Below are 55,319 nucleotides of genomic sequence, written 5' to 3' on the forward strand. Positions count from 1 at the left end.
GCATCACGAAGGCGAAGCGGCGGGCTCGGCCGCGGGCGAGTTCGGCGGCCGCCACATGCGGCTGGAAAGCGTTGCGCGCGATGATCTCCTGGACGCGCCGGACCGTGTCCGGCCGCACACCGGGGCGGTTATGCAGGACGCGGTCGACCGTCGCCAAGCTGACACCGGCCTCGCGGGCGATGTCCTTCAGCGTCAACGCGGCGGAGGCGGTCAGACCTTCTGAAGTCTCTTGGGCCATGCCTGAAGGCTAGCAGAGGCGTTTTGAGGTGCGCAACTCATTTTGAGGCGCAAGGCGATCTTTTCGAGCCGCGGTTGCGCCGACGCTCGGCGCTAGGCGCTCAGATCAAGCGTGAGAAAAAGACTGTTGGAATCCTCGACATAGCCCTCGAACGGGGCGCAGGGCACGAAGCCGTGGGCCCGGTAGAGCGCGTGCGCCGGCTTGAAATAATCCCACGAGCCGGTCTCCAGGCTCAGCCGCTTGATGCCGCGCTGGCCCGCCTCGGCGATGATGTGACGGAGCATCAGGCCGCCAAAACCGCGGCGACGCGTGGTCTGGAGCGTATGCATCGACTTCACCTCGCCATGGTCGGGCGAGAGCGTCTTCAGCGCGCCGGTCGCGACCAGCGTTTCGCCGTCCCAGCCGGTCCAGAACGCGACGTCGCTGGCGCGAAGGCCTGCAAGATCGAGCGCGTGCGCGCTGCCCGGAGCGGTCTGGGCCCGCGCCGCCGTGACGTGATGGTCGAGCAGCGCGACGACGCGCGGATCGAAGGTATCTCCGGCGCGGATCTGCATCGTCATGGCCTCACGTCACTTGCGAGCATCTTCTGCATGAAGACGAGATCGAGCCAGCGGCCGAACTTGCAACCGACCTCCGGCATGCGGGCGACTTCGATAAAGCCGAGCGAGGCGTGCAAGCCGATCGAGCCGGCATTGGCGGCCTCGATGCCGGCGATCATGGCGTGCTTGTTCATTGCGCTGGCGCGCTCGATCAGCGCGGCCAGAAGGCTGCGGCCGATGCCGGCGCGATGGTGCCGCTCGTCGACATAGACCGAATTCTCCACGGTGTGGCGATAGCCGGGAAAGGGACGGAAATCGCCGAACGAGGCGAAGCCGACGACGTCCCTGCCCTTCATCGCGACCAGCACGGGATAGCCCGCGCCTTGCCGCGTGCGGATCCATTCGCGCCGCGAGTCGAGATCAGCCGGGCCGTCGGTCCAGACCGCCGTGGTGTTGATGGCGGCGAAATTGTAGATGGCGAGAATGTCCTCGGCATCCTCGAGCGTTGCGTCCCGTACGATCAGCGACATCATATTTTCCCGTAAGAGGTGCCGCGCCTGGTGATGATGACGTAGCGGGCATCCTGTTTGGTTTCGTTCTCGAAGGTCACCGCGCGCATCACGTCGAAGTCGAGACAGTCGCCTTCGCGCAGGCGCACCGTCTTGGCGTCGATATGCACGCAGACCGCGCCCTCCAGCATCAGGAGCTGCTGGGTGAAGGCGTTGCGGCCCCAGGGGCTGTAGGGCACCCGCGCGCCGGCCGGCATGTCGACCACGATGACCTCGATGCCGCTCGCCGCATCGACAGGTGAGGCATGGCGGCGCCGATAGCCGCTGTCGGGGTCGCGCCAGTGCGGCTGGTCGGCGAGCCGCGTCAGCCGCTCCGGCGGCTTCTCCGAGAGCGCAACGACGTCGCTCAGCGAGACGTCGAGCGCCGCGCAGAGCTTGTTGAGCAGGGCCGCCGTCGCACTGCTCTGCGCCCGCTCCACCCGCCCGATCATGGCCCGGCTGACACCGGAGCGGCTGGCGAGTTCGTTCAAGGTCATGCCGGCCTGCGTCCTCAGAATCTTCAAGCGGCGACCGATCGCCCTGTCGAGTTTTTGCTGGTCCATGGCCTTCCGATCCGAACATCGCCCCGCGCATGGACCGCATCCGCCGGACGGAAAGAGATTAAGCCGAAGGCGCGGCGCGTGCCGGGAGCGAGGGGCTAATATATTGGAATCTTTGCGCGCGTGACAGCACCGTCTAGGATGCACCAAACGACAACGCAGCGGGGAGGCGATGACATGAGCGGACCGACGCAGCGGACCATCAAGGCCAACGGCATCAGTCTCAATGTCGCCGAACAGGGCGAGGGCCCGCTGGTGCTGCTCTGTCATGGCTTTCCGGAGAGCTGGTACTCGTGGCGTCACCAGCTCGAGGCGCTGGCCGCGGCCGGCTACCACGCCGTCGCGCCCGACATGCGCGGCTACGGCAAGAGCGACAAGCCCGAGGCGATCGACCAGTACACGATCTTCCACTTGATCGGTGATCTCGTCGGCGTGCTCGACGCGTTCAAGGCAAGGAGCGCCATCATCGTTGGCCATGATTGGGGTGCGGGGATCGCCTGGCACGCAGCGCGGCTGCGCCCCGACCGCTTTCACGCTGCTGCGATACTCAGCGTGCCCTATCGCCCGCGAAGCGAGATGCGGCCGACCAGCGTCATGCCGCAGACGACGGATGCACAGTTCTATCAGCTGTACTTCCAGGAGCCGGGTGCAGCCGAAGCCGAGTTCGAGCGCGATCCGCGCAAGACGCTCGCCGCGATGCTGTTCGGCGGCTCCGGCGAGGGCGTCACCGCCATTCGCGCCATGGCGGCTGCGAGCGGACAGCCGTCGAAAGGCGTCGGCATGGTCTCGCGCAAGGACGGCATGTTGCCGAAGGTGCCGGTGCCGCTGCCGTCATGGCTGAGCGCCGCCGACCTCGATTATTACGCCGGCGAATTCGCCCGCAGCGGCTTCCGCGGGCCGCTGAACTATTATCGCAACATCGATCGCAACTGGGAGCTGATGGGGGCGTTCGAGGGCGTGAAGGTGGTCGTGCCCACGCTGTTCATGGCCGGCGACCACGACATGGTCATCGCCTTCCCCGGCGCTGCCGATCACCTCGCCAACATGAAGCAATGGGTCCCGCAGCTGCGCGAGATCAAGATGCTGCCGGGCTGCGGGCACTGGACGCAGCAGGAGCGGCCGAACGAGGTGAGCGCGGCGCTCATCGATTTCTTGCGAAGCTTGCCGGGCTGAGTAGCCTAGCAGGCCCCCAGCTTGTCGATACGCTTTTGATGCCGGCCGCCTTCAAACGCCGTGCTCAGGAACGCCTCGACGCATTCTTTTGCGACCACGTCACCCGTCGTGCGACCGCCCAGCGCCAGAACATTGGCGTCATTGTGCTGGCGGCACAGCCGCGCGCCCGTGACATCGTGCACCAGCGCGCAACGGATGTGCGCATGGCGGTTGGCCGCGATGGAAATGCCGATGCCCGATCCGCAGACCAGAATGCCGCGCCCGGCCTTGCCGTCTCTGATCGCATCCGCCAGCTTGTGGGCGAAATCGGGATAGTCGACCGACTCGGGACCGCTTGTGCCGAGGTCCAGCCACTTCACATCGGGCAAAGCAACCTTCAGGGCTTCCTTGAGGGCAAAGCCCCCGTGATCACAGGCAATCGCGACCACGCGCGCGCTCTCGTCCTTGTCGGCCATTCGCTGTCCCAGGGGGTTGGAGCGGGCGAAGGGAATCGAACCCTCGTATGCAGCTTGGGAAGCTGCCGTTCTACCATTGAACTACGCCCGCCGATGCGCGTCTTCCGCACCCATCCTGATTAGCCGAGACGGTGTCCGGCGCCAAGCGGTTTGGCGCGCCAGGCTGGACGGTTGTCAACGTCCCGGCAAGATTCCAGGTGCGCCCAATTGTGGCGGTGTTATGATCCGACGTCTGGGGAAAACCTGCACTGAGTGGGGCGTGTGCATGGTGGGGCGTGCTTACGCGATTTTCGACACGGCAATAGGCCGTTGCGGCATCGTCTGGAGCAATTCCGGCGTGGTCGCCGTGCAATTGCCCGAGGCGCGGGAGATCGACACCCGCCGCAGGATTTTCCAGGTCCATCCCGAGGCGCGCGAGCAGGCGGTGCCTGTTAACACCGAGCTCGCGATCGAGGGCATCGTGTCCTTGCTGCAGGGCAGCGAGCCGGATTTTTCCGATGTCGGTCTCGACGCCGGCGACGTGCCGGCCTTCAATCGGCGGGTCTACGAATATGCCTGCACCATCCCGCGCGGGGAGACGCGGACCTATCACGAGATCGCCAAGGCTTTGGGCGCATCGGGGGCGGCGCATTCGGTGGCGCAGGCGATCTCCCGGAATCCCTACATGATCATCGTGCCTTGCCACCGGGTGCTGGAAGCGGGCGGTTATGCCGACCGAATCTCGCCCTATGGCGGGGTGATCTCCAAGCGGCGGCTGCTGGCGCTCGAAGGCGCTCACCCGATCGCCAGCAAGACGCTGTTCGAGGTGCTGCTGCCCGTTGCCCCGCCGCGGTCGCCCTCCTAAATATCCAGGATGGATGCCACCACGCTGCTGACGTTACAGACGATGACCGTCTCCGAGTTTCGCTGCGACGCGGGACCGGGCGACACGCCATTTGCCGAGTGCCGTACCGGTTATTCCATCGCCTATGTGCGCTCGGGCAGCTTCGGCTGTCATTGCCGCGCCGGCTTCTTCGAGCTGGTGGCGGGCTCGCTGCTGGTCGGCGCGCCCGGCGACGAATACACCTGTACGCACGATCATGTCTGTGGCGACGTCTGCCTGTCGTTCTTCCTGAGCGAGGACCTGGTCGATGCCCTCGGCGGGCGGCGCGAGACCTGGCAGGTCGGCGCGACACCGCCACTGCCCGAACTGATGGTGCTGGGCGAACTCGCCCAGACGGCGGCAGATGGCAACAGCGACCTCGGCCTCGACGAGGTCGGCCAGATTTTTGCGAGCCGCTTTGTCGATGTCGCTTCGGGCGAGCCCCGCAAGAAGGTGGCGCCGACGGCGCGCGACCGTCGCCGCGCCGTCGAGGCAGCGCTTTGGATCGACGACAATTCGCATGACGAGATCGATCTCGAACAGGCTGCGCGTCTGGCGGACTTAAGCCCGTTCCATTTCCTGCGGCTGTTCTCCAGCGTGCTCGGCGTCACCCCGCATCAATATCTGGTGCGCTCGCGGCTGCGGCACGCGGCGCGCCTGCTCACGGACGACGACATCGCGGTCACCGACATCGCCTATGACGTCGGCTTCGGCGACCTCTCCAACTTCGTCCGCACCTTCCACCGCGCCGCCGGCATGTCGCCGACAAAATTCCGGCGGGCAGCGCGTGGTGAGCGCAAGATTCTCCAAGAGCGGTTCACCCTCGACTGACTAGGGTCGTCTCCGGCGCGCGCCACGAGCGGCGCGCTTTGCAATGGAGACGACCATGTATGACCATATCGGACTGCGCGTAGCCGACCTCGACGCTGCCACGCGCTTCTACACCGCGGTGCTGGCACCGCTCGGCTACGTGCTGTGCTCGAGCGGCGACGGCTATGCCGGCTTCGGACCGAAGGGCGAGCCGGCGCTGTGGCTGCATCTGAACAAGGGCCGCAAGGCCGATGGCGCACATATCGCGTTTCGCGCCAAGGACCATGGTTCGGTGAAGGCCTTTCACCGCGAGGGCCTGAAAAGCGGCGGCCACGACAATGGCGGCGCCGGACCGCGCAAGGATTACAGCCCGACCTATTACGCGGCGTTCTTGATCGATCCTGACGGCAACAATGTCGAGGCGGTTTGTACGTAAGCGTTAGCGGCGCACGCGATGCCGTAGGGTGGGCAAAGCGGAAGCGTGCCCACCATCCGTCGCGATCATCGACAGATCGTGGGCACGGCGCTTTGCGCCTTTGCCCACCCTACGAATTCTGTTTCATGAGGAAGCAACATGGCCTCCATCCACAACGACGTCTCCCTCCTCGCCCAGGCCCGCGAGGTCTGGGATGCGGTGCGCGATTTCGGCGCGCTGCATCAGCGGCTGGTGCCGGGCTTCGTCACGGCGTGCTCGCTCGACGGCGATGCGCGCATCGTCACCTTTGCCAACGGCTCGGTCGCGCGCGAGGTGCTGGTCGATTGCGACGACGGGCGGCAGCGGCTGGTTTACGCGATCAACAACGAACGGCTGAAACACTACAGCGCCTCAGTGCAGGTGATCGCCGACGGCGAGGCGACGTGCCGCCTGGCCTGGATCATCGACATGCTGCCGAACGAGCTTGCACCTTACGTGCAGGAGCAGACCAAGGCGGCGGTGATCGCCATGCACAAGGCATTTCCACCCTCCTAGACGCGCCTGCGTGATCTCTCTCACAGAGCCCACCCCTCGTCGGCCGTAACCATGACCGCGTGCGTCCTGACGGCTTCGCTCTCCCGGCGGCGCCACGCACGCGAGGAGCATGCCATGAGACGTGCAGACAAGGTGATCTGCCAGGCCGCTGCCGTGCTGCTGCTGTTTTCGATTTCGAGCGCGCCGGCCAAGGCGCAATTCGCGGGCCTCGGCGGAGGTGTCGGCGGCGAGGACATGATGACCCAGATGGCGCCGATGCTGGAGATGATGAAGGCGAAGATCGGCAAGCGCCGCTTCGCCATGCTGATGCAGACCATGGGCCCGATGATGAGCCGCATGATGGAAAATGGCGGCGGCGCTATGGGAGGCTTAGGTGGCCTCGGCGCTCCCAATTACGGCGCCGGTTACGCGCCCATGAACGGCGGCATGGGCGGCGGCGATATCATGGGCATGCTCGGCGGGGCCGGCGGCGGCGACATCATGGCGATGATCCCGCAGATAATGCGGCTCGCCAACGTCGGCGGTGGCGGCCATCGCCGCCATCGGCATCGCTAGTCTGCGACGACCGAGAGCGCCGGGCGAACCGCCGGCTTCGTCTCGCGCGGCCCCCAGCGCGTCAGCACCACGCTGGAACATGAGAGCAGGCCGAGCACGACCATCGAGCTCGCGGCGAGCCAGAAGAAGCTTTGCGCGGTGGCATCGTGCGTCGACAGCCACCAGCCGCAGGCGGCGATGTAGAAGAGGCGCGCGGTCTGCGCCAGCACCGGGCCGATCACCTTGGCTGCACCTTGCGACGAAAAGTACATCGTCGAGGCGAGGCCGATGAAGGCGTAGAACGGCGCGACCGTCGACAGATATTGATGGCTGGTCGCGCGCACCGTGGCGCTGTCCGTGAAAATGTTGACCCAGAGATCGGGGAACAGCGCGACGAGGCAGGCCGGCGCGCCGACCGCGACGAAGGCGCTCGCACCGGCGGTCCAGGCGATGCGCCGCGCGCGGGCGATGCGGCCGGCACCGACCGCCATGCCGATCATCGGCACCGAAGCGATGCCGAACGAGAACGCGATCGAGGTGAGCAGGAATTCAAGCCGCGCGCCGATGCCGTAGCCGGCAAGGATCGCGGTGCCGAATTTTGCCAGCATGTGGGTGAAGATCGAGATCGTCAGCACCGATTGCAGCGGCGAGAAGCAGGCGATGGCGCCGACCTTCAGGATGTCGAAGAACATCGCCCATTGGATGCGCAGCCCGCGCAGTTTTGGAACGACGCGCGCGCGGCCCGAAAACAGATACCAGCCCATCACGCAGATGTTCATGGAGTAGGCGATCAATGCGCCGGCCGCGACGCCGCGCATGCCAAGCTGCGGGAAGGGTCCGAGCCCGAGGCCAAGCGTGCCGCCGAGCAGAATCTGCCAGACCGCTGAGTTGAGAATCAACAGCGACGGCAGCTTCATGTTGCCGGTGCCGCGCAGCACGCCGGCCATGGTGTTGAGCGTCCAGGGCAGCACCGCGCCGCCGAAGAACACCTGGGTGTAGGCAATCGCATGCGCCAGCACGTTGCCGCGGCCGCCCAGCATCTCGAGCACCTGGGGCCCGAAGATCAGCATACCCAGCATGAAGACGAGACCGAAGGTGAGACCGATCAGAAGCGCATGCGCGGCGAGCGAGCCGGCGCGCTCGCGATCGCCGGCGCCGAGCGCACGCGCGATCGCGGAGGCCACGGCGCCACCCATCGCGCCGCCCGACATGGTCATGGTCAGGATTACTGTCGGAAACACCAGCGCCATCGCGGCCAGCGCTTCGACGCCGAGACGGCCGATATAGGAGGTCTCCGCGATCACCACGCAGGTGCCGGCGGACAGCGCGACAACGTTCGGCCAGGCGAGGGAGAGCAGCGTGCGCAGGATCGGCCCGTCGGTCAGCGCGCTCCGTGCGGGGCGCCGTGGCGGCGGCAGCGGACGTTCCTGCTCATCGACCGGGATCTCGGCGAGATCAGTCATTTCCTCTCCCGGGCACAAGCGCCGTTTGCGGCGCGGCAATGCATAGGTGTGACAATCGATTTCCTCGCGCGAAAGGCGCGGCAGGCACTTGTTAGCACGGCGGCTGCCGATTCCTCCTGCGTCGGGTGCAGGCGTGCCCTGCGGCAGCGCATTTCAAGCGGTGGAATTACCCGACTGTCCAGACCATCGGCAGACGGCCGCTTGCTGCCGGGCGCAAGTGGACGCCGATATGCCGGCCGCATCCCGCAGCAAGCCCTTCGAACAGTCCCTCCAGCACCTTGGCGCAGGCGCGATGATAGTCGGCGACATCGTCCATCAGCTTCCAGCTCTGCTGACGGATTTCGAAGCTGCCTTCGGATTGCGTGGTCTCGGCCATATCGTCCTGCGCTGCGAACAGCGCGCTGAGGAAGGATGCGAACTCGCCCGCGCCACCCCGGCGCATGGCCAGGGGCTCCGCGATCTCGTCGAAGAATTGCATGCCGATCAGCTTGCCGGTGATGTGCAGGAGATGGCCGGCGTCTTCAGGTCCGAACAGTTGCACCATCACCGGCGCGGCCGTGCGCACATATTCCATGGCGTAGTTGCGGTAGGCCTTTTCGAGGCGCGGCTTGGGCCAGCTCGCGACAGGCAGCGCCGGCGCGGTCTTCGCATCGAACAGCGGCGCTTCGAGATGCCGTGCGAACACCAGGCGCTGGTCGAGTTCGAGCGGATGGTCGTATTGATGATAGTAGCCTTCGAGGCCGTCCTGACCGTCGACACTCTGCTTGGTGCAGACGAAGCCCAGCCGGGTATCGCCGAGCGCGACGCCGTTGTTGGCGTGCCAGCCGCGCAGCATGGCGCGCGAGACCTCGCCGGGCACGCCACAGATCGCCGGCCCCTTCCAGATCCAGCGCGGCGGCGGATAGCGGATCCACGCCTTGGTGTCGCTCTCGTACATGTATTCGACGTGCACGCCGCCGATCCAGTTGGAGAGATAGTGATATTGCGCAGCCGCCACGGCCGGCGGCAGATGATCGATCCCGAGCTTCACGAGTCCGGGAAGGAATCGCTCCTGCTGCTGGCGGCGAAACACGCGAAAGACGAATTCGGCCGCATCCGCCGTGCCGCGCCGCGTGACCACGGTGAGGATGAGGCCGGTGAAGTAGGCGTGATAGAGGTCGGCGACCGCGCGCCAGCGTTTCCATTGCGCTGCTTGCGCGGCGTCTGCTGCGACGGTCATGTTCGCTCCCGGCTTGTTGTTTTGCCGGAGTGTGTCATCGCGGATAGAGCGAGGCAACCGGCCACAATCTCGCTGTCATCGCCCGGCGAAGACCGCGCGATCCAGTATTCCAGAGACGTCAGTGATTGAAACGAGAGGCCGCGGCTTACTGGATTCCCCGCTTTCGCGACGCGAAGGCAGGGAATGACGGCGGAGGACGGGGATACGGCTACACCCGAAAGTGCTTGCTCAGCTTCAACCCCTGCGCCTGGTAGTTGGAGCCGATGCGCTGGCCGTACATGGCGTCGGGGCGGGCCAGCATCTTCTCGTAGACGAGGCGGCCGACGATCTGGCCGTGCTCGAGGATGAACGGCACTTCGCGCGAGCGCACTTCCAGCACGGCGCGCGCGCCTTGGCCGCCGGCGCCGGCATAGCCGAAGCCGGGATCGAAGAAGCCGGCATAGTGCACGCGGAATTCGCCGACCAGCGGATCGAACGGCACCATCTCCGCGGCGTAGTCAGGCGGAACCTGCACGGCTTCCTTGGAAGCGAGGATGTAGAACTCGCCCGGATCGAGGATCAAGCTGCCGTCGGGACGCGCCGCGATCGGCTCCCAGAAATCGTCCACCGCGTAGCCGGAGCGACGATCGACATCGACCACGCCGGTGTGGCGCTTGGCGCGATAGCCGACGAAGCCGCTGCCTTTCTCGCCGGAGAGATCGACGGAGACGGCGACGCCGCCGGCGAGATCGGCATCGTCGATGTCGACGAGACGCTCGGTGGCATGCAAGCTTTCGAGCGCGTCGGCATTGAGGATCGCATCACCGGTGCGGAAGCGTACCTGCGACAGGCGCGAGCCCTCGCGCACCAGGACCGGAAACGTCTTCGGGCTGATCTCGGCATAGAGCGGACCGTGATAGCCGGCGCCGATCATGTCGAAGCGGCGGGTGCCGTCGGCGATGACGCGGGTGAAGACGTCGAGCCGGCCGGTCGAGCTTTTCGGATTCGCGGCGGCGACGATCTCCGGCGGAAGCGCAAGGCTCTCCAGCAGCGGCACGATGTAGACGCAGTTGGTCTCGAGCACTGCGCCGTCGGCAAGGCTGAACTCGTGCAGCTTCAACTGGTCGATGCGCTCGGCCACGGTGGCGCCGGGACCGGGCAGGAAGCTCGCGCGCACGCGATAGGCGATGTCGCCGAGGCGCAGGTCGAGGCTCGCCGGCTGGATCTGGCTTTCGACGAAATCATAAGCGGGCAGGATGAGGCCCTCTTCCGCCATCGCCGCGATCATGCGGTCGGGCAGGATACCATTGGCGTCGGCGGCAACCGTGAACGTCAACAGGAGGTCCTCATCAGGGGTCGAGTACATCCGGACTTGCGGGAAATACTAGCCTTTTACGGCTATCCGATGGACGCCTTGACGAAAAGGGCATTGCGGAATATGAGCATCACTTATCCCGTGGTGATTTGAGCCGGCCGGCTTGCAGCCACGTTAAATAAGTCGCTAAACAGGCCGGGGACCTCTGTGATCCCGGCCCGTGGAAGTTGTCCAGGCCGGTTTTTTTGTGACCGTTTTCGACGAAGCGGTCATCTCGGAGGGTCCTATGTCGAAGTCGCCTGCCAATTACCGTCCCGAAACCCGCCTGGTCCATTCCGGCACCCTGCGCTCGCAATATGGCGAGACGTCGGAGGCGCTGTTCCTGACCCAGGGCTATGTCTACAACAGCGCCGAGGAGTGCGAGGCGCGGTTCAAGGGCGAGGACCCCGGCTTCATCTATTCGCGCTATTCGAACCCGACGATCGCGATGTTCGAACGTCGCATGATCGAGCTCGAAGGCGCCGAGGCCGCACGTTCGGCCGCGACGGGCATGGCCGCAGTGACGACCGCGATCCTCGCACCGCTGAAGGCCGGCGATCACGTCGTCGCCTCCCGCGCGCTGTTCGGCTCGTGTCTCTACGTCATTCAGGACCTGCTGCCGCGCTACGGCATCGAGGCCACGCTGGTCGACGGCGCCAATCTCGATGAATGGCAACGCGCGGTGAAGCAGAACACCAAGACCTTCTTCCTGGAGAGCCCGACCAATCCGACGCTCGACGTGCTCGACATTCCCTCGATTGCCGAGATCGCGCACAAGGGCGGCGCGCGGCTCGTCGTCGACAACGTGTTTGCAACGCCGATCTGGCAGAGCCCGCTCGCGTTAGGGGCCGACGTCGTCGTCTACTCCGCGACCAAGCACATCGACGGCCAGGGTCGTTGTCTGGGCGGCATCATCCTGTCGTCGGAAGCCTTCGTCGCCGAGCACATCCACAATTTCATGCGCCAGACCGGCCCGTCGATCTCGCCGTTCAACGCCTGGGTCCTGCTCAAGGGCCTGGAGACGCTGGGCGTGCGCGTGCGCGCGCAGACCGACACCGCGGCGCGCATCGCCGACGTGCTGGCGAGCCACCCCAAGATTGCGCGGCTGGTTTATCCCGGGCGCGAGGATCATCCGCAGGCGGCTCTGGTGAAAAAGCAGATGCGCGGCGGCTCGACGCTGGTCGGCTTCGAGGTGAAGGGCGGCAAGGCGGCGGCGTTCCGCGTGCTCAACGAGCTGAAGCTCGCGAAGATCTCGAACAATCTCGGCGACGCCAAGAGCCTCGTTACGCATCCGGCGACGACGACGCATCAGCGGCTGAAGCCCGAGGATCGTGCAGCCCTCGGCATCAGCGAGGGCTTTATCCGCTTCTCGGCCGGGCTCGAGCATGCGGATGATCTGATCGAGGACCTGACCGCCGCGCTGGAGAAGGCGTGAGGTTATTGTCGTCCCGGCGAAGGCCGGGACGACAATGGGGAGACGGCTCACATCGGCCGGTACGTCCGCACGTCGGCCGGCACGTTCACGCCGAGCTTGATCTGGCCGACCGAGCGAATGATGTCGTCGCCGAGCAGTTGGGCGAAGCAGGCGTAACCCCAATCGTTCATGTGGAGGCCGTCGGCGATGACGAAGCTCTCGACCGGAAGCGCCTGCTTCTCGTGCCAGTCGCGCATCACCTCGAAACGCGGGAAGATGCCGACGTGACGGAGCTCGGCGACCTTGCCGAGCAGCCTCACCATCCGGCTTGCGCTTTCAGGGCGCTCGGTGACGCGCGGTGAATATTGCGGGTCGACCAGCACGATGTCGGCATCGCCGGCGGCCTGGATGCGGGTGACGCCGTCCTCGACCATTCTGGCGGTATCGCCCGGATCGAGATTGCGCAGCACGGCATTGGTGCCGACCTGCCAGATCACGAGATCCGGATTCACGTCGATCACCTCCTTCTGGAGGCGCTTCATCATCTCGGGCGCATCTTCGCCGCCGACGCCGGCATTGATGACGCTGATGTCGGCGGTCGGATACTGCCGGCGCAGCTGCGCGGCGAGACGGTTCGGATAGTTGAAGTCGGGCGAGCTCGCACCATAGCCCGCGGTCGACGACGAACCGAACGCGACGATGACGACGGGCTTGCCGGCGATGAGCTTGCTCGCGACATGCGGCAGCGAGCCCGTCGTCTTCGAACTGCCCTTCGGCGACAGACACGGCACACGGCTGAAAATGTCGCCGGCCGATTTCGCGACCTGCTTGACCTTGTCGATGGCGCGCGAGGTGAGACCGCGCTGCTCGGCGGGCGGCTGGCTGGTCGCAGCGACCGTGGTCTGGGAGGGCGATGCGGGTGCTGGATCAGCGGCCTGCTGCGGAGCGGGTGTCGCCTGCGCTGCTTGCGCGAGGGCGGGTGCCCGCAGCACAGGCGTCAGCATCAGCAGCGCCGCCGCGGCGGGCGCGACCAGCCATGTCGACAGGCCAAAAGGGCGGAGAGAACTCATTAACGCTAGACCTCAATTCTGCTGCTCGGCCGGCCCCAGATGGGCAGCGTCGATCACAAACTGTGCCAACGCCCGGCCAATGCAATCATGGACCTGCTTCGCCAGCTCAGGGCCGCGAGAGGGACTGAACAGGTCGAACTGACCCTGATCATTCCACTGCCGCATGATCGCGAAACGGTCGAACAGCGGGATATCATGCTCCTGCGCCACCACCCGCATGTTGTCGAGATAGGGCGGCGCCGAAATCATGGTTTCGGTACGCGGGCTGTACTGCAAGTTCATCAAGACGACGTCAGCCCCCGCATTTTGCAACGCAGCGACCCCATCGGTCACCGCGCCGCGAAAATCGTCGGGATCGATGGAGCGGATAGCATCCACGGTCCCGGTCTGCCAGATGACCAAAGTAGGCGTTTTTGCTTCCATGAGCTTAACGAAGGTACCCGCGGCTTCCTCCGCGGTCTTCTTGCTCTGTATTTCTACGGATACGTGCACGGTCTCCGCAGGCGGCAGCTTGTCCTTCAAATTGGCCAGCATGCGCGCCGGGTATGAGCTGTCCTCCTGGGCCGGAATGGTCGTGGAGCGACTGCCGATCACCAGGATCTCGAGCGGCTTGCCTGCTTTGACGGTGTCGGCAACCTTGTGGAGCTGGCTGTCGGTGGCGAGCAGATAGGGCGGCAATTCGCAGGCTGCGGGCGCGGCAGGCACGGTATCGCCCGCACGCGCCGAAGGCGCGGCGAGGTCACCGCATAGCAGGATCAGGCTCAGGAGAACCTTCGCCTTCATCAGCCCCCTCCCGCCAGATCGGCGTTGCCGACGGCGTTTTTGGTTTTCGCACCGCCCTTGTCAGCCACGCGCTTGTACCACGAAATCACCCAAGCAACGCCCCACATGATCAGGATCCCGGAGAGACTAATCAGCGCATGCATGGCCGGTCCACCAGAGACCTCGGCCAGGATGAAATGGCCGGCGAAGGCCAGGAAGACGCCGAGGCAGAAGATCTCGAGGGAATGCTGACCGCACAGGATCAGAGGCCGCAGCCAGGGTGATTTCAGACCTGGCCACTCCCGCGGCAGGAAGCGCACGGTGAGTGCGGACAGCGCCAGGAAATGCGTGAAGCGCAGGACGTCGAGATCGGTCTTGTCGATCGGATACATCCACTGCTCGAGCCACTTCGGCATGAGATGGCCGAGTTGCGGCACGTACCAGGTCAACGTCACGTAGAACGCCGCGACGATGTAGGCGATCGAGATCCATATAGTCACGGGTGATGCCAGAATGCGCGACATGCGTCGCGCACCTCCGAGCGCGCACCATGCCCCGAACACGAACAGCAATTGCCAGGCCAGTGGATTGAACGCCCAGAAGCCGTTCGGATAGGCGGAGAAATAGAGGTCGAATTCCCAGGTCGCCGCATAGAGCAGCGCCGAGAGCGCGAGCGTGACGTCGGGCTTCCACTTCATCGACCACAGGATCAGCGGCAGCGCCAGCATGAGCACGATGTAGAGCGGCAGCACGTCCATGTTGACGGGACGGAACCGCAACAGCAGCGCCTGCACGATGGTGACGTCGGGCTGCTTGAGGAAATCCATGATGCCCATCTCTTCAGTGTAGAGCGGGTTCTCGAAGCTGGTCGCGACGTAGGAGATCTCGGCGAGGAAGATCGTGAACAGGAAGACGTGAGCGACATAGATCTGCCAGACCCGGCGCAGGATGCGCGCGGTGGCGATGACAAAACCGCTCTCCAGCATGGCGCGGCCGTAGACGAAGGCGGCGGTGTAGCCGGAGATGAAGATGAAGATCTCGGTGGCGTCACTGAAGCCGTAATTACGGATCGTGAACCAGGTCAGCAAATTCGGCGGCAGATGGTCGATGAAGATCAGCCACAGCGCGAGGCCCCGGAACAGATCGAGCCTGAGCTCGCGCTCGCCGATGGCCGGCAGCGTGATGGCCGGCGCAGCAATGCGCGGCTTGGCCTCCGCGGGCTTGGCGCCTGTCGTTCCCGCGATCGTCGATCCCGTCACTTGATCGGCAATGGTCATCGGGGCCCAAAAACCCTTCCGCAAAATCGCAACGTTGAAAGTTGAAAGGAGTGTACCGGTCCAGTCGCCGCCTCGCAAAGCGGCTGGACCAAATTTGGGGTCTACTTCCTCGTGAATTCTGGCGGGACGATGTCGCCCCGGCCGCCTGCGGCGTTTGGTTCCCGGCGGGGTTTTCGTTATGATGGCAGCCATGTACCGCGCCGTGACCCGCCAGATCGAAGTGACCGTCGAGCCGAACTTTGTTCCGGAGCAGTCGTCGGCCGACCGCTCGCGCTATTTCTGGTCCTACACCATCGTCATCACCAATTCGGGTGACGAGACCGTGCAGCTCAAGACGCGGCACTGGATCATCACCGACGCCTCCGGCCGCCAGCAGGAGGTCAAGGGCGAAGGCGTCGTCGGCGAGCAGCCGACCCTCGCCCCCGGCGAGCGGTTCGAATACACCTCCGGCGTGCCGCTCTCGACCGCCTCCGGCTTCATGACCGGCCGCTACCAGATGGTCAGCGAAACCGGCGAACGTTTCGAGATCGACGTGCCGACATTTTCGCTCGACAGCCCGGACAACAAGCGGGTGTTGAATTAGAGGCGACACACACCGCCCGATCAAGTCGGGCGATGACACCGGGCGTGGGGCTCGGAATGAACGAGGATGGAGCGCGCCTTACGCGTCCTCGACGCCGGCCTCTTCGGGCGTGAACTCGTACACCGATGAGCAGAACTCGCAGGTCACGACGACCTTGTCGTCCTTGACCATCGCGCTGCGATCGTCAGGCGAAAAGCTCTTCAGCATGGACGCGACCGCATCGCGCGAGCATGAGCATTGCGCTTTCAGGACGAGCGGCTTGAACACGCGCACGCCGCGTTCGTGGAACAGACGATAGAGCAGCCGCTCGCCGGAGAGATCGGGATCGATCAGTTCGACGTCCTCGACGGTCTCGATCAGCGAGCGCGCTTCGACCCAGGCATCGTCTTCAGCGACGCTGTGAGCCTCGAGGCCCTCAGGCGCATCGCCGGGATGCAGGTCAGCCTGCCGCGCGCGCTCCGGCGCCTTCGGCAGGAATTGCATCAGCATGCCGCCGGCGCGCCAGCGGTGCTTGCCGCCGTCGCTCGAGCGCCACTCCTCGCCGACCGCAAGGCGCACACGCGTCGGGATCTGCTCGGAGCGCAGGAAATATTCGTGGGCGGCCTCTTCCAGGCTGCCGCCGTCCAGCGCGACCAGGCCCTGGTAGCGGCTCATGTCGGGCCCCTGATCGATGGTCATGGCGAGATGACCGCGGCCGAGCAGCGTGCCGGAGTCCCTGGCATCGCCAAGCCGCTCGGCGTCGAAGCGCGCATAGGCGCGCAGGCGATCCGGCGCCTGATAGTCAACCACCAGGAACGACACCGGCCCGTCGGTCTGGGCCTGGAGGATGAAGCGGCCTTCGAATTTCAGCGCCGAGCCGAGCAGCGTCGTCAGCACGATGGCCTCGCCGAGCAGCTTGCCGACCGGGGCCGGGTAATCGTGCTTGGTCAGGATCTCGTCGAGCGCAGGGCCAAGCCGCACCAGGCGACCGCGCACATCGAGCGCGTCGACCTCGTAGGGCAGCACGGCATCGTCGATCGGAACCGCTGAAGGCGCGCGAACCGGGCCTTCAGGCCCGGTTTTCATGTCAGGGGATTGGGAAACCATGGCGCTTTATCTGGGGTCGGAGGGCGGAAAATGGAAGGGGGCGCAGATCAACGCGCCCGAACGCTGCTTTGATCGCATACGATACCGCAAACTCGGTGTCGTCCTGGCGCAGGCCAGGACCCATAACCCGAGGGAGGAGTCGTGGCGCACGCCGGCAATCGCCAATCTTCGCCAAACAGAGCCCGGTGGTATTGGGTCGTGGCTTTCGCCAGCACGACGATCGTTACCGCGCGCCCAGGCTACTTCACCGCGTCGAAGCACCAGGCCAAGATGCCCTTCTGCGCGTGCAGGCGGTTTTCGGCCTCGTCGAACACGACCGATTGCGGCCCGTCGATCACTTCATCAGTGACCTCCTCGCCGCGATGGGCGGGCAGGCAGTGCATGAACAGCGCATCTGGCTTGGCGAGCGACATCAGCTTGGAATTGACCTGGTAAGGCTTGAGCACGTTGTGGCGATGCTCACCTTCCTTGTCGCCCATCGACACCCAGGTGTCGGTGACGACGCAATCGGCGCCCTTCACGGCAGCCTCGGGATCGGTGCCGAGCACGATCGATGCGTTGGTCGCCTTGATGAAGTCGCGCATCACCTTCTTCGGAGCGAGTTCCGGCGGCGTTGCCACGTTGAGGTTGAACTTGAAGCGTTCGGCGGCATGGGCCCAGGACGCCAACACGTTGTTGTCGTCGCCGGTCCAGGCCACGGTCCGGCCTTCGATCGGACCGCGATGTTCCTCGTAGGTCATGAGGTCGGCCATCACCTGGCAGGGATGCGAGCGCCGCGTCAGGCCGTTGATGACGGGCACGGTCGCATTCGCCGCAAGCTCCAGCAGCGCCTCGTGGTTGAGGATGCGGATCATGATGGCATCGACATAGCGCGACAGCACGCGCGCGGTATCGGCGATGGTCTCGCCGCGGCCGAGCTGCATCTCGGCACCGGTGAGCATGATGGGCTCGCCACCGAGCTGGCGCATTGCGACGTCGAACGAAACGCGGGTGCGGGTCGACGGTCGCTCGAAGATCATCGCCAGCGTCTTGCCTTCGAGCGGCCTGACCGGCTGATGCGCCTTCTGCTTCGCCTTCATGGCGGAGGAGGCCGCGAGCATGCTCTTGAGCTCCGACAGCGGCAGCTCGTTGATGTCCAGGAAGTGCTTGGGACCCTTGCTCATCAGCTTGCCGCCCGCTTGTTGCCTGACAGCGCCGTGCAGGCGCGTTCGAGCCGGCCGACACTGTCCTCGATCTCGGCCTCGGTGACGATCAAGGGCGGCAGGAAACGCACGACATTGTCGCCGGCGCCGACGGTGAGCAGCTTTTCGTTGCGGAGCGCGGCGACCAGATCGCCGGAGGGAACTACGGCCTTGATGCCGATCAGGAGGCCCTCGCCACGGACTTCGCTGACGACGTCAGGGTGACGGTCGATCACGGAAGCGAGCTTCTGCTTGAGCAGCAGCGACATCTTCTGCACGTGATCGAAGAAGCCGGGCTTGAGCATGACGTCGAGCACGGCATTCGCAGCCGCGATCGCCAGCGGGTTGCCGCCGAAGGTCGAGCCGTGCGAGCCGGGGCCCATGCCGGAGGCCGCATCCGCGGTCGCCAGGATAGCACCGATTGGAAAACCGCCGCCGAGCGCTTTCGCAAGCGACATCACGTCGGGTGTGACGCCGGTGCGGCGATGAGCGAACAGATCGCCGGTCCGGCCCATGCCGGTCTGCACCTCGTCGAATGCGAGCAGCAAGCCCTTCTCGTCGCAGAGCTGGCGCAGCGCCTTGAGGAAGCCGGGAGGCGCCGAACGCACGCCGCCCTCGCCCTGGATCGGCTCGATCAGGATGCCGGCGGTGTGCGGACCGATCGCCTTCTTCACGGCCTCAATGTCGCCATGCGGGATCTGGTCGAAACCGTCCATCGGCGGACCAAACCCTTCGAGATATTTTGCCGATCCCGTTGCGGCCAGCGTCGCCAGCGTGCGGCCGTGGAAGGCGCCCTCGAAGGTGACGATGCGGTAGCGCTCCGGATGGCCCTTGGAGAAATGATGATGGCGAACCAGCTTGATCACGCCCTCCAGCGCCTCGGCGCCGGAATTGCAGAAGAAGACGAAGTCCGCAAAGCTCTCGTTGCACAGGCGCGCGGCGAGCTTCTCGCCATCCGGGCTCTGGAACAGATTGGACATGTGCCAGAGCTTGGTCGCCTGCTCCTGCAACGCCTTGACGAGCGCAGGATGGGCATGGCCGAGCGCGTTCACGGCGACGCCCGAGGTGAAATCGAGATAGCGATCGCCATTGGTTGCGATCAACCAGACGCCTTCACCGCGCTCAAAACCGATGTCGGCCCTGGCAAAAACGGGGAGCAAATGCGGCGCTGCGCTGTTGGTCATGACGATCACTTGATTGTTGCGGACGGCCGACGCGTGCATTGCGCAACGCACCATTGACCGGCCCGGAAAACGAAACGTGCCGCCTTTTAAGGGCGGCACGCACGGCCATTTTAGGCCTGGTGATCCGGGTGTCAATGCCGCCCGGAAAGCCTCGCGAAACGCCGAATCCGTAGTCTTGCGGTGACGATTTTGCAGGATTTTCGCCACGGAACATGTGGAAGCGAGTCGGCGGACTCTTGCGCGCGAGTCACGCCATATTGTAGCGTTTGGCTTGTCAGATACGACATCTCGTGCAGCGGTTCTGATCCCAAGAGTCCTCATGTACCGGCGTAAACGTTCGGGCGCACTTCGCGCGCCCGGCGAGCCTTAAGGGATTCCGGCGGCACGGGTTTTTCGAGGCTTAGGCATTCGTTGTGCGGCCCCAGGATGGCGGGCGCGCGGCGAAGGAAAGGGTGCAATGACGGTTTTGACCTGGTCCGACGATCGCGTCGAGCAGCTGAAAAAGCTCTGGGAGGCCGGACTTTCGGCCAGCCAGATCGCCGCCGAGCTTGGGAATGTCACCCGTAACGCCGTGATCGGAAAGGTGCACAGGCTCGGCCTGTCCGGCCGCGCCAAGAGCCCCTCGTCAGCGGCTCCGCGGCCACGCAAGGCACGTCCTGCGCAGCACATGATGCGGGTGAGCAGGCCGATCGCGCGCGGCAACACCGCACTGGCGCAGGCCTTCGAGGTCGAGGTCGAGGCCGAACCCGTTACCTACGACAACGTGGTGCCGATGAGCCAGCGGCTCTCGTTGCTCGAGCTGAACGAAGCCACCTGCCACTGGCCGGTGGGCGATCCCTCGAGCCCGGATTTCTTCTTCTGCGGCGGCAAGGCCCTGTCCGGCCTGCCCTACTGCGCCCAGCACTCGCGCGTTGCGTATCAGCCGGCAGCCGATCGCCGCCGCGCACCGGCCAAGCCCGGCACGCGCTGAGTACAGCTTGAGACCGACATCGTCCCGGCACCGGCCGGGGCGAAAAAGAAAAGCGCGCCACCGAGCGCGCTTTTTTTGTTTTGCTTGCGGGCAGCTAGGTAGCTAGCCGGAGGCCTGCTCGGCCTTCGCGAAGCGATCGTCGAGCGCGTAGCCCGCGCCGCGGACGGTGCGGATCGGGTCCTGCTCGCGGCCGAGATTGAGCAGCTTGCGCAGGCGGCCGATATGCACGTCGACGGTGCGCTCGTCGATATAGATGTCGCGGCCCCAGACGCTGTCGAGCAGCTGCTCGCGCGAGAACACGCGGCCGGGATGCTCCAGGAAGAACTCGAGCAGACGGTATTCGGTCGGGCCGAGATCGATCGGCCGGCCCGAGCGCGCCACGCGGCGCTTTTCGCGGTCGAGCTCGATGTCGCCGAAAGCAAGCACGGTCGCGAGCCGCTCCGGGCTGGCGCGCCGCAGCAGCCCCTTCACGCGCGCCAGCAGCTCGGGCACCGAGAACGGCTTGACGATGTAATCGTCGGCGCCGGTCGCAAGGCCCCGCACCCGTTCGCTCTCCTCGCCGCGCGCAGTGAGCATGATGATCGGCAGCTGCTTGGTGTCGGACCGCGTCCGCAAGCGGCGGCACAGCTCGATGCCCGACAGCCCCGGCAGCATCCAGTCGAGCACAATCAAATCGGGGATATGCTCCTTGAGGCGGGTGTCGGCGTCGTCGCCGCGCATCACCGTCTCGACGTCATAGCCGTCGCCTTCGAGGTTGTAGCGGAGAAGCTCGGTGAGAGCTTCCTCGTCCTCGACCACCATAATGCGTGCGCCCATGGTCTGGTCGCTCCTTGCCTGATCAGGTGTTCGGGACCGTCGTGGCGAACGTCGTCATGTCGCCCTTCGGCCGCTTGTCGGTGATCGCCTGGCCTTCGATCATGTAGAACACGGTCTCGGCAATGTTGGTGGCATGATCGCCGATCCGTTCGATGTTCTTGGCGCAGAACATCAGGTGGATGCAGAACGAGATGTTGCGCGGATCCTCCATCATGTAGGTGAGGAGTTCGCGGAACAGCGAGGTGCAGATGGCGTCGACTTCCTCGTCGCCCTTCCACACCGCCATCGCCGCCGGCAGATCGTGCGCGGCATAGGCGTCCAGCACCGACTTGACCTGCTGCTGCACGAGGTCGGTCATGTGCTCGAGGCCGCGGAACAGTTTGAGCGGATGGAAATCCGTCTCCAGCGCCGCGACGCGCTTGCCCATGTTCTTGGCGAGGTCGCCGATCCGCTCGAGATCGGTCGCAACGCGCATGGCGCCGACGATCTCGCGCAGGTCCACCGCCATCGGCTGGCGGCGTGCGATGGTGAGCACGGCGCGCTCCTCGATTTTCCTCTGCAGCGTGTCGAGCTCGGCGTCGATGGTGACGACGCGCTGGCCGAGCGCGACGTCGCGGCGGATCAGGGCATCGACGGAATCGACGATCATGCGCTCGGCGATGCCGCCCATCTCGGCCACCAGGCGGGTGAGCTCCTGGAGGTCGGTGTCGAAGGCTTTTGCGGTATGTTCAGAACCCATGTCCCGTCTCCTCAGCCGAACCGGCCGGTGATGTAATCCTGCGTGCGCCGGTCGGACGGCGACGTGAAGATCTTGCTGGTGTCGTCGAACTCGATCAGTTCGCCGAGATACATGAAGGCGGTCTTGTCGGAGACGCGGGCCGCCTGCTGCATGTTGTGGGTGACGATCGCGATCGTGTAGTTCTCGGACAGTTCCTGGATCAGTTCCTCGACCTTGGCGGTCGAGATCGGATCGAGCGCCGAACAGGGCTCGTCGAACAGGATCACCTCGGGCCGCACGGCGACGGTGCGGGCGATGCAGAGGCGTTGCTGCTGGCCGCCGGAGAGCGACAGGCCCGAGGCGTTGAGCTTGTCCTTGACCTCGTTCCACAGCGCGCCGCCGCGCAGCGCCTTCTCGACGCGACCGTCCATCTCGGACTTCGAGATCTTCTCGTAGAGACGGATGCCGAAGGCGATGTTCTCGTAGATCGTCATCGGGAACGGCGTCGGCTTCTGGAACACCATGCCGACGCGGGCGCGCAGCAGGTTGAGATCGAGCTTCGGGTCGAGGATGTTGGTCTGGTCGAGCATGAGCTGACCGGTGACGCGCTGGCCCGGATAAAGGTCGTACATCCGGTTGAAGATGCGCAGCAGGGTCGACTTGCCGCAGCCCGACGGCCCGATAAAGGCCGTGACGCGGTTGGTGCCGAGCGCCAGGTTGATGTTCTTCAGCGCGTGGTGTTCGCCGTAATAGAAGTTGAGATTGCGCACCGTCACCTTGGCCGGGGCCTCCGGCAACGGCTGCTGCGATGCCAGATGAGCGTTGGAACTCACGGATACGGACAGATCGGTCATTTTACGGTCCTCTCGGCGCCAAGAATGCGCGCGCCAATGTTCAAGGCAAGCACGGTGAGCGTGATCAGCAGGGCGCCGCTCCAGGCGAGTTGCTTCCAGTACTCGTAGGGGCTCTGCACGAAGTTGTTGATGGTGACAGGCAGGTTCGCCATCGTCTTGGTGAGGTCCAGGCTGAAGAACTGGTTCGACAGCGCGGTGAACAGCAGCGGCGCAGTCTCACCCGCAACGCGCGCGGTCGCGAGCAGCACGCCGGTGATCAGGCCGGAGCGCGCCGCGCGGTAGGCGATCTTCTTGATCACCAGCGAGCGCGGCAAACCGAGCGCACTGGCGGCCTCGCGCAACGGGTTGGGCACCAGCAAGAGCATGTCCTCGGTGGTACGCAGAACCACCGGGATCACGATCACGGCCAGGGCCAGACAGCCAGCGATGCCGGAGAAACCTCGCATCGGCACCACCACCGCGCCGTAGATGAACAGGCCGATGATGATCGAGGGCGCGCTGAGCAGGATGTCGTTGATGAAGCGGATCACCGAGGTAAGGCGATCGTGCCGGCCGTATTCGGCGAGATAGGTCCCCGCGAACAGGCCGAGCGGCGCACCGATGCCGACGCCGATCACGGTCATGATCACCGAGCCGACGATGGCGTTGAGCAATCCGCCTTCGGTCGAGCCGGGCGGCGGCGTGCTTTGCGTGAAGATCTGGAAGTTGAGACCGGTGACGCCGTTGTAGAGCAGCGTCGCCAGAATGAGCGCGAGCCAGGTGACGCCGAACAGGGCGGCGGCAACGCACAGGACGCGAATGACGATGTCCTTGCGGCGGCGGCGTGCGTAGATCGGATTCATGGCGCTATTTTCCCGCCTTCTTCTCAAGCCGCAACAGCATCAGCCGCGCGGCCGCCAACACGAAGAACGTCAGCACGAACAGCAGCAGACCAAGCAGGATCAGCGCGGACTGGTGCAAGCCGTCGCTTTCGGCGAACTCGCTCGCGATCGCCGCCGAGATGGTCGTGCCGGGCGCGAAGATCGAGGTCGAGATGCGGAACGAATTGCCGATGATGAAGGTCACCGCCATCGTCTCGCCGAGGGCGCGTCCGAGGGCGAGCATGACGCCGCCGATCACGCCGACGCGGGTGTAGGGAATGACCACGTTGCGGACGACTTCCCAGGTGGTGCATCCGACGCCATACGCCGCTTCCTTCAGCACCGGCGGCACCGTCTTGAAGACGTCGACCGAGATCGCGGTGATGAAGGGCAGCACCATGATCGCCAGGATGAGCGAGGCGTTGAACAGGCTGAGATAGGATGGCGGGCCGGCAAAGACCGCGCCGAGGATCGGCACCGAACCGAAGGTGTCGATCATGAACGGCTGGAAGGTGTAGGCGAGGAACGGCCCGAGCACGAAGAAGCCCCACATGCCGTAGATGATCGAGGGAATGCCGGCGAGCAGCTCGATCGCAATCCCGATCGGACGGCGCAGCCATTGCGGGCACAGTTCGGTCAGAAAGATCGCGATGCCCAGACCCACGGGAATCGCGATCAGCATGGCGATGAAAGAGGTGACGAGGGTGCCGTACATCGGCGAAAGCGCGCCGAGCACGGGCGGATCAGCCGAGGGCGCCCAGCGCTGCGACCACAGGAACGGCAGGCCATAGGCCTTCGCCGCCGGCCAGGCACCGATGACCAGGGAAATGATGATACCGCCGAGAATCAGCAGGACCGAAATCGCGCTGAGGCGGGTGATCCAATAGAAAGTGATGTCGCCCAGCTTGAAGGCGCTGAGCGCCTTGGCGCGGTCATAGGGTCCGGCAGCTTCCATCACCGGTGCGTCGCTCTGTACGGCCATGTCTGCCACGCCGATCCCCTGTACTGACTATATTCTGTTTGGCCTGCCTGGTCTCGTGCCCCGGATGGAACGCAGCGCGAAGCGGTGCGACGCCGATCCGGGGCCTCTAGTCCTATGCGCCCGGCTCAGCGGCGCGGCGCTGGACGATGGTTCGCATCGCCAGAGCCGTACCGCGTCCGGGACACGAGAGCCGCTTGCTCAGCTCTTGATGTCCGCAGCCCAGGTCTTCTCAATCTGCTTGACGACCGAGTCGGGCATCGGGATGTAATCGAGCTCTTCAGCCATCTTGCCGCCCTTGTCGAACGAGAACTTGAAGAACTTGAGCGCGTCCTGGACGGCTGCCTTGTCGGTCGCATCCCGGTGGATGAGGATGAAGGTCGAGGCAACGATGGGCCAGGACTTGTCGCCCGGCTGGTCGGTCAGGATCAGGAAGTAGCCGGGAGCGTGAGCCCAGTCGGCGTTCGAGGCCGCGGCCTGGAAGCCTTCGTTGGTCGGCTGCACCGGCTTGCCGGCCTTGTTCACCAGACCGGTGTAGGTCAGCTTGTTCTGCTTGGCATAAGCGTATTCGACATAGCCGATCGAGTTCTTGGTCTGGCCAACGTTGGCGGACACGCCTTCATTGCCCTTGGCGCCGACGCCAGACGGCCACTCGACGACGGTGCCCGAACCGATTTTCGACTTCCAGTCCGCGCTGACCTTCGCCAGGTAATCGGTAAAGTTGAAGGTGGTGCCCGAAGCGTCCGAGCGATGCACGACCGAGATCGCGGCCGACGGCAGGGTCACCTTCGGATTGAGCTTCTTGATCGCCGCGTCATCCCACTTGGTGATCTTGCCCTGGAAGATGTCAGCCAGCGTCTGGCCGTCGAGCATGATGTCGCCCGGCTTCACGCCATCGATGTTCACGACCGGAACGATCGCGCCCATGATCATCGGCCACTGGGCGAGGCCATCCTTCTCGAGCTGCTCGGCCTTCAGCGGAGCGTCGGTGGCGCCGAACGTCACGGTCTTGGCCTGCACCTGCTTGATGCCGGCGCCGGAGCCGATCGACTGATAGTTCACGACCCCGTTCGTGTCCTTCTTGTAGGCATCGGCCCACTTCGAGAGGACGGGGAAGATGAAGCTGGAACCCGCGCCGGTGATGTCGGCAGCATAGGCAGACGTCGATGCGGCGACCAAGCCGGCAGCGACGATAGTTTTGAGGAAATTCATGCTGGTCTCCATACAGGGGAACGAAGCGCCCATCAGCGCCCGATCGCGCTCCCCCACGCCGCCCCTTTAGGAGCGGTCGACTGAGCTTTTACGAAGGTTTCGTGACAGTCGGATGACACAATCAATCGATTGAAATCGCTAGATTTTATGGCCTAAACTAAAGTCTTAGCCTGAGGAAAACAGGCGGTGAAAGTGGCCCCCTGCTTGGGCACACTTTCAATCAAAAGACGGCCGCGGTGACGGTTAAGAATATGTTTCACCAACGATAATCCGAGCCCCGTCCCGCCCTGCGAACGGCTGTCGCCGACGTCCACCCGGTAGAAGCGCTCGGTCAGGCGCGGCAGGTGCTCGGGCGCGATTCCGGGGCCGAAATCGCGCACCATGACACGTATTTCCGGAGTTCCGTCAGTGGCTTCGGGCGTCGTCAGCGAGACGATGACGCGTCCACCCGAGGCACCGTATTTGAGTGCGTTCTCGATCAGGTTTTCGAACAGACGGAGCAGCTCCTCGCGGTCGCCGGCGATCATCACCGGCGCTTCAGGCAGATGGGTCTCCACCTGGACCTGGCGCTCCCGGGCCAGCGGCTCGAGGCCATCTGCGACCTGGAAGATGATCGGCAGCAGGTCGACCAGGGTGTCCGGCCGCACATGGGCCGACAGCTCCACCCGCGACAGCGACAGAAGGTCGTCGATCAGGCGAGCCATGCGGGTGGCCTGATTGTGCATGATGCCGAGGAAACGCTCGCGTGCCCTGGGATCGTCCTTGGCCTGCCCCTGGAGCGTGTCGATGAAGCCTGAGAGCGCGGCCAACGGCGTGCGCAATTCATGACTGGCATTGGCGACGAAGTCGGCCCGCATCTCCTCGACCCGGCGCAGCGGCGTCTGGTCGTGGAAAGTCATCAGCATGCATTTGTCGGCGCCGCCGAAATTGGTCGGCACCGGCACCGGCGTGATGATCAGCTCCATCCAGCGATCGACCGGCACGTGGTCGAGATAGGTTGCGCGCCGCGCCTCGGTGGTCGCAATGGACTCGCGCAGCGCCGTGATGATCTCCGGCGAGCGCAGCGCGAACTGGGCGAGCTCGTTCTTGCGCAGTGCCGGCGCGAGCTGAGCGGCGGCGGCGTTGAGATGGATGACGCGGCCGGCGCGGTCGAGCAGCACGGCCGGATCCGGCATGCCGGCGACGACGGCAGCCACCGCCGCGCTCTCGACCGGATTAACGCGCCTGACGTCTTCGCGCGAGGCCGCGGTATCATGCAGCCGCCAAGGGATCAGCGCCGCGGCCGCGATGCAGAGGAACACCGTCGCCGCCCGGATCACCGACAATTCGCCGAGTGAGACCACCACCGACAGCGCCAGCGCCGCGGCGATCAGGATCACGGTCGAATGCCGCAGCCGGTCGGTCCAGGGCTGTGCCGGGGGAGAAGATGGGGCGTCGATCGCCATAGGGGCGGACTTCTCCTGGGAGCTGGCGCCGGTCAGGCGCCGCTGCTGTCGCGGCGCTCTCGCACGTAGGCGGCCTCACGCGCCGGGCCGGGGTCGAGCTTGAGCGCCGCCTGCTGCAGCCGTTTCGATCGGGCGCCGATGATAACTTCGCGAAACGTCAGCAAGATTACAGAGATCACGAAAGGGGAGAGGTAATAGAGGACCCGGAACAGCAGCATGCCGCCGAGCAGTTCCTCGCGATCCATCTGCCAAAGGCCGACCAGCATGGCGGCGTCGAACACCCCGAGCCCGCCGGGCGAATGGCTGGCAAAGCCAAGCAGCGTCGCCGAGACGAAGATCACGGCGACCACGACGAAGCCGAGATTGGGCTCGTCCGGGACCAGCACATACATCGCGAGCGCACAGAAGCCGAGATCGATGATACCGATCGCGATCTGGAGCAGCGTCAGCGGGCCGCCCGGCAGCACCACGGTCCAGGGACCACGCCCGACCACCCGCGGCTGGGTCCAGACCCAGACCACATAGCCGACCAACCCCACGATGATCATCATCGCGATCGTCCTGTTGAGCCAGGGCGGCAACTGGTCGATCGAGGCGGCCGCCTCCGGATGATAGGAGATACCGAGGCCGAGCACGGCGGCATTGCCGAGCCAGAAGGTGAGGCCGGCGAGGAAGCAGATTTTTGCGACGTCGATCGCGTTCAGGCCATAGGCCGAATAGATGCGGTAGCGCACCGCGCCGCCGGTGAAGACGCTGGCGCCGACATTGTGGCCGATCGAATAGCTGGTGAAGGCGGCGAGCGCGTTGATGCGATAGGGCACGTGGGAATGGCCGATCGCGCGTACCGCGAACAGATCGTAGAAGGTCAGGGTGAAATAGCCCGCGGCGACGAACAGCGCCGCCATCGCAATCTGGCTCGGCTCGGTGCTCTTGATCGCCTCGATCACCTCGTTGACATCGATGCCGCGCAGCATGTGGTAGAGCACATAGCAAGCGATGCCGATGACCGCGACGCTGATCACAACGCCAAGCTTATGCAGGATTTGCTTCTGGCGCAGAAACGTCATCGCCCTGCGTATGGCTTCCAGCATCTAGACCTCGAACAACGCTTCAGCGGCCAGGGTGGCCGGCGAACAGGCACTCAACGAACGAGCACTCAACGAACCCTTGCCGCCGGCTCCGGCCTCGCGCATGCCCCCCGTTCCTCCACTAGCGCGTTTTGGGGCGGAGTGGAATTCGCCAATGTGAACAAAAACACGTGCATTCAATATTTTAGGCAGGTTTGCGGGCTCGTGATGCACGGTTTGGCGCTTTCGGCGGCAAGCTTGAGGCTAATCTCCATGGCAATCCTGCGCAGTCGCCGTGAAGTTTTGATGATTCCGACCGGACAATGTTCCGCAACGGCTTAAGTCGAAATCAATCTATGGACCGCATCCGCCTGTTGAAAGAGGGGGGTGACCGGAGCCGTCGTTCACGGTTTTCCGATCTGCCGAACGCCCCGCGGCCAGCCCCTGACCTCGACCGTCAGGGTGCAGGGCAACATCACAGAGCGGCGGACGGCTGGCTGCGCGACACCACCCAATACCGGAGCCATGCTCCGATGGTGCAGCCGACCAGGTAGCAGGCGAACATGACGAGGCCGAGGTCGAGCCAGTAGCCGAAGCGGCCCGGGACCACATGCGCGAACGAGGCCGCGACCAGGCCTGCGACCAGCACCGCGAGCCAGCGCGCGGTAACTTTCGAGGTGCCGTTGCCACGCTGAACCACCGAGATCCAGCCCATGCAGAAGCCCAGCAGCACCGACCCGATCAGCCAGCCCATATGAAACGAGACGAGATAGAGCATCGTCACCTCACCAGAAATTCGATGCGGCGGTTTTGCGCCTTGCCATCGTCAGTGTCGTTGCCGGCGACGGGCTGCGTGCTGCCGTAGCCGACCGCGGTGAAACGATCCGCCGGCAGGCCGGCCTTGACCAGATAGGCGATCACCGCCTGTGCACGCTTCTCCGACAGCGCCTGGTTGAACGAGTCCTCGCCATCGGCATCGGTATGGCCCGCGACCTCGATATTGGTGGTCGGACAGCGCAGTGCCGTCTCGATCAGGTGATCGAGAATGCCGGCGGAGTCAGGATCGATGTCGGCGCGCTTGGACCCGAAGCGGATCTTGCCCTTGGCCAGCAGCTCCGAGAACAATTGCTGGCAGACGGTGCCGTCGACCGGCCCGGCCGCCGGCTTCACGGTGATTTCGGGCTTGTATTGCCAGTTTTTCGGAAAGTCCTTGCCGAGGCCGGCGCGGATGTCGCTGGCGGCACCTTCGTACAGCGCATCGCCCGACAGCTTCACCTCGCGGTCGGACACGACGAGTGTGCCGGTCGACAGGCGCGACAGCGCACCGAGCGCTGCGACCACGGCCATGTTGAAGGAGGCGGGCGCGCCGACGCTGGCCTTGAGATTGTCGACGACCTTCTCAGTGAAGAATTTCCTCGATGCGCTGGTCGCGATCGCAGCGTGAACGTTGTTATCGGGGACGTAGCCGGTCAGCGTCACGGTGGCCGCGACCGGATCCTTGTAGGCCTGGAAGATGTAAGGCGGCGCCTTGGTCTCGTTGGCAGCGATCGAAAAACCTTCGGGAAGGTTCTTCAGCGCCGCCGCAATCGCCTCGCGACCGCCGAGTTCACGGGCCATGCCCGACAGATTGACCTTGGTGTCCGAGATCGTGACCTTGCCGTCCTTCAGCTTGCCGATCTGGTCGAGCAACAGCATCGCCGCCGCCTCGAACCGCGGCGGGGCGCCGCGGGCAAGGCCCATCTGGTCAGCGACCTCGGTCCCGTTGACCTCTTTTCGCGCGGCCTCCGTGAGTCTCGCCTTCATCGACGGCAGCGGCGCGGAGCCCGACAGCGTCACGCGGACCACGTCACGCTCGGCGTTCCAGACGAAGGGTTTGGCTTCGGGAACAAGGCGGGTCTGGTCGTCGACCAGCCGCACACCGGGAACCGTCTCGACCGTGGTCACGGCGTCGCGGCGCCCCTCCTCGGAAAAGGCATCCGCGGCCAGCCTCACGTCACGGCCATCGACCACGATCCGGGTCTTGTCCAGGACGGTGCCCTTGAGCGCGGCCGAACTGCGGGCCGACAGGTCGGCCTCGACGGGCAAGGTGTTATTCCAGGCCGCAAATCCCCACATGATGGCCAGGGGAATCAGCCCCGGCCACCATTTGCTGGCCCACCTGAAAAGCATCTGCATTCGACGACCCGAACTCTGGAACCGGAGACAAAACAAACCCTTGGCAGGCTGTCAAACCGGAAATGGGGCCCTTTCAGGGGCCCCCCGTGGACAATTGGAATAACTTTTTCTTCAAGGGTCATTCCCTAGAGTTGCGGGCGGAATGCCAGGGGTCGGCCCGCCGGTCATGAAACAACTCCGTAACAACGTCATTCGCGCCGGGCTGGGAGCACTCTATTTCAGCGGGGCGCACCATCTGCTGCGCCCGCTGCTGTCGGGCGTCGGCGCCATTTTCATGCTTCACCATGTGCGGCCGGCTCGCGAGGGCGCGTTCCAGCCGAACCGGCATCTCGAGGTCACCCCGGACTTCCTGCGCTCGGCCCTGTGCCATTTGCGCTCGCGCGAGATCGACATCGTCAGCATGGACGAGCTGCACGAACGGCTGGTTCAGGGCCGCTTCGAGCGCCGCTTCGCCGCCTTCACCCTCGACGACGGCTATCGCGACAACAGGGAGCACGCACTGCCGGTGCTACGCGAATTTGACGCGCCCGCGACCATCTACGTCGCCAGCGACTTCGCCGAAGGCACGGGGCGGCTGTGGTGGGCCGCGCTGGAAGCCGTCATCGCCAAAGCCGGGCAGGTCGACGTGCAAATCGGTCATTCCGCACTGCGACTCGATGCAACGACGCCGGCCGCGAAGCAGGCAGCCTTCGACCGTCTGCATGACTGGCTGCGCGCGCTGCCGGGCGAGCACGATCTGAAACGCGAGATCGAGGCGCTCTGCACCGCGCACGGTGTCGACATCGAAGCGCTGTGCCGCAGCCTCTGCCTGTCCTGGGACGAGGTGAAGCGACTTGCCGCCGACCCGCTGGTCACGATCGGCGCCCACACCATCAGCCATTGCAATCTGGCCAAGCAGAGCGAGGAGATCGCGGCGCAGGAGATGGCGGTGAGCCGGGTGCGGATCGAGAACGCGCTGGAGCGCGAGGTGCTGCACCTCGCCTATCCCTATGGTGACCGCGAGGCCGCAGGAACGCGCGAATTTACGCTGGCCGCATCCGCCGGCTTCAAGACCGCGGTGACGACACGGCCCGGCATGCTGTTCGCCGAGAACGCCGGCCACATGACCGCGCTGCCGCGCGTCTCGCTCAACGGAAATTACCAGGACGCGCGCATCCTGCCGGTGCTGACCTCGGGCGCCGCGACCGCGATGTGGAACGGCTTTCGCCGGATCGCGGCGGCTTGAGCGTCGTCCCGGCCTGGTGCGCAATTGCGCACGGGGGGCCAGGACGACACCGAGTTGACTCCCCTCCCCGCCGCGCTCAAAACGTGGCCAACCCAAGGGAGGCACCATGTCCAACGATCTATTCTCGCTCAAAGGCCGCATCGCTCTCGTGACCGGCGGCTCGCGCGGCATCGGCAAGATGATCGCGGCCGGGTTCCTCGGCGCCGGCGCGGCGAAGGTTTACATCACGGCGCGCAAGGCCGGTCCCTGCGAAGCCACCGCGAAGGACCTGTCGGCGCAATATGACGGCGAATGCATTGCGCTGCCGATCGACATCTCGACCGTCGAAGGCTGCAACAAGCTCGCCGGCGAAATCATCAAGCTGGAGCCGAAGCTCGACATCCTCGTCAACAATGCGGGTGCTGCCTGGGGCGCGGATTTCGACGAATTCCCCGAGAGCGGCTGGGACAAGGTGATGGACCTCAACGTCAAGTCGCTGTTCTTCCTGACCAAGGCTTTGGCCAAGCCGCTGCGCGCGGCGGCCTCGCACCAGCGGCCGGCCAAGGTCATCAACATCGCCTCGGTCGACGGCATCTTCGTCAATCCGGGCGAGACCTATTCCTACGCCGCCAGCAAGGCCGCGGTGATCCATCTGACGCGACGCATGGCGACGAAGCTGATCAAGGACAACATCAACGTCACCGCGATCGCGCCGGGAGCGTTCAAGTCCGACATGAACCGTGCCGCGCGCGACCATTCGGATGACGTCGCCAAGCGCATTCCGTCGCGGCGCATCGGCACCGACGAGGACATGGCGGGCGTTGCGATCTACCTCGCCTCGCGCGCGGGCGACTATGTCGTCGGCAACACCATCGCGGTCGACGGCGGTGTGGTGTACGCCAATGCGGGGTTGGAGATCGCGGGGTAAGACTGAGGGCTAGTCTAAAGCATGATGGCATTAAGTTCGATAGCCTGAGTTTTTCAGGTAGTTGGCGCATTCCTCGGATGTGAAGGCATCGAGTGCGTGGCCGATTGCGGCGCAGACGGTGTCGACGGTTCGCGCGGCAGCTTTGCGGACGAGGTGCTTGAGCTTGGCGAAGACCTGTTCGATCGGGTTCAGGTCGGGCGAGTATTTTGGCAGGAAGAAGAGCTTGGCGCCGACCGAACGGATGAGCTGGCGCACTGCTTTGCTCCTGTGGCTGCCGAGGTTATCCAGGATGACGATATCGCCGGGTCGCAGAACGGGCAGAAGAACCTTCTCGACATAGGTGCGAAAGCTCACGCCATCGATCGGCCCCTCGATGAACCATGGCGCATCAATCCGGTCATGGCGCAGGGCCGCCAGGAAAGTCATGGTCTTCCAGCGGCCGTGGGGAACCTTGGCGTGAAGTCTGTGTCCGCGCGGCGCCCAGCCCCGCAAGGGCGCCATATCGGTCCTGGTCCAGGTCTCGTCGATGAAGACCAGCCGCTCAGCTTCGACGCGACCTTGATACTTTGCCCACTGGGCTCGCCGCCGTGCGACCTCCGGTCGATCGCGTTCGCCAGCCGCCACGCTTTTTTTTGAAGCTGAGCTTCTCGGCATGCACGAAATCCCACACCGAGTGGTAGTCGACCTTCAGGCCGCGTCCGCCAAGCTCGGCGACGAGACCCCGTATGGTGAAATCGCCGTCCTTGATCCGCTGCGACAGCCAGATCGCGTGCTCGCCCGAAATTGCCTTCGGCTTGTAGCCACCGATCTGGCCAGGCTCGACGCTGCCGGTCTTATCGACCCGCTTCATCCAGCCGATGGCCGTGCTGATCGCCACCCCAAACTGCTTGGCGGCTCGATTGCGGGACATCCCGCCCTCGATTGCCGCCACCACGCGCTTGCGAAGATCCAGAGAATAAGGCTTGCCCATCCATGCTGGCCTCCTATCCAGCCAGCATGGTGAATCAGAAACACACTGATTTGGGAATCCCAAATCGATTCAACCTAACCTCATCCCGCTTTAGTGCTTCGCTCTCACCCAACGCTCGCTGTCATGCCCCGGGTTTGACCGGGGCATCCAGCACACCGTGACTTCTCGGTTCTATTACAACCGCCTCTGGAATACTGGATCACCCGCTTTCGCGGGTGATGACACCATTTGCGTTGTGCGAGCGTCCGCCCCCTGACGCTTACGACTCGATCTTCACGTATTCGAAATCACCCGGCTTGTTGTCGATGCCCACCTTCGGCGGCGAAATCCACGACGCGAACTTGCCCTGCTCGGTGACGGGCTGCATCAGGGAGGTGATGAAGTCGCCGTCGGCGGTCGAGGGCAGCCAATCGTCCCTGCGCTTGGCCCAGGTGGCGTCGTCGATCAGGATGCCGTCGGGCGTGGCGTGCACGTCCTTGAATTCGCCGATGTGGCGATGGAAGGCCACGTTCGGCAGCGTCAGCTTGAAGTCGTAGCCGGCGGTCGAGATCACCTTGTTCCAGCGCAGCATGCCCTTGACGCAATCCTGGCTGTAGTCGTCGCGCAGGCGCATGTTGAGCGCAGTCAGCGCCGGTTCGTCGACCAGCTTGATCTCGCCGTTGATGAGCTTGAGCACCGGGTAGGTCGAATTCTTGAGCTGGTGATCGTCGTCGATCTGGGTCTCGTGATAGCGGCCCTTGATGCCGGTGTTGAAGGCGTTGGCCGCATTGGTCGAGACTTCCGAGCCGAACAGATCGAGCGACAGCGTGTAGTGCAGGTTCAGCTTCTTCTGGATGGTCGGTAGATCGATCACGCCGAGCGCGCGAACCTTGGCGATGTCGGAGGGATCGGTGATGCCGGCTTCGCGCATGGCATCGCAGGTGCGCTGCACGACGCGGGTAATGCCGGTCTCGCCGACGAACATGTGGTGCGCCTCCTCCGTGAGCATGAAGCGGCAGGTGCGCGACAGCGGATCGAAGCCCGACTGCGCGAGCGAGTGCAGCTGCATCTTGCCGTCGCGATCGGTGAAGTAGGTGAACATGAAGAAAGACAGCCAGTCCGGCGTCGCCTCGTTGAAGGCCCCTAGCATGCGCGGCGCATCGGCATCGCCGGAGCGACGACGAAGCAAATCATCGGCTTCCTCGCGGCCGTCGCGACCGAAATATTTCTGGAGCAGATAGACCATCGCCCAGAGATGGCGGCCTTCCTCGACGTTCACCTGGAACAGGTTGCGCATGTCATAGAGTGACGGCGCGGTCTTGCCGAGATGGCGCTGCTGCTCGACCGAGGCGGGCTCGGTGTCGCCCTGGATCACGATCAGGCGACGCAGCATCGCGCGATATTCGCCGGGCACTTCCTGCCATGCGGGCTCGCCATAATGCTCGCCGAACGGTACGACGCGGTTTTCTTCCTGCGGCGCAAGCAGAATGCCCCAGCGATAGTCGGGCATGCGGACATAGTCGAACTTGGCCCAGCCGCGCGGATCAACCGAGTAAGCGGTACGCAAATAGACCAGCGACTCCTGAAAACCTTCCGGCCCCATGTCGCTCCACCAATCCATGTAGCCGGGATGCCAGCCCTCCAGCGCCTTCAGCACCTGGCGGTCTTCGGCCAGATTCACGTTGTTCGGAATCTTGGTCGAGTAGTCGACGTTCATGATGTTCATGTTCATGGCCGTTCGCTCCTTAAACTCTCGTCATATCGAATTTCGGCTTCTGGCCGCTGCCGTAGCGGCGCAACGCGCCTTCCTCGCCGACCGCGTTCGGACGCTGGAAGATCCAGTTCTGCCAGGCGGTCAGGCGCGCGAATATCTTTGATTCCATGGTCTCGGGGCCGACGAAGCGCAGGCTCGCTTCCATGCCGGTGAGACTGTCGGGCGAGAAGCTGGCGCGTTCCTCGAGAAACACGCGGACCTCGTCGTCCCAATCGATGTCGTCGAGCGCGAAGGTGACGAGGCCGAGTTCTTCGGCCTGCTCGGCATCGAGCGCGGTGCCGAGCGTGGCTTCGGCGCGCTCGACATCGGCCGGATCGGCCTGGAAGCGCGATTCCAGCCGCGTCAGGCCATGGCTCATCGGATACGGGCCAAAGTTCATCGCCGACAATTCGATCGACGGCGGCGGCTGGTTGTCGCCCTGGCGCGCACCGATCAGCATGTAGGAGCGGTCGGCGGCGAAGACGAGTTCAGCCAAGGTGCCGGCAAAGCAGGAGCCCGGCTCGACCAGCGTCACCAGTGTGCGCGAGGTGACGTCGATGCGCTTCAAGACGCGCTTCCAGTAGTGCCTGATCTCGTTGACCAGCCAATGCGCCTTGTTGGCTTCGAGGAAGGCGTCGGATGCAAGCACATGAGCGCGCTCGCCATGGCTCTTGAACACCAGCATCGCGATCTCGAGCTCGTTGATGCGCAGGTGAAGGATGGCATCGTCGAGCTCGCGCGCGACCTGCAGCGGCCAGAACGATGCGCCCTGCGCCATCATGCCGTCGATATCGGCAGGCGCTGCGGTCTCCGGCGCCTTGATCGAGATGGTGGCAATGCGGGCGGCGCGGTCGATATCGACCGTGACGAAGCCATAACGGATGCTGGTCTCGTCAATGACGCGCTTGAGTGGAGACAGCGCGATACCCTTGCCGCTGCCGGCGCGCCTGGACTTGCCGGCAAACTCCTTGGCACGCTCGACGATCCTGGCTTCCAGTTTCGAATTCGGCGCGATCTCGTCGACCAGGCGCCACTGCACGGCGCGCTTGCCCTTCACGCCTTCCTCGATGGTGCAGAAGAAATCGGCGTGGTCGCGGCGCACCTTGCGCTTGTCGACGACGCGGGTGAGACCGCCGGTGCCCGGGAGCACCGCGAGCAGCGGCACTTCCGGCAGCGCGACAGCAGAGGCGCCGTCATCGGCGAGAATGATGTGGTCGGTCGCGAGCGCAAGCTCATAGCCGCCACCGGCAGCCGAGCCGTTCACCACGGTGATGAAACGCTGGCCGGAATTCTCGGAGGAGTCTTCCATGCCGTTGCGGGTCTCGTTGGTGAATTTGCAGAAGTTGACCTTGTGGGCATGGGTGGAGCCCGCGAGCATGCGGATGTTGGCGCCGGCGCAGAACACGCGGTTCTTGGCCGAGCGCATCACGACGACCTTCACCTCGGGATGTTCGAAGCGCAGGCGCTGCACAGCGTCGGCCAGTTCGATGTCGACGCCGAGATCGTAGGAATTCAGCTTGAGCAGATAGCCCTCGAACAGGCCGCCATTCTCGTCGACGTCCATGGTCAGCGTCGCGACGTCACCGTCGACCGCAAGCTTCCAGTGCTTGTAGCGGGACGGTTCGGTCTGGAAATCGATGAATGTCGCGCCGCCTGCGAGGCGCCGATCTTCCCCGGCCATGGGCCACCCTTGAGCTCATCTTGGTTTTGACGTTAGATGCACAATAGTGCATCTTTAGAACCACGTCTAGCCCTCAACGGCCAATACATGCACTTTGTTTCATGAAAGTATTATATTTCAGGAAGGCGCCTGGGACCGCACGATAGCGCCGAGCCCGATCCAGTCCGCCTTGGTGATCTGGGTCCGGCCGAGCTTGGCCTGAAGCAAGGCCATCAGCGCCGGGACCGGAAAGCTCTCGACGAAGCCGTCGCCTGCAGCCGCGACCTTGCGCGCGCTGAGCGCCCGCAGCTCGGTGAGGGCATCCCCGAACAGTCGCGCAGCCGAATGCGCCTTCTGCATGCGCAGCCGCAAGTTCGCGTTGGCGACATGGACGCAGGCGCGCAACAGGATACGTTCGCGGCCGCCTTGGGGAGCAGCGGCCCACAGCGCCTCCAGCACCTCCTGCGCCTCCCAGAAATAGCCGCGGTCGTTCAGCGCGAGCCCATAGCGCAGCGCCGGATGGCGCGCCGGCACGTAGCCGCGGAAGGCCGAGGGCACCAGCGCCTTGGCCAAATCAAGCGTTTCGTAGTCCGCCTCGACCTCACCGGTCTCACCAGGCACATAGGCCCATCGCGGCCACGGCAACGAACCGCCGGCATGTGAAGGCACATTCATGGATGTGCCTCCGCATGGTCAGGCGGCGCGTCCCCGAAGTCCCTGATCGTCGCGCAGGGCCGCTCTTGCAAATTGCTCGATCGCGTCAAGCGTCGCCCCCGGCGCTTCACGATGCGGGGAATGGCCCGCGTCTGAAATAACTTTTAGATCTACCGGACAATAACACTCTTCCTGCGCAATTTCGACCTGACGCAGTGTCCCATATTGGTCGTCCCTTCCTTGCACGACCATGACGGGAACGCGGATGTACGCCAGATATTCCGAGATATCCCAGTCGCGGAACTTCGGATCGAGCCAAGCGCCGTTCCAGCCGTAGAAGGCATTGTCGACGTCCTTGTGCCAGCGCGCCAGCTTGGCCTTGAGATCGGTGGTCTCATAGGCTGTCTTGATCGCGGCGATGGATTTCACCGAGACGTCCTCGACGATGAAATGCGGCGCGATCAGCGCGATGCCTTGCAGGCGATGATCCTGATGCGAGCCGGCATAGATCGCCGCGATCGAGCCGCCGTCGGAATGGCCGAGCAAGAGGCCGCGCTTGAAGGGAATCGCGTCGAGCACTTTCGGCAGCACGTCGAGCGCCTCACGGTGCATGTAGTCGAGCGGCCGCGGCAGCGCGACCGGGCTCGACTGGCCATAGCCCGCGCGGGAATAGGCGAAGACACCGGCGCCGGTGGCTTGCTGGAGCTTCTCGGGAAAGTCGCCCCACAGGCCGACGGAGCCGAGACCTTCGTGCAGCATGACGATGGTCGGCGCATCCGCGGCTGATGGCGCGAGCCAGATATATTCGAGGCTGGCGTTGCCGATGCTGAGGAAGCCGGCGGGGGTGAGGCTGGTCATGCTCTGTTTCCATTCACTCCGTCATTCCGGACAACTCGCAAGGCGCGTTGATCCGGAATCCCGAGATTGCCATTGCCGCGCGAAATTCCGGGTTCGATGCTTCGCACCGTCCCGGAATGACAGACTCGCTAACTCGCCCCTTCCCGCAGCTTGAAGCGCTGGATCTTTCCCGTCGCGGTCTTCGGCAGCGAGTCCACCACGTCGATCCAGCGGGGATATTTCCACGGGCCGATCTTCTGCTTGACGTGTTCCTTCAGCATCTCCTGCAGGTCGCTCGTCGTCGCGCCGGGGCGCAGCACGACGAAGGCCTTCGGTTTCAACAGGCCTTCGGGATCGGCCTCCGGCACGACGGCGGCCTCCAGCACGGCGGGATGGGTGATCAGCGCGCTCTCGACCTCGAAGGGCGAGACCCAGATGCCGGAGACCTTGAACATGTCGTCGGCGCGGCCGCAGAAGGTATAGCAGCCGTCAGCGTCACGAACATATTTGTCGCCGGTGCGGGTCCACGGGCCCTCGAAGGTGCGGCGGCTCTTGTGGCGCTGATTCCAGTAGCCCTCGCCGGCAGAGGGCGCATCGACCAGCAGCTCACCGACTTCGCCGTCGGCGACGTCCTGGCCGGCTTCGTTGACGAGCCTGACAGCATAGCCCGGCACCGGCTTGCCGGACGAGCCGTATTTGATGTCGCCGGGTGCGTTCGACAGGAAGATGTGCAGCAGCTCGGTCGAGCCGACGCCGTCGAGAATGTCGACGCCAAAGCGCGATTTCCAGCTGTTGCCGACCGATTCCGGCAGCGCCTCGCCGGCCGAGGTGCAGATGCGGAGCGACTTGCCGCCGCGCTCGCTCTTCATCGCCTCGTCGTTGAGCATCGCCGCGAACAGCGTCGGTACGCCGTAAAAGATCGACGGATTGTAACGATTCATCAGATCGAACATCCGCGCCGGCGTCGGGCGCTCGCTGTTCAACACCACGGTGGCGCCGACCGACATCGGGAAGGTGAGCGCATTGCCGAGGCCATAGGCGAAGAACAATTTTGCCGCGGAGAGGCAGACGTCGCTCTTGCGGATGCCGAGCACCTGCTTGGCATAGGTGTCGGCGGTCGCCTGCATATTCGAATGGATGTGGCGCACGCCCTTGGGCATGCCGGTCGAGCCGGACGAATAGAGCCAGAACGCCGGCTCGTCCGGATGCGTCGGAGCGGTGGTGAACTGATCGCTCTCGCCGGCGATTTCCTCGGCGAGCTGCTTGTGGCCGTTCTGCTTGGCGCCGGAAACCACGACATGCTCCAGATCGGGCATGCGGCCGACGACGTCCTTGATCACGGGGTATAGCGCTTCCGACACAAACAGCACGCGCGCGCGGCAGTCGGCGAGAATGTAGGCGTATTGATCCGCCGTCAGCAGCGTGTTGAGCGGCACCGGCACGATGCCGGCGCGGATCGCCCCCAGGAACACGATCGGGAAGTCGACCGTATCCAGCATGATCATCGCCACGCGCTCTTCGCGGCGGACGCCGAGCCGGCGCAGCATGTTCGCGGCACGCCGCGTCTCGCGCTGGAGCTCGCCATAGGTCAGCCGCGAAACGGTATCGTCGAAGACGAGCTTGTTGCCCCTGCCTTCCTCGACGTTACGGTCGAGCAGCCAGGTCACCGCGTTGTAGGATTCCTCGCTCACGGTCGTCTCCCCCGAATTTAGAATTATAATTCATAGAAAGACACTGTGACAGCTTGCTGTCAATGCCGTCAGGCATTATGTTTCATTAAAACGCGCCGCAGGACACCTGTAAAGAAGGCTCATGACCGACAGTCCCGACGCCGAATCCCGTTTTCTCGAACAGCTCGGCCAGCGCGTGCGCACCATGCGCGCGCTGCGCGGCATGTCGCGAAAAGTGCTCGCCAAGGTATCAGGAATTTCGGAGCGCTACATCGCGCAGCTCGAGAGCGGCAAGGGCAATGTCTCCATCGTGCTGCTGCGCCGCGTCTCCGACGCGATGGGCGCGCATCTGGAAGATCTGCTCCCCTCGGCCGATCCGACGCCGGACTGGCAGATGTTTCGCGATCTCCTGCGCAAAGCAACGCCAGCGCAAATCGCGCAAGCCAAGGATCTGCTCGCCGGCGGCAGCGCGACGGCACCACGACGCGCGCCGTTCTGCGGCATCGCGCTGATTGGCCTCCGCGGCGCCGGCAAGTCCACGCTCGGCAGGATGCTCGCGAAGAAGATCGGCTGGAGCTTTGTCGAACTCAACAAGGAGGTCGAGCAGCAGAACGGCCTCTCGGTCGCCGAGATCATCGCGCTCTACGGCCAGGAAGGCTTTCGCCGCATGGAGCAGGCCGCGCTGCAACAGCTGCTCGCGCGCAACGAGCTGATGGTGCTGGCAACGGGCGGCGGCATCGTCTCCGAGCCGCTGACATTCGACCAGATCCTGACCTCGTTCTACACGATCTGGCTGAAGGCCGAGCCCGAGGAGCACATGGCCCGCGTCCGCCGCCAGGGCGATCTGCGTCCGATGGCGGACGATCGCTCCGCCATGGCAGAGCTGCGCAACATCCTGCTCAGCCGCGAACCGCTCTATGCGCGCGCGACGGCGGTGGTGGACACGGCGGGCTTGTCGGTCGATGCGGCGGCGGCCCGGCTGATCGATGCGGTGCGGCCGGTGCTGCAGAACGAGGCGCGAAGCTTTGGGCTGCGGAGTGTTGCGCTGTAACGATGACCTCCACCGACGCCACCACCTCAATGTTCGAGCGGATCGGCGGCAGCGCCACGATCGACGCCCTGGTCGACAGCTTCTACGACCGAATGGACACGCTGCCGGAAGCGAAAGTGATCCGCGCGATGCATGCGGGCGATCTCGGGCTGATCCGGGACGTGCTGAAGCGCTATCTGACGGAATGGACCGGCGGTCCAAAGCTCTATACGCCCGAGAAGGGCCATCCGCGGCTGCGGCAGCGCCACATCGCCTTCACCATCGGTGACGCCGAGCGCGACGCGTGGCTGCTGTGCATGCGCGGCGCGATGGAGGAGACCGTCACCGACGCCGCTGCGCGGCGAGACCTCGACAAGGCAATATCCGGCCTCGCCGACTGGATGCGCAACCGGACGTAACGCTGCTTGCCGGGGCGTAGTGAGTACTTCCGACGCAGCTAGATCGACCAGTAATTCGGATGCTGGTAGGGCCGCGAGCGGTCGCCCCAATCGAACTCCTCGCCGTCGAACTCGCATGGGCCGCTGCTCAATTGCTCCGGCGTCAGTTCGACTTGGAACGCCTGACGGCCCGAATCATATTTCAGCGCGCTCCACTGCACCGGATAATGGTGGTGGGTACCGAGCAGTCCGCCGGTCTTGATGACGGCGTAGGCGACCGTTCCGCTCACCTTGTCGAGCATCAACCGCTCGATCGTGCCGAGCTTCGTGCCGTCACGGCCGTAGACGGCGACGTGCTGCACGCGGTCACTGGGAACCATGGTGTGTTGCATGGCGTGCTCCCTGGCGTTGTGTCGGGCGCAGTATAGTCCGGCAGCCCGGATCAGCGAAGCGACATCCGTGATCCTTCGCACGAGTCGTCCCGGGCCTCGCTACGCTCGCCAGAGCTACAAGAGCTGCGATCGCACCGACTCCGCCCCCTCGCGCAGCAGGGGCAGGAAACGGCCGATCAGTTCCTGCGCCGGCACGCGGTCGATATGGGCGCCCATGTTGATGGCGGCGACGATCACATTGTCGTAGCGACGTACGGGCACCGAGATAGAGCGGAAATGCGGCTCGGCCTCGCGGTCGACCAACGAATAGCCGTGCGCGCGGTCAGCGGCGATGGTCGTGAGGAGCGCCTTGGGGTCGGTCACCGTCTGGGGCGTCAGCGCTTCGCGCTTCATCGCCTTGAGGCGTACCGCCAGATCAGCGTCGCCGAGCTGGCCGAGCATCGCGCGGCCGACCGAGGTGCAGAACGCGGGCAGCCGATAGCCGATCTCCAACCCGCCGGAGAACATTCGTGCCGGGCCGCTGCGGGCGATGAACACGACATCGTCGCCGTCGAGCACTGCGAGCGAGGAGATTTCGTTCGCCGCGGTCGCGATGCGATCGAGTACCGGTTGCAACACCGTGACGAGTTGGTTGGAGCGGAGGTAGGACGCCGCCAGCGTCAGCACGTGCGGCGTCAGCGAGAACAGCTTTCCGTCGCCGCTGACGAAGCCGCCGCGCTGAAGCGTGAACAGCATGCGCCGCGCCGTTGCGCGCGGCAGGCCGGCAGCCCGGGCGAGATCGCTGAGCGTCATCGGGCCTGCATTGGTGCCGAAGCATTGCAGGAGGCGCAGCCCGCGATCGAGGCTTTCGACGAAATCCGTCGCCCGCTCGTCAGTTTCGCTTCGCTTCAACTTGGGCATGGCTCGGGAATGTCCTGCAAAATAGTGCTTGCTGCCGATCCAAGGCATGTCATAATTCGCCCATTCGTTCAATAGGCGAACAAACGCTCTTCAGAAAAGGACGCGACCGCCATGATGAGCCAGGAACAGAACGACCTGATCACCCGCACCGGGCCGAAAGACCCGTGCGGCAAGCTGATGCGGAGCTACTGGCAGCCGGCGGCGCTGGTCGATGAACTGGAGGGCGAGCGGCCGATCCGTCCTGTGCGTCTGCTCGGTCAAAACCTGGTGCTGTTTCGTGACGAGACCGGTCGCTACGGCCTGATCGATCGCCACTGTGCCCATCGCGGCGCCGACCTCGCCTTCGGACGGCTCGAGCATGGCGGGCTGCGCTGCGCTTTCCATGGCTGGCTGTTCGACGCGTCGGGCCAGTGCATCGAGACGCCGGCCGAGCCGAAGGACTCAAAGCTTTGCCAGAACATCCGCCAGCGCTCCTATCCCGTGGTGGAGAAGAGCGGCATCCTCTGGGCCTATCTGGGCGAAGGTGAGCCGCCGGCCTTCCCGGAGATCGATTGCTTCGTTGCACCCGGCACGCACACCTTTGCGTTCAAGGGGCACATGGCCTGCAACTGGCTGCAGGCGCTCGAGGTCGGCATCGATCCCGCGCACGCCTCCTATCTGCACCGCTTCTTCGAGGATGAGGACACGTCCACGGCCTACGGCAAGCAGTTCCGCGGCGCTTCGGCCGGCAGCGATCTGCCGATGACGAAGATCCTGCGCGAATACGATCGCCCGATCATCAACGTCGAGCACACCGAATACGGGCTGCGGCTGATCGCGCTGCGCGAAATCGACGGGGAACGGACGCATGTGCGCGTCACCAACCAGCTGTTCCCGCACGGCTTCGTCATTCCCATGAGCACGGAGATGACGATCACGCAGTGGCACGTGCCTGTTGATGACGAGAACTGCTACTGGTACGCGATCTTCACCAGCTATTCGAACCCGGTCGACAAGAAGAAGATGCGCGACCAGCGGCTCGAGCTCTACGAGCTGCCGGACTACGTCTCGCGCAAGAACCGCAGCAACGATTACGGCTTCGATCCACACGAGCAGCAGACCGCCACCTATACCGGCATGGGCAACGACATCAACGTCCACGACCAGTGGGCGGTGGAATCGATGGGTGCTATCCAGGACCGCACCAAGGAGCATCTCGGTTCGAGCGACAAGGCGATCGTGCAATATCGTCGCCTGCTGCGGCAGGAGATCGAGAAGGTCGGCGGCGGCGAGAAGCCGATGCTGTTCCTGGACGAAGCCAATGCGCGCAGCATCCAGGGACCGGCGACGATGGACGGCATCGGGCCGACCCGCGGCTGGGAGACCTACTGGATGGAAGTCGACGTCAAGCGCCGCCGCGGCGCGCCGTGGACGGCACCGGTGCCGAAGGACATCGAAGGCAAGGTGCATCGGCTGACGGCAGCTGAGTGAGGATGACTTCCGCCGACGGCGAGTCGCAACGTCGGCTCCACATTCTCCGCTGTCATGCCACGCGAAAGCGGGGCATCCAGTACGCCGCGGCCCCTCGTGGTTGCGTTTCCGTCTCTGGAATACTGGATCGTCCGCCTTCGCGGACGATGACAGCGTGGGCTATGCTCGCGAACATCAAGGAGAGATTGCAGTGACTTTCGTCGCACGCCATGCGCTGTGGTCGGATGAGCAGAAGGACGCCGCAGCGCGGATGCGCCGTCTCGTCGAGGACAGGAACCTCGAGGTCATCCGCCTCGCCTTCCCCGACCAGCACGGAATCTTGCGCGGCAAGACCATCATCGCCGCCGAGGCGATCGCCTCGCTGGAAGGCGGCTGCTCCATCACCACCACCATGCTCGCCAAGGACACCTCGCACCGCACGGTGTTTCCGGTGTTCACCGCGGGCGGCGGCTTCGGCATGAAGGAGATGGAGGGCGCGGCCGACGTGCTGATGGTTGCCGATCCCACCACGTTTCGCGTGCTGCCATGGGCGCCGGCCACCGGCTGGGTGCTGTGCGACCTGTATTTCCAGGACGGCCGCCCGGTGCCGTTCGCAACGCGCGGGCTCTATCGCAAGGCGCTCGACGAGCTGGGTCGCCGCGGCCATGATTTCGTCGCAGGCCTCGAGGTCGAATTCCACATCTTCAAGCTCGACGATCAGCACATGCGCCCTGAGGACGCGGGCCAGCCCGGCACGCCGCCCTCGGTGAGCCTGCTCTCTCACGGCTATCAGTACCTCACCGAGCAGCGCTTCGACCAGATGGAGCCGGTGCTGGAGATCTTGCGGCGCGACATCGTCGCGCTCGGCCTGCCCTTGCGCTCCGTCGAGGTCGAGTTCGGCCCGAGCCAGTGCGAATTCACCTTCGCGCCGAGGAAGGGCCTGGAGCCAGCCGACAACATGGTGCTGTTTCGCAGCGCCGTGAAGCAGATCGCGCGCCGGCACGGCTATCACGCCACCTTCATGTGCCGGCCGAAACTGCCGAATTTGTTCGCGAGCGGCTGGCACCTGCATCAGTCGGTCGTCTCGCGCGCGAGCGGCGACAATCTGTTCATGGCCAGGGAGACCGGACAGCCGCTGAGCGAGTCCGGGCGCGCCTGGCTCGCCGGCCTGCTCGATCACGCCCGTGCGGCCACGGTGTTCACGACGCCGACCATCAACGGCTACAAGCGCTACCGGTCCTATTCGCTGGCGCCTGACCGCGCGATCTGGGGTCGTGACAATCGCGGCGTGATGATCCGCGTGCTCGGCGGGGCGAACGATGCCGCCACGCGGCTGGAGAACCGCGTCGGCGAGCCCGCCGCCAATCCCTACCTCTATATGGCCGCGCAAGTTCTCTCGGGCCTCGACGGCGTCGACCGCATGCGCGATCCCGGCCCTTCCGCCGACACGCCCTACGAGACCGAGGCGCCCCTGTTGCCGAAGAGCCTGCGCGATGCGGTCTCCGCGCTGAAGGACGATCCGTTCTTCCGTGAAAAATTCGGGGCGGAGTTCGTCGACTACTACACCCACATCAAGAACGCCGAGATCGACCGCTTCCTGGCGGAGGTGACCGACTGGGAGCACCGCGAATATTTCGAGATGTTTTGACCGAGCTCCGCCTCACGCCCCTGTGAGACGACTTCATCGCATTTGTTCCGACGACATCACTCCGCGCCCCGACGAAGCCGTTTTCCCGGCGCCGCGAAGATCGCCTGAAAAGCGCGAGGGCTACGCTTGCTTCCCATGATCAACAATGGAGTTCGATCATGTTGGGTCAATTGCTGAGCCTGATCTATCGCCTGTCCTGCCGGACCACCCTGGTTGAGATCGGCGTGCACCACCTCGCCCGCTGACAGCACGCAAATCAGGTCAGACGGGTTGACCAAATGAAGGGGGTTTCCGTGCGCAAGCTGATCCTCATCGCGACGATGTCCTTGCTGGCCAGCCAGGCCTATGCCGGCGGCTCGCGAAGCCTCAGCCTCGCAGCGACCAATGCGAGCCAGACGACCGAGCAGCCGGCCGGAGCCGCCGCGCCGCAGGCAGCACAGGCTCCGACGGCAACACCGCCGGCAAATCTCCAAACAGCGACCACCACGCCCGCTTCAACTCCGCCGGCCGCACCCGTGCAGACGGCGACAGCGCCGGCCGCAACGCCCGTTCAACCGGTTGCGCGGACGGCCAAGCCAAAGCATCGCGAGCCGTCCACCGAGGCGCGCGTGATTCGCGAATTGCATCGGCACGGGATTTACTGGTGAGGGGTTAGAAAGTCTGGATTGCAGTGACGGAAAGAGAGCGCGGGCTCAAATCCCCAGATACCTGTGCTGCAGATCCGGCTCGGCCATCAGCTCATCCGACGTGCCACTCCATACCGTCTTGCCGCGCTCGATGATGAAGTGGCGGTCGCAGATGCGGGCGAGATGGTCGACGTTCTTGTCGACGACGAGGATCGACTGTCCTCGGCTCTTCAGCAGCGACAGGCAGTGCCAGATCTCCTCACGGATCAGCGGCGCGAGGCCCTCGGTCGCCTCATCCAGGATCAGGAGCTTCGGGTTGGTCATCAGCGCGCGGCCAATGGCGAGCATCTGCTGCTCGCCGCCCGAGAGCTGGTTACCCATGTTGGTTGCACGCTCGGCAAGGCGCGGGAACAGCACGTAGATCGCGGCAAGCGTCCAGGGATTGGCGCTATCAAAACGATCGGCCGCAGCCGCGACGAGATTTTCGCGTACGGTGAGGTTCGGAAAAATCTGGCGCCCCTCGGGCACCAGCCCGACGCCGAGCTTGGCGATCCGGTACGACGGAAGCTGCCTGACCTCCGTACCCTCGAAACGGATCGCGCCCGATCGTGCCGGCGTCAGGCCCATGATCGAGCGGATCGTGGTGGTCTTGCCCATGCCGTTGCGGCCCATCAGCGAGACCATCTCGCCCGGCTTGATCGACAAGGACAGGCCGAACAGGACCTGCGAAAGGCCGTAACAGGTCTCGATGCCGTCGACCTCGAGCAGGGTGTCAGCCATCGTTTCTTCAGCCATGGTGCGCCACCACATGCTGGTCGCCGAGATAAGCGCGCTTGACGTCCTCGTTGGCGCGGATCGCAGAGGGATCGCCGGAGGCGATGACGCGGCCGTAGACCAGCACCGAGATGCGGTCGGCGAGCGCGAACACCGCGGGCATGTCGTGCTCCACCAGCACGATCGAAACCTCTTTGCGCAGCTCCTGGAGCAGCTTCACCATGCCCTGGGATTCGGTGACGCCGAGACCAGCCATGGGCTCGTCGAGCAGCAACAATTTCGGCTTGCTGGCGAGTGCGACAGCAAGCTCGATCTGGCGTCGCTCGCCATGGCTAAGCTTCGACACCAGGACATCGGCGCGATGAGCCAACCCGACGCGGTCGAGCGCGGCACTCGCGGCATCGCGCAGGCCCTTTTCCTTGCGCGCGTCGGCGAAGAAGCGGAACGAGGTGCCGGCATGCGCCTGCGCTGCGAGGGCGACATTGTCGGCGGCGGTGAAGTCGAGCAGCAGCGAGGTGATCTGGAACGAGCGCGCGAGCCCCAGCGCGCAGCGGCGATAGGCCGGTAGATAGGTGATGTCGCGACCATCGAGCGAGACGCTGCCGGAATGCGGTTCGAGATGGCCGGTGAGCTGGCTGATCAGCGTGGTCTTGCCGGCGCCGTTCGGGCCGATGATGGCGTGCAGCTCGCCGCTCGCGACGTCGAGCGAGACATTGTCCGTCGCGGTGATGCCGCCGAAGCGACGCACCAGCTTTTCGACGCGGAGCAGCGGTTCAGCCACGGCCAACCCTCCCCAGCAGGCCCATGATGCCGCCACGGCCGAACAGCACGATCAGCAGCAGCAGCGGGCCCATGATCAGCGCCCAATATTCGGTGATCTGCGACAGGAACTCTTCCAGCAGGAGATACACCACCGCACCCATGACCGGGCCGAACAGCGTGCCCATGCCGCCCAGGATCACCATCACCATGAGATCGCCGGAGCGGGTCCAGTACATCACGGCCGGGCTGACGAAATCCGTGTTGTTGGCGAGCAGCGCGCCGGCGAGGCCGCACATCATGCCCGAGATGACGAAGCAGACCAGCTTGTAGCGTTTTGCCGGGAAGCCGATCGCCTGCATGCGCTGCTCGTTGGAGCGCAGGCCCTGCACGACGAGGCCGAAGCGCGAATTGACGATGCGCCAGATCAGGAAGATCACGCCGAACAGGCAGGCCAGGCAAAGATAATAAAACTGCGTGCGATCCGACAGGTTGATCAGGCCGTGGAAATCGCTGCGCTTGTAGACGGTGAGGCCGTCGTCGCCGCCGTAACGTGCAAGGCCCGAGGCGACGTAATAGGCCATCTGCGCGAAAGCGAGCGTGATCATGATGAAATAGACGCCGCGGGTGCGAAGCGACAGCGCACCGATCACCAGCGCGTAGACCGCCGACGCCGCGAGCGCGACTGGAAACTGGATGAAGCCGCTTCCGATACCTTCCTGCGCGAGCATGCCGACGGCATAGCCGCCGATGCCGAGATAGGCGGCGTGCCCGAAGCTCATCATGCCGCCAAAGCCCATGATGAGGTTGAGGCTGGCGGCGGCCATCGCAAGGATGACGATGCGGGTGAACAGCGTCAGGATGAAGATGTTGCCGGACAGGTACGAATAGAGCGGCAACAGCACGAGGCCTGCCAGCATCAGGGCCGTGACGGCCTTGCTCACGCTCAAACCCTTCATCGACGATTGGCCGGAAACAGCCCCTCCGGCCGCACCACCAGCACGATCGCCATCAAGAGGTAGATCAGCATGGAGGACAGCGCGGGCGCGGCGGTGGAGGCCGCAGCTCCGCTCAGCACCTGCCGCAGCAGATTGGGCAGGAAGGCGCGGCCGAGCGTGTCGATCATGCCGACGAAGATCGCGGCGAGGAACGCGCCGCGGATCGAGCCGATGCCGCCAATCACGATGATGACGAAGGCGAGAATCAGGATGTTCTCACCCATGCCGATCTGCACGGTGAGGATCGGCGCCTGCATCAAGCCGGCGAGGCCGGCGAGCGCAGCGCCGAGGCCGAACACCAGCGTGTAGAGCAGCTTGATGTTGATGCCGAGCGCGCCGATCATCTCGCGGTTGGAGGCGCCGGCGCGGATCAGCATGCCGATGCGGGTGCGCATCACGCCGAGATAGAGCAGCAGCGCCACCAGCAGCGCCACGATGATGATGGCGAGGCGGTACGCCGGATATTGAATTCCGGGCAGGATCGGCACCGGCACCGTGAGCCAGGGCGGCAGCGGCAGCGCAAGGCCCGCCGGTCCCCAGATCAGGCGCACGGCCTCGTTGAAGAACAGGATCAGGCCGAAGGTCGCGAGCACGTGGTCGAGATGGTCGCGTCCATAGAGATGCCGTAGCGCCGACATCTCCAGCACGATGCCGAGGATCAGCGTCGCACCGAGCGCCATCAGCGCACCGAGCAGGAAGCTGCCGGTCCACGCCGCGAAGGTCGCGGCGAAATAGGCGCCTATCATGTAGAGCGAACCATGCGCAAGGTTGACGAGATCCATGATCCCGAACACCAGGGTCAGGCCGGCGGCGAGCAGGAACAGCAGCAGGCCGAACTGCAATCCGTTCAAGAACTGTTCGACGACGAGCAGCATCAAGACTCTTTCAGGCGCATGCAGACGCGCGCCGATGTTCGAACACAGTCGCCATCAGTGAAAGAGCTCCCCCTGTGCCTCTACAAGGCGGAAAAATGGGTAATGGCAGTATCGTTCCGAGGCAAGGGCGATTCGACACCAAACATGCACTTTGTTGCATGCCGCTGCATGTGGTCAAAATCGGCCTTTCAAAACCGGCCGTGCAAGAAGGCTGCCGCGCAGGGGTGGGTCAGCCTGCCGCACCCAAAAGATCACCCTCCCCCAATGCTGGGAAGAGGGTGCGACAGGTGTCGGAGTGAAGGTACGTCTAATGCGACGTGACCCGACGGGGGAGATCGTCTTGCTCGTTGAGCTCGCTGTTGGCGGTCGAGGCCTCCAGCGCGGCCATCCGGAATATGTAGGCCAGCGTCGCCAGCCCGGTGTCTTCCGCCATCTGCGCCAGCTCGAGCGCCATGTCGGACATGTAGCCGAGATTCTCGTCCTTGGTTTGCGCCATGATTAGGCTGTCCCGCATCAGGTTCGACATCTCAAGCGCTCTTTCGTTGCGCGGCGGTGCGGCCGCAAAGGTTGGCACGGGCGATACAATCGAGACGCGGTCCGTCCTGATGGACGAGATTCTTCATCCCGATCCGGTCGCGCACGACGTTGAGCGATTCCTGGCGGATCTCGATCGTCGCGGCCATGGTCCAGGAATCCTCGACCAGCGCCGGCAATCCCAATGGCGTGACGACGAAGCCGATATCGTGGAAGCGCGGCAGCCACCATGTCTCCATAACGAGGCAGAGCCGGTCGATGCCCTGATCGAGGCAGAACTCCTGCGCCGCCGCCATCAATTGCAGATTGAACGCGCCGTCGCGCCGCTCGCGCGTCACGAAGAAGCGCGACCACTCCCATACCTGCGGATCGGCCGGACAACCGCGCACCGCCGCAAGGTGGGGGAACACCTCGCTCATCATCGTCGGCCTCGTGGTCGGATACAGCCGCGAGCCACCGAGCACGCGACGGTTCTCGAGGGCCAGCAGGTAGATCGCGTCCTCGTTGTCGTACGCATCGATCTCGCGGCTATCGGGCTTGCGCAGCGCCTCCCATTTGCGCTCTTCGACGAAGATCTCGTGACGAACCCGGAAATGCTGGTCGAGGACGTCTTCGTAGAGGTGCCGGTTGACGGCAGAAATCACATGAATCATGAACTCCCCCATAGTTTGAAATGGGGGAAGACTCAGCGAAATCAGCCCAACCGACTATTGGGAAATTTCCCAGTAGGCGGCGATTTCAGGGATTGATGATTCTCTGGCGGATCGCGATCGCGACCGCATGCGTCCGGTTGACGGCGCCGAGCTTGCGCGCAGCGGTAGCAAGATGCTCTTCCGCCGTGCGCTGGGTGATGTTCAGGATCTCGCCGATCTCCCAGGCCGACTTGCCCTGCGACGCCCAGGTGATCACCTCGCGCTCGCGCGGAGTGAGGCGCGCCGACGGATGCTGCGACGGCGCAAGCAGACGCCTGATGTGGTCGAAGCCGTACATCGCGATCAAGTGCAAGGCGGGCTTGCTGCGGGCATTGAGATCAAGATGAACGCCGCCGAGGGAGACGCCGGCTTCATAGCCGGTCAAACCGTGGATCGGAACGACGAAACCGCGCGACATGCGGAAATCGGCGGCACGCCGCATCACTTCCACTGCGCCCGGCTCCAGCTCTGCGTCGTAGGGCGCTTCCGACCATTCGAACGGATTGACCGTCTGACGGCACTTTCGGATCACGGGATCGACGCGGTCGTAGCTCTTCTCGGTGTAGAGGCTGAACCACTCTGCCGGCCATTTCTTGGCCAGCACCATCTGGGAAAAGCGCTGATCGGGATTCGGCAATCCGGTGACGATGATGTGCTCGAAGCCGTAGCGGCCGAAGGTGATGGCGAGCGCGTCCATGGCGTCAGGAACATTGCCATAGGCTCCCAGCCCTTCAATGAAGTCCAGCGCTTCGCGGCCATAATCCACGGCGGGCATCGGTGCGTTTCCTGACCCTCGAGGTTTCGTATAGCACGCCTTTGGCGGCTGCCTCAATTCACCGCGCCCGTAATTTCCCGGTGTGGCGCTGGGATCGAAGATTTAATCTACTTGTGGAGGAAGTAACGTCCAGTTACACCTAAGACGTCTGGAGCGGGAAAACCACGATGGAAGACGAGAACATCGCCCTCAACAGCGTGCTCGGCCTGGAATTGAACCGCGTGTTTTTCGCCGTCCGTGATACGGCAAACAAGCAGAAGATCATCGAGTTCGCGCGTGACGTACTGCAAAGCGAACGCGCGGAGCGCCCCGGCAGCGTGTCGCCGGAGGGACCGGCAAGCTAGAACGCAGTTGCAGCAAACGACGCCGACGCAACGCATCGCGCGACGACGTCCTTCAATTCGAGCGCGCCGATTTCAAGATGCCCGGATGGAGCGCAGCTCCCCCATCCACACCGTCGAGCACTTGCCGCTAGCTGACATCACGGCTCTCGTGAGATGATCGCCGCCACGATCGTCTTTCGGATGCCAAGACCATGATGACGCTGCGCCAGGTTGAAGTGATCCGTGCCGTGATGGTGACAGGCACCATTGGCGGCGCGGCGAAGTTGCTCAACGTCTCGGCGCCGGGGATCAGCCGCCTGGTCAAATACACCGAGCGCTCGCTCGGCATCCGCTTCTTCCAGCGCCAGAACGGCCGCTACTTTCCGACGCCGGAAGCCCAGAACATCTTCGAACAGATCAACGGCGTCTACAAGAAGGTCGACGACCTCTCCGAGATCATCTCCAAGATCGGCCGCGGAGGACTGTCCGAGCTGCGCATCGGTTCGGTCCCGAGCATCTCGCAGGTGATGGTGCCACGCGCGATCGAGCGCGTCCGCCGCCGCTATCCCGACCTCGGCATCGACATCAACATCCTCAAGCTGGAGGAAGCCATCGACTATCTCATGCTCGGCCGGGGCGAGTGCGTAGCGATGAGCTACCGCCTGGAGCATTCCGGGCTCGACTTCATGCCGCTCGCCTCGGGCGAGCTCTATTGCATCGTGCCGCCGGGCCACGAGCTGGCCGGCCGCAAGCAGGTCTCGGCCGCCGAGATCACCCGCTACCCGCTGATCGGCATCGACCCCAACGACCCCTACGGCCGGATCATGGCCGAGATCTTTGCGCGCAACCGGCTGGCGTACAACATCACCATCCGTGCACGGTTCGGCACCACGGTCTGCGCACTGGTGAAGGCGGGGCTTGGCATCGCCATCATCGACCAGTTCACGGTGGCCCATGGCGGCTATCCCGGGATCGAGCTGATCAAGATTACCGAGCCGACCCGGTTCGACACCTATATCGCGGTCAAGCGCGGCGCGCCGCTGTCGCTGCATGTCGAGCATTTCATCGAGTCCCTGCGCGCCGAGATGCGCGCGGTCGAGCCCTCCCGCGGCAATGGCAAGGTCGCGCCGGCGCGCGGGCGAAAGAAATAACATAATGTTAGGTTTGTCGGATAAATGGGTAATTGTGTTAGGCTCGGGAATGACTATCGTCCCTCTTGGAATTGCGCGGATTTCCCCGCTAATGGCCTGATATCAACGCGCCCCGAAAGACGATAGTGGATCATGTCTAGCCGCGGACCTGCTGCCTCCAAAAAGCTCCTGACCGGCCTGATCGGCGCGCCGATCGCCCATTCCGCTTCGCCCGCCATGCATGAACGCGCCGCCGAGGCGCTCGGCCTGCGCGGCCATTACCAGCTGATCGAGGTCGCCGGCGCTGACGCGACCGCGCTCAGCATGATGCTCGAGGGCGTGCGGCGGCTCGGCTTTGCCGGCGTCAACGTGACCTTTCCCTACAAGGAAGCCGTGGTGCCGCTGCTCGACGAGCTCGCCACGACCGCAGCCACCATGGCCGCGGTCAACACCGTTGTCGTCAAGAACGGCCGGCTGATCGGCCATAATACCGACACCACCGGCTTTGCGCGCGCCGTCAAGCCGCTGCTGGGGCCCTCCGCAAATGCTGTGGCCGTCATCGGCACCGGCGGCGTCGGCAAAGCGATCGCCTTTGCGCTGGCGAGCCTGAAGGTGGCCGACCTTCGCATCTTCGACAGCGAGCCGGCCCGGGCCGAGAAGCTCGCCTCGCTGCTGGCCACGCATGGCGGCGCACGGGTGGCCCGAAGCGTCGAGGACGCGCTCGACGGCGCGACCGGCCTCGTCAACGGCACGCCGGTGGGCATGCTGCCGAACCGGGACACGCCGGTGCCGCCGGCGCTGCTGCGCACGGACCTGTGGGTAGCCGACGCCGTCTATTCGCCGCTGATCACGCCGCTGCTTGCCGCAGCGAAAGAGAAGGGTGCACGGATCATGACCGGGCGCGAGCTCGCGATCTACCAGGCCGCCGACGCCTTCGAACTGTTCACCGGCCTTGCCCCTTCGACCGAAGTCATGGGAGAGGCTTTCGACGCCGTGATGGCCGCGCGCAGCGCCGCCTATCAGGCAGCTTGAGGCGAAGCGGCCGGACACAAGGCCGCTTGCAAAATTGAAAGGGAGGAGAGGACGATGAAATCAACGCTACTGGTGGGCGCGCTGCTCACCGCGATCACGACGACGGGCGCCTTCGCGCAGGCGATCAAGCTCGCCGACGTCGCCGAGCTTTCGGGTGGCGGCGCCACCGTCGGCACCAACTGGAAGAACGGCATCGATCTCGCGATCGAGGAGATCAACGCCAAGGGCGGCGTGCTCGGCCGCAAGCTCGAGGTCACCCACGCCGACTCGCAGTCCAACCCCGGCGTTGCCCGCGCACAGGTGCAGAAGGCACTCGATGCCGAGCCCTATGTGCTGCTCGGCCCCGGCTATTCCGGCTCGGTGAAGGTCACCGCCCCGCTCGCCGCCGAAGCCGGCATCACGCAGATCATGGGCGGCGAAGCCGCCGAGCTGACGCAGGCCGGCAACAAGTTCCTGTTCCGGACCTCGTTCGGCCAGCAGTCCTCGATGCCGAAGGTCGCAAAATACATTCACGACGACATGAAGGCGAAGTCGGTCGCGGTGGTCTGGGTCAACAACGACTTTGGCCGCGGTGGCCGCGACGTCGTCATCAAGGAGCTCGAGCGTCTTGGTTCGAAGGTGGTGGCAGATCTCTCGACAGAAGCCGGCCAGGCCGACTTCGCCGCCGACGTCGGCAAGATCAAGGCCGCCAATCCCGACGCCGTGTTCATCTACCTCAACGAGGAAGAGAGCGCACGCATCCTGAAAGAGCTGAAGCGCCAGGGCGTCACCGCGCCGCTGATGGGCGAGACCACGCTGATCGGCCAGAAGGTGATCGAACTCGCCGGCGATGCCGCCAACGGCGCGCGCGGCCATGTCGGCCTCACCACCGACGCCCCGGTCGACCTGATCAAGGGTTTCCGCGACCGCTTCTCCAAGAAGTACAACTACGTTCCTGATCACAACGGCCTGAAGGGCTATCTCGCCGTCTAC

At 64.5% G+C, this 55,319-nt stretch carries 59 protein-coding genes, 1 tRNA gene and 1 riboswitch (2 of these 61 running past the window's edge); of the genes, 20 read left to right on the plus strand and 40 right to left on the minus strand.

Going from position 1 to position 55,319, the window contains the following annotated elements; translation table 11 throughout:
• The 4 genes from XH90_RS32955 to XH90_RS32970 all read right to left on the minus strand — a co-directional run.
• Positions 1-238, minus strand: the beginning of a protein-coding gene (locus XH90_RS32955; protein ID WP_194478385.1) for a LacI family DNA-binding transcriptional regulator. The gene continues 821 nt to the left of window position 1, outside the view; only the first 238 of its 1,059 coding nucleotides appear in the window; its start codon is at positions 236-238; its stop codon lies beyond the left edge, outside the window.
• A gap of 92 nt (positions 239-330) precedes the next feature.
• Complete coding sequence (locus XH90_RS32960) at positions 331-792, minus strand: GNAT family N-acetyltransferase (RefSeq protein WP_194482889.1); 462 nt, start codon at positions 790-792, stop codon at positions 331-333.
• A gap of 2 nt (positions 793-794) precedes the next feature.
• On the minus strand, positions 795-1,307 hold the full coding sequence (locus tag XH90_RS32965; protein WP_194478386.1) for a GNAT family N-acetyltransferase: 513 nt from the start codon (positions 1,305-1,307) through the stop codon (positions 795-797).
• The gene (locus tag XH90_RS32970) at positions 1,307-1,888 is read right to left on the minus strand and encodes a helix-turn-helix domain-containing protein (protein ID WP_194478387.1); all 582 of its coding nucleotides are present in this window, start codon (positions 1,886-1,888) and stop codon (positions 1,307-1,309) included. Before XH90_RS32970 ends, XH90_RS32965 begins: the two co-directional genes overlap by 1 nt.
• A 174-nt stretch (positions 1,889-2,062) precedes the next feature.
• Between XH90_RS32970 and XH90_RS32975 the strand changes: the two genes are divergently transcribed.
• Entirely contained in the window at positions 2,063-3,058 is a 996-nt protein-coding gene (locus XH90_RS32975; protein ID WP_194478388.1) for an alpha/beta fold hydrolase, read from the plus strand.
• A 5-nt stretch (positions 3,059-3,063) separates the two neighbouring features.
• Here the strand turns inward: XH90_RS32975 and rpiB are convergent, their stop codons facing one another.
• Both rpiB and XH90_RS32985 read right to left on the minus strand, forming a co-directional pair.
• Positions 3,064-3,513 carry a ribose 5-phosphate isomerase B gene (rpiB, locus tag XH90_RS32980; protein WP_194478389.1) on the minus strand — a complete coding sequence of 150 codons (450 nt, stop codon included), beginning with the start codon at positions 3,511-3,513 and terminating at the stop codon, positions 3,064-3,066.
• Between the two features lie 17 nt (positions 3,514-3,530).
• Positions 3,531-3,604 (minus strand) — tRNA-Gly (locus XH90_RS32985).
• Between the two features lie 174 nt (positions 3,605-3,778).
• On the opposite strand from XH90_RS32985, the gene XH90_RS32990 reads away from it, so the two are divergent.
• The 5 genes from XH90_RS32990 to XH90_RS33010 all read left to right on the plus strand — a co-directional run bounded on the left by XH90_RS32990 (position 3,779) and on the right by XH90_RS33010 (position 6,710).
• On the plus strand, positions 3,779-4,357 hold the full coding sequence (locus XH90_RS32990; protein WP_194478390.1) for a methylated-DNA--[protein]-cysteine S-methyltransferase: 579 nt from the start codon (positions 3,779-3,781) through the stop codon (positions 4,355-4,357).
• Between the two features lie 9 nt (positions 4,358-4,366).
• The gene (locus XH90_RS32995; RefSeq protein WP_194478391.1) at positions 4,367-5,206 is read left to right on the plus strand and encodes an AraC family transcriptional regulator; all 840 of its coding nucleotides are present in this window, start codon (positions 4,367-4,369) and stop codon (positions 5,204-5,206) included.
• Positions 5,207-5,261: 55 nt separating this feature from the next.
• A complete protein-coding gene (locus XH90_RS33000) occupies positions 5,262-5,621 on the plus strand; it encodes a VOC family protein (protein ID WP_194478392.1) in 360 nt (119 codons plus the stop codon).
• Positions 5,622-5,759: 138 nt separating this feature from the next.
• A complete protein-coding gene (locus XH90_RS33005; RefSeq protein WP_194478393.1) occupies positions 5,760-6,155 on the plus strand; it encodes an SRPBCC family protein in 396 nt (131 codons plus the stop codon).
• A gap of 114 nt (positions 6,156-6,269) precedes the next feature.
• Complete coding sequence (locus XH90_RS33010) at positions 6,270-6,710, plus strand: hypothetical protein (protein ID WP_194478394.1); 441 nt, start codon at positions 6,270-6,272, stop codon at positions 6,708-6,710.
• Here the strand turns inward: XH90_RS33010 and XH90_RS33015 are convergent.
• The 3 genes from XH90_RS33015 to XH90_RS33025 all read right to left on the minus strand — a co-directional run bounded on the left by XH90_RS33015 (position 6,707) and on the right by XH90_RS33025 (position 10,716).
• Positions 6,707-8,152 carry an MATE family efflux transporter gene (locus XH90_RS33015; protein WP_194478395.1) on the minus strand — a complete coding sequence of 482 codons (1,446 nt, stop codon included), beginning with the start codon at positions 8,150-8,152 and terminating at the stop codon, positions 6,707-6,709. The genes XH90_RS33010 and XH90_RS33015 overlap by 4 nt on opposite strands.
• 166 nt (positions 8,153-8,318) lie before the next feature.
• Positions 8,319-9,371: a hypothetical protein gene (locus XH90_RS33020; protein WP_194478396.1), complete on the minus strand. Its 1,053-nt coding sequence runs from the start codon at positions 9,369-9,371 to the stop codon at positions 8,319-8,321.
• 208 nt (positions 9,372-9,579) lie between these two features.
• Positions 9,580-10,716, minus strand: coding sequence for a 2'-deoxycytidine 5'-triphosphate deaminase (locus XH90_RS33025; protein WP_371748286.1), 1,137 nt, complete (start codon positions 10,714-10,716; stop codon positions 9,580-9,582).
• 80 nt (positions 10,717-10,796) lie between these two features.
• Positions 10,797-10,876: riboswitch (SAM riboswitch) on the plus strand.
• Positions 10,877-10,951: 75 nt separating this feature from the next.
• Here XH90_RS33025 and XH90_RS33030 point away from each other — a divergent pair.
• Positions 10,952-12,139, plus strand: a complete 1,188-nt coding sequence (locus tag XH90_RS33030) for an O-succinylhomoserine sulfhydrylase (RefSeq protein WP_194478398.1) — start codon at positions 10,952-10,954, stop codon at positions 12,137-12,139.
• Positions 12,140-12,186: 47 nt separating this feature from the next.
• Here XH90_RS33030 and XH90_RS33035 read toward each other — a convergent pair whose 3' ends face one another.
• The 3 genes from XH90_RS33035 to XH90_RS33045 are packed head-to-tail and all read right to left on the minus strand — an operon-like array spanning position 12,187 to position 15,227.
• Positions 12,187-13,188: an SGNH/GDSL hydrolase family protein gene (locus XH90_RS33035; protein ID WP_194478399.1), complete on the minus strand. Its 1,002-nt coding sequence runs from the start codon at positions 13,186-13,188 to the stop codon at positions 12,187-12,189.
• A 12-nt stretch (positions 13,189-13,200) separates the two neighbouring features.
• A complete protein-coding gene (locus tag XH90_RS33040) occupies positions 13,201-13,971 on the minus strand; it encodes an SGNH/GDSL hydrolase family protein (RefSeq protein WP_194478400.1) in 771 nt (256 codons plus the stop codon).
• Positions 13,971-15,227, minus strand: coding sequence for an OpgC domain-containing protein (locus XH90_RS33045; RefSeq protein ID WP_194478401.1), 1,257 nt, complete (start codon positions 15,225-15,227; stop codon positions 13,971-13,973). The genes XH90_RS33040 and XH90_RS33045 overlap by 1 nt, the downstream gene beginning before the upstream one ends.
• 190 nt (positions 15,228-15,417) lie before the next feature.
• Between XH90_RS33045 and apaG the strand changes: the two genes are divergently transcribed.
• Positions 15,418-15,810: a Co2+/Mg2+ efflux protein ApaG gene (gene apaG / locus XH90_RS33050; RefSeq protein WP_194482890.1), complete on the plus strand. Its 393-nt coding sequence runs from the start codon at positions 15,418-15,420 to the stop codon at positions 15,808-15,810.
• Between the two features lie 78 nt (positions 15,811-15,888).
• Here the strand turns inward: apaG and XH90_RS33055 are convergent, their stop codons facing one another.
• From XH90_RS33055 to XH90_RS33065, 3 genes are all read right to left on the minus strand, one after another.
• Positions 15,889-16,896 (minus strand): Hsp33 family molecular chaperone, encoded by a 1,008-nt coding sequence (locus XH90_RS33055; protein WP_194478402.1) that lies wholly within the window; start codon positions 16,894-16,896, stop codon positions 15,889-15,891.
• 239 nt (positions 16,897-17,135) lie between these two features.
• The gene (gene argF / locus XH90_RS33060; protein WP_194478403.1) at positions 17,136-18,059 is read right to left on the minus strand and encodes an ornithine carbamoyltransferase; all 924 of its coding nucleotides are present in this window, start codon (positions 18,057-18,059) and stop codon (positions 17,136-17,138) included.
• On the minus strand, positions 18,059-19,261 hold the full coding sequence (locus XH90_RS33065) for an aspartate aminotransferase family protein (RefSeq protein WP_194478404.1): 1,203 nt from the start codon (positions 19,259-19,261) through the stop codon (positions 18,059-18,061). The genes argF and XH90_RS33065 overlap by 1 nt, the downstream gene beginning before the upstream one ends.
• 457 nt (positions 19,262-19,718) lie before the next feature.
• Here XH90_RS33065 and XH90_RS33070 point away from each other — a divergent pair, with 457 nt between their 5' ends.
• Positions 19,719-20,231: a GcrA family cell cycle regulator gene (locus XH90_RS33070; RefSeq protein ID WP_018644522.1), complete on the plus strand. Its 513-nt coding sequence runs from the start codon at positions 19,719-19,721 to the stop codon at positions 20,229-20,231.
• 102 nt (positions 20,232-20,333) lie between these two features.
• On the opposite strand, the gene phoB is transcribed toward XH90_RS33070, so the two are convergent.
• From phoB to XH90_RS33120, 10 genes are all read right to left on the minus strand, one after another.
• Complete coding sequence (gene phoB / locus XH90_RS33075) at positions 20,334-21,047, minus strand: phosphate regulon transcriptional regulator PhoB (RefSeq protein ID WP_194478405.1); 714 nt, start codon at positions 21,045-21,047, stop codon at positions 20,334-20,336.
• A 22-nt stretch (positions 21,048-21,069) separates the two neighbouring features.
• Complete coding sequence (gene phoU, locus XH90_RS33080) at positions 21,070-21,786, minus strand: phosphate signaling complex protein PhoU (protein WP_128968872.1); 717 nt, start codon at positions 21,784-21,786, stop codon at positions 21,070-21,072.
• An 11-nt stretch (positions 21,787-21,797) separates the two neighbouring features.
• Positions 21,798-22,619: a phosphate ABC transporter ATP-binding protein PstB gene (pstB, locus tag XH90_RS33085; RefSeq protein WP_194478406.1), complete on the minus strand. Its 822-nt coding sequence runs from the start codon at positions 22,617-22,619 to the stop codon at positions 21,798-21,800.
• Positions 22,616-23,461: a phosphate ABC transporter permease PstA gene (gene pstA / locus XH90_RS33090; RefSeq protein ID WP_194478407.1), complete on the minus strand. Its 846-nt coding sequence runs from the start codon at positions 23,459-23,461 to the stop codon at positions 22,616-22,618. The genes pstB and pstA overlap by 4 nt, the downstream gene beginning before the upstream one ends.
• Before the next feature lie 4 nt (positions 23,462-23,465).
• A complete protein-coding gene (pstC, locus tag XH90_RS33095) occupies positions 23,466-24,461 on the minus strand; it encodes a phosphate ABC transporter permease subunit PstC (protein WP_194482891.1) in 996 nt (331 codons plus the stop codon).
• Positions 24,462-24,659: 198 nt separating this feature from the next.
• On the minus strand, positions 24,660-25,670 hold the full coding sequence (pstS, locus tag XH90_RS33100; protein ID WP_194478408.1) for a phosphate ABC transporter substrate-binding protein PstS: 1,011 nt from the start codon (positions 25,668-25,670) through the stop codon (positions 24,660-24,662).
• 152 nt (positions 25,671-25,822) lie between these two features.
• Positions 25,823-27,115 carry an ATP-binding protein gene (locus XH90_RS33105; RefSeq protein ID WP_194478409.1) on the minus strand — a complete coding sequence of 431 codons (1,293 nt, stop codon included), beginning with the start codon at positions 27,113-27,115 and terminating at the stop codon, positions 25,823-25,825.
• Between the two features lie 32 nt (positions 27,116-27,147).
• Positions 27,148-28,206: a lysylphosphatidylglycerol synthase domain-containing protein gene (locus tag XH90_RS33110; protein WP_194478410.1), complete on the minus strand. Its 1,059-nt coding sequence runs from the start codon at positions 28,204-28,206 to the stop codon at positions 27,148-27,150.
• Positions 28,207-28,657: 451 nt separating this feature from the next.
• A complete protein-coding gene (locus XH90_RS33115; RefSeq protein ID WP_194478411.1) occupies positions 28,658-28,960 on the minus strand; it encodes a hypothetical protein in 303 nt (100 codons plus the stop codon).
• 2 nt (positions 28,961-28,962) lie between these two features.
• Positions 28,963-30,357, minus strand: coding sequence for an OmpA family protein (locus XH90_RS33120; protein WP_194478412.1), 1,395 nt, complete (start codon positions 30,355-30,357; stop codon positions 28,963-28,965).
• Positions 30,358-30,523: 166 nt separating this feature from the next.
• Between XH90_RS33120 and XH90_RS33125 the strand changes: the two genes are divergently transcribed.
• On the plus strand, positions 30,524-31,582 hold the full coding sequence (locus XH90_RS33125; protein WP_194478413.1) for a polysaccharide deacetylase family protein: 1,059 nt from the start codon (positions 30,524-30,526) through the stop codon (positions 31,580-31,582).
• A 106-nt stretch (positions 31,583-31,688) separates the two neighbouring features.
• Positions 31,689-32,489 (plus strand): SDR family oxidoreductase, encoded by an 801-nt coding sequence (locus XH90_RS33130; RefSeq protein ID WP_194478414.1) that lies wholly within the window; start codon positions 31,689-31,691, stop codon positions 32,487-32,489.
• Between the two features lie 30 nt (positions 32,490-32,519).
• On the opposite strand, the gene XH90_RS33135 is transcribed toward XH90_RS33130, so the two are convergent.
• The 6 genes from XH90_RS33135 to XH90_RS33160 form a co-directional block, all read right to left on the minus strand.
• Positions 32,520-33,459 (minus strand): IS630 family transposase gene (locus tag XH90_RS33135; protein ID WP_194476425.1). Its coding sequence is split into 2 segments (ribosomal slippage): positions 32,520-33,122 and positions 33,124-33,459, totalling 939 coding nucleotides; the frame shifts between segments, so codons are not numbered across the junction.
• Positions 33,460-33,718: 259 nt separating this feature from the next.
• Positions 33,719-35,170, minus strand: coding sequence for a benzoyl-CoA 2,3-epoxidase subunit BoxB (boxB, locus tag XH90_RS33140; protein WP_194478415.1), 1,452 nt, complete (start codon positions 35,168-35,170; stop codon positions 33,719-33,721).
• Positions 35,171-35,183: 13 nt separating this feature from the next.
• The gene (gene boxC, locus XH90_RS33145) at positions 35,184-36,872 is read right to left on the minus strand and encodes a 2,3-epoxybenzoyl-CoA dihydrolase (protein WP_194478416.1); all 1,689 of its coding nucleotides are present in this window, start codon (positions 36,870-36,872) and stop codon (positions 35,184-35,186) included.
• Positions 36,873-36,989: 117 nt separating this feature from the next.
• The gene (locus XH90_RS33150) at positions 36,990-37,526 is read right to left on the minus strand and encodes a DUF309 domain-containing protein (protein WP_194478417.1); all 537 of its coding nucleotides are present in this window, start codon (positions 37,524-37,526) and stop codon (positions 36,990-36,992) included.
• An 18-nt stretch (positions 37,527-37,544) separates the two neighbouring features.
• The gene (locus XH90_RS33155) at positions 37,545-38,363 is read right to left on the minus strand and encodes an alpha/beta fold hydrolase (RefSeq protein WP_194478418.1); all 819 of its coding nucleotides are present in this window, start codon (positions 38,361-38,363) and stop codon (positions 37,545-37,547) included.
• A 128-nt stretch (positions 38,364-38,491) separates the two neighbouring features.
• The gene (locus XH90_RS33160) at positions 38,492-40,033 is read right to left on the minus strand and encodes a benzoate-CoA ligase family protein (RefSeq protein WP_194478419.1); all 1,542 of its coding nucleotides are present in this window, start codon (positions 40,031-40,033) and stop codon (positions 38,492-38,494) included.
• Between the two features lie 121 nt (positions 40,034-40,154).
• On the opposite strand from XH90_RS33160, the gene XH90_RS33165 reads away from it, so the two are divergent.
• Together XH90_RS33165 and XH90_RS33170 are read left to right on the plus strand one after the other, a co-directional pair.
• Positions 40,155-41,063, plus strand: a complete 909-nt coding sequence (locus XH90_RS33165) for a helix-turn-helix transcriptional regulator (RefSeq protein WP_194478420.1) — start codon at positions 40,155-40,157, stop codon at positions 41,061-41,063.
• A 2-nt stretch (positions 41,064-41,065) separates the two neighbouring features.
• Positions 41,066-41,461: a group II truncated hemoglobin gene (locus XH90_RS33170; RefSeq protein ID WP_194478421.1), complete on the plus strand. Its 396-nt coding sequence runs from the start codon at positions 41,066-41,068 to the stop codon at positions 41,459-41,461.
• A gap of 38 nt (positions 41,462-41,499) precedes the next feature.
• Here the strand turns inward: XH90_RS33170 and XH90_RS33175 are convergent, their stop codons facing one another.
• Together XH90_RS33175 and XH90_RS33180 are read right to left on the minus strand one after the other, a co-directional pair.
• Complete coding sequence (locus tag XH90_RS33175; RefSeq protein WP_194478422.1) at positions 41,500-41,832, minus strand: PRC-barrel domain-containing protein; 333 nt, start codon at positions 41,830-41,832, stop codon at positions 41,500-41,502.
• Positions 41,833-41,946: 114 nt separating this feature from the next.
• A complete protein-coding gene (locus XH90_RS33180) occupies positions 41,947-42,732 on the minus strand; it encodes an IclR family transcriptional regulator C-terminal domain-containing protein (RefSeq protein WP_194478423.1) in 786 nt (261 codons plus the stop codon).
• 111 nt (positions 42,733-42,843) lie between these two features.
• Between XH90_RS33180 and XH90_RS33185 the strand changes: the two genes are divergently transcribed.
• The 3 genes from XH90_RS33185 (at position 42,844) to XH90_RS33195 (ending at position 46,476) form a co-directional block, all read left to right on the plus strand.
• Positions 42,844-44,202 carry an aromatic ring-hydroxylating dioxygenase subunit alpha gene (locus XH90_RS33185; protein WP_194478424.1) on the plus strand — a complete coding sequence of 453 codons (1,359 nt, stop codon included), beginning with the start codon at positions 42,844-42,846 and terminating at the stop codon, positions 44,200-44,202.
• Positions 44,203-44,392: 190 nt separating this feature from the next.
• Positions 44,393-45,829 (plus strand): glutamine synthetase family protein, encoded by a 1,437-nt coding sequence (locus XH90_RS33190; RefSeq protein ID WP_194478425.1) that lies wholly within the window; start codon positions 44,393-44,395, stop codon positions 45,827-45,829.
• 293 nt (positions 45,830-46,122) lie between these two features.
• Positions 46,123-46,476 carry a hypothetical protein gene (locus XH90_RS33195; protein WP_194482892.1) on the plus strand — a complete coding sequence of 118 codons (354 nt, stop codon included), beginning with the start codon at positions 46,123-46,125 and terminating at the stop codon, positions 46,474-46,476.
• Positions 46,477-46,521: 45 nt separating this feature from the next.
• Here XH90_RS33195 and XH90_RS33200 read toward each other — a convergent pair whose 3' ends face one another.
• From XH90_RS33200 to XH90_RS33230, 7 genes are all read right to left on the minus strand, one after another.
• Positions 46,522-47,250 (minus strand): ABC transporter ATP-binding protein, encoded by a 729-nt coding sequence (locus XH90_RS33200; protein ID WP_246755655.1) that lies wholly within the window; start codon positions 47,248-47,250, stop codon positions 46,522-46,524.
• A complete protein-coding gene (locus XH90_RS33205; RefSeq protein WP_194478426.1) occupies positions 47,243-48,010 on the minus strand; it encodes an ABC transporter ATP-binding protein in 768 nt (255 codons plus the stop codon). The genes XH90_RS33200 and XH90_RS33205 overlap by 8 nt, the downstream gene beginning before the upstream one ends.
• On the minus strand, positions 48,003-48,947 hold the full coding sequence (locus XH90_RS33210) for a branched-chain amino acid ABC transporter permease (RefSeq protein ID WP_194478427.1): 945 nt from the start codon (positions 48,945-48,947) through the stop codon (positions 48,003-48,005). The genes XH90_RS33205 and XH90_RS33210 overlap by 8 nt, the downstream gene beginning before the upstream one ends.
• Entirely contained in the window at positions 48,944-49,861 is a 918-nt protein-coding gene (locus tag XH90_RS33215) for a branched-chain amino acid ABC transporter permease (RefSeq protein WP_194478428.1), read from the minus strand. The genes XH90_RS33210 and XH90_RS33215 overlap by 4 nt, the downstream gene beginning before the upstream one ends.
• Before the next feature lie 307 nt (positions 49,862-50,168).
• A complete protein-coding gene (locus XH90_RS33220) occupies positions 50,169-50,387 on the minus strand; it encodes a hypothetical protein (protein ID WP_194478429.1) in 219 nt (72 codons plus the stop codon).
• 1 nt (position 50,388) lies between these two features.
• Positions 50,389-51,048, minus strand: coding sequence for an acyl-homoserine-lactone synthase (locus tag XH90_RS33225; protein WP_194478430.1), 660 nt, complete (start codon positions 51,046-51,048; stop codon positions 50,389-50,391).
• A gap of 85 nt (positions 51,049-51,133) precedes the next feature.
• Positions 51,134-51,862, minus strand: coding sequence for a LuxR family transcriptional regulator (locus XH90_RS33230; RefSeq protein ID WP_194478431.1), 729 nt, complete (start codon positions 51,860-51,862; stop codon positions 51,134-51,136).
• Between the two features lie 167 nt (positions 51,863-52,029).
• Between XH90_RS33230 and XH90_RS33235 the strand changes: the two genes are divergently transcribed.
• The 4 genes from XH90_RS33235 to XH90_RS33250 all read left to right on the plus strand — a co-directional run.
• Complete coding sequence (locus tag XH90_RS33235; RefSeq protein WP_128954487.1) at positions 52,030-52,206, plus strand: hypothetical protein; 177 nt, start codon at positions 52,030-52,032, stop codon at positions 52,204-52,206.
• A 191-nt stretch (positions 52,207-52,397) separates the two neighbouring features.
• Positions 52,398-53,336 (plus strand): LysR family transcriptional regulator, encoded by a 939-nt coding sequence (locus XH90_RS33240; RefSeq protein WP_194478432.1) that lies wholly within the window; start codon positions 52,398-52,400, stop codon positions 53,334-53,336.
• 132 nt (positions 53,337-53,468) lie between these two features.
• Positions 53,469-54,347, plus strand: a complete 879-nt coding sequence (locus XH90_RS33245; protein WP_194478433.1) for a shikimate dehydrogenase — start codon at positions 53,469-53,471, stop codon at positions 54,345-54,347.
• Positions 54,348-54,401: 54 nt separating this feature from the next.
• Positions 54,402-55,319: the 5' portion of an ABC transporter substrate-binding protein gene (locus tag XH90_RS33250; RefSeq protein ID WP_194478434.1), read on the plus strand. Its footprint extends 213 nt past the window's final position; only the first 918 of its 1,131 coding nucleotides appear in the window; its start codon is at positions 54,402-54,404; the stop codon falls past the right edge of the window.

It is taken from the genome of Bradyrhizobium sp. CCBAU 53338 (genome assembly GCF_015291665.1).
Lineage (GTDB): Bacteria > Pseudomonadota > Alphaproteobacteria > Rhizobiales > Xanthobacteraceae > Bradyrhizobium.

Coding starts and splice junctions, on each gene's coding strand:
- XH90_RS33215 (WP_194478428.1), bottom strand. CDS start 49,861: ATGCTGCTCGTCGTCGAACAGTTCTTGAACGGATTGCAGTTCGGCCTG.
- XH90_RS33210 (WP_194478427.1), bottom strand. CDS start 48,947: ATGAAGGGTTTGAGCGTGAGCAAGGCCGTCACGGCCCTGATGCTGGCA.
- XH90_RS33115 (WP_194478411.1), bottom strand. CDS start 28,960: ATGCTCTATCTCGTCTCGTTTCATATGGGCTGGCTGATCGGGTCGGTG.
- XH90_RS33035 (WP_194478399.1), bottom strand. CDS start 13,188: ATGAGTTCTCTCCGCCCTTTTGGCCTGTCGACATGGCTGGTCGCGCCC.
- XH90_RS32970 (WP_194478387.1), bottom strand. CDS start 1,888: ATGGACCAGCAAAAACTCGACAGGGCGATCGGTCGCCGCTTGAAGATT.
- boxB (WP_194478415.1), bottom strand. CDS start 35,170: ATGAACATGAACATCATGAACGTCGACTACTCGACCAAGATTCCGAAC.
- XH90_RS33045 (WP_194478401.1), bottom strand. CDS start 15,227: ATGACCATTGCCGATCAAGTGACGGGATCGACGATCGCGGGAACGACA.
- XH90_RS33025 (WP_371748286.1), bottom strand. CDS start 10,716: ATGTACTCGACCCCTGATGAGGACCTCCTGTTGACGTTCACGGTTGCC.
- XH90_RS32975 (WP_194478388.1), top strand. CDS start 2,063: ATGAGCGGACCGACGCAGCGGACCATCAAGGCCAACGGCATCAGTCTC.
- XH90_RS33020 (WP_194478396.1), bottom strand. CDS start 9,371: ATGACCGTCGCAGCAGACGCCGCGCAAGCAGCGCAATGGAAACGCTGG.
- XH90_RS33200 (WP_246755655.1), bottom strand. CDS start 47,250: ATGGCTGAAGAAACGATGGCTGACACCCTGCTCGAGGTCGACGGCATC.
- XH90_RS33005 (WP_194478393.1), top strand. CDS start 5,760: ATGGCCTCCATCCACAACGACGTCTCCCTCCTCGCCCAGGCCCGCGAG.
- pstC (WP_194482891.1), bottom strand. CDS start 24,461: ATGGCCGTACAGAGCGACGCACCGGTGATGGAAGCTGCCGGACCCTAT.
- XH90_RS33000 (WP_194478392.1), top strand. CDS start 5,262: ATGTATGACCATATCGGACTGCGCGTAGCCGACCTCGACGCTGCCACG.
- XH90_RS33015 (WP_194478395.1), bottom strand. CDS start 8,152: ATGACTGATCTCGCCGAGATCCCGGTCGATGAGCAGGAACGTCCGCTG.
- XH90_RS33155 (WP_194478418.1), bottom strand. CDS start 38,363: ATGACCAGCCTCACCCCCGCCGGCTTCCTCAGCATCGGCAACGCCAGC.
- XH90_RS33170 (WP_194478421.1), top strand. CDS start 41,066: ATGACCTCCACCGACGCCACCACCTCAATGTTCGAGCGGATCGGCGGC.
- XH90_RS33245 (WP_194478433.1), top strand. CDS start 53,469: ATGTCTAGCCGCGGACCTGCTGCCTCCAAAAAGCTCCTGACCGGCCTG.
- pstS (WP_194478408.1), bottom strand. CDS start 25,670: ATGAATTTCCTCAAAACTATCGTCGCTGCCGGCTTGGTCGCCGCATCG.
- XH90_RS33055 (WP_194478402.1), bottom strand. CDS start 16,896: ATGGTTTCCCAATCCCCTGACATGAAAACCGGGCCTGAAGGCCCGGTT.
- argF (WP_194478403.1), bottom strand. CDS start 18,059: ATGAGCAAGGGTCCCAAGCACTTCCTGGACATCAACGAGCTGCCGCTG.
- XH90_RS33235 (WP_128954487.1), top strand. CDS start 52,030: ATGGAAGACGAGAACATCGCCCTCAACAGCGTGCTCGGCCTGGAATTG.
- XH90_RS33240 (WP_194478432.1), top strand. CDS start 52,398: ATGATGACGCTGCGCCAGGTTGAAGTGATCCGTGCCGTGATGGTGACA.
- XH90_RS33175 (WP_194478422.1), bottom strand. CDS start 41,832: ATGCAACACACCATGGTTCCCAGTGACCGCGTGCAGCACGTCGCCGTC.
- XH90_RS33040 (WP_194478400.1), bottom strand. CDS start 13,971: ATGAAGGCGAAGGTTCTCCTGAGCCTGATCCTGCTATGCGGTGACCTC.
- phoU (WP_128968872.1), bottom strand. CDS start 21,786: ATGGGTTCTGAACATACCGCAAAAGCCTTCGACACCGACCTCCAGGAG.
- XH90_RS33165 (WP_194478420.1), top strand. CDS start 40,155: ATGACCGACAGTCCCGACGCCGAATCCCGTTTTCTCGAACAGCTCGGC.
- XH90_RS32990 (WP_194478390.1), top strand. CDS start 3,779: ATGGTGGGGCGTGCTTACGCGATTTTCGACACGGCAATAGGCCGTTGC.
- phoB (WP_194478405.1), bottom strand. CDS start 21,047: ATGGGCGCACGCATTATGGTGGTCGAGGACGAGGAAGCTCTCACCGAG.
- XH90_RS33110 (WP_194478410.1), bottom strand. CDS start 28,206: ATGCTGGAAGCCATACGCAGGGCGATGACGTTTCTGCGCCAGAAGCAA.
- XH90_RS33225 (WP_194478430.1), bottom strand. CDS start 51,048: ATGATTCATGTGATTTCTGCCGTCAACCGGCACCTCTACGAAGACGTC.
- XH90_RS33220 (WP_194478429.1), bottom strand. CDS start 50,387: ATGTCGAACCTGATGCGGGACAGCCTAATCATGGCGCAAACCAAGGAC.
- pstA (WP_194478407.1), bottom strand. CDS start 23,461: ATGAATCCGATCTACGCACGCCGCCGCCGCAAGGACATCGTCATTCGC.
- boxC (WP_194478416.1), bottom strand. CDS start 36,872: ATGGCCGGGGAAGATCGGCGCCTCGCAGGCGGCGCGACATTCATCGAT.
- XH90_RS33030 (WP_194478398.1), top strand. CDS start 10,952: ATGTCGAAGTCGCCTGCCAATTACCGTCCCGAAACCCGCCTGGTCCAT.
- rpiB (WP_194478389.1), bottom strand. CDS start 3,513: ATGGCCGACAAGGACGAGAGCGCGCGCGTGGTCGCGATTGCCTGTGAT.
- XH90_RS33180 (WP_194478423.1), bottom strand. CDS start 42,732: ATGCCCAAGTTGAAGCGAAGCGAAACTGACGAGCGGGCGACGGATTTC.
- XH90_RS33185 (WP_194478424.1), top strand. CDS start 42,844: ATGATGAGCCAGGAACAGAACGACCTGATCACCCGCACCGGGCCGAAA.
- XH90_RS32995 (WP_194478391.1), top strand. CDS start 4,367: ATGGATGCCACCACGCTGCTGACGTTACAGACGATGACCGTCTCCGAG.
- XH90_RS33070 (WP_018644522.1), top strand. CDS start 19,719: ATGACGGTTTTGACCTGGTCCGACGATCGCGTCGAGCAGCTGAAAAAG.
- XH90_RS33150 (WP_194478417.1), bottom strand. CDS start 37,526: ATGAATGTGCCTTCACATGCCGGCGGTTCGTTGCCGTGGCCGCGATGG.
- pstB (WP_194478406.1), bottom strand. CDS start 22,619: ATGACCGATCTGTCCGTATCCGTGAGTTCCAACGCTCATCTGGCATCG.
- XH90_RS33105 (WP_194478409.1), bottom strand. CDS start 27,115: ATGGCGATCGACGCCCCATCTTCTCCCCCGGCACAGCCCTGGACCGAC.
- XH90_RS33120 (WP_194478412.1), bottom strand. CDS start 30,357: ATGCAGATGCTTTTCAGGTGGGCCAGCAAATGGTGGCCGGGGCTGATT.
- XH90_RS32965 (WP_194478386.1), bottom strand. CDS start 1,307: ATGTCGCTGATCGTACGGGACGCAACGCTCGAGGATGCCGAGGACATT.
- XH90_RS33010 (WP_194478394.1), top strand. CDS start 6,270: ATGAGACGTGCAGACAAGGTGATCTGCCAGGCCGCTGCCGTGCTGCTG.
- XH90_RS33065 (WP_194478404.1), bottom strand. CDS start 19,261: ATGACCAACAGCGCAGCGCCGCATTTGCTCCCCGTTTTTGCCAGGGCC.
- apaG (WP_194482890.1), top strand. CDS start 15,418: ATGTACCGCGCCGTGACCCGCCAGATCGAAGTGACCGTCGAGCCGAAC.
- XH90_RS33230 (WP_194478431.1), bottom strand. CDS start 51,862: ATGCCCGCCGTGGATTATGGCCGCGAAGCGCTGGACTTCATTGAAGGG.
- XH90_RS32960 (WP_194482889.1), bottom strand. CDS start 792: ATGCAGATCCGCGCCGGAGATACCTTCGATCCGCGCGTCGTCGCGCTG.
- XH90_RS33125 (WP_194478413.1), top strand. CDS start 30,524: ATGAAACAACTCCGTAACAACGTCATTCGCGCCGGGCTGGGAGCACTC.
- XH90_RS33130 (WP_194478414.1), top strand. CDS start 31,689: ATGTCCAACGATCTATTCTCGCTCAAAGGCCGCATCGCTCTCGTGACC.